The sequence below is a fragment of the Flavobacterium sp. SH_e genome (assembly GCF_025717045.1).
Classification (GTDB): domain Bacteria; phylum Bacteroidota; class Bacteroidia; order Flavobacteriales; family Flavobacteriaceae; genus Flavobacterium.
Genome location: NZ_JAOVZN010000012.1, coordinates 57,985 through 115,655 on the forward strand (window position 1 = coordinate 57,985; position 57,671 = coordinate 115,655).

Here is a 57,671-nt window from a genome sequence, read left to right on the forward strand (position 1 = left end):
TCTTTGCTGTAAGTTCCTTTTGGAAGAGAATCTGGTTCATAATAAAAAACACTTTTCTTAACGCCATATTTATTTTTTCCATCACTATATTGAATGTTTCCCCAAAGCGTTTTATCTACAAATTGTTCTAATTTTTTAATTTCTTCTTTATCAGGTTGAATATGCTGTTTCATGATTGCTGCCAACCAACCTCCTGCTCCACCTTCGTCACTTAGACCCGCCACCCAAGCTCTGCTGTCTTGAGTCAGTTGTTTTTTGGTTTCATAATCGTAACTAATTACCGAAGGATTTCTTTTGAAAATTGGATCAGGCTGATCAAACCATTGTTCTGTAGTCAAGAAATGTCCAAAATCTTTAATAACTTCATTTTCAGGTTTAATAATTTTATAATTGATGGTTTGTTTTACGCCATTTTTATAATTGATGGTCAATCTGGCACGTCCCCATTTAACACCGTGAACACTGTATTTCTTTAATCCTTTTGGCGTTCTGCCATCTTCTTTTATTTGGAGCGCTCCTTTAGGTTCAATTTCAAATGAGCTTACCTCATTTTTATAGTTTAAAAACAATTGTGATTTAACATCTTGTGGAAGCACATATCCTGGAATACTTGTCGCAACAGGAAGTTCTTCTTTTACAAGCGTATTTTGTATGTCTTCAATTCCTTCAGAAAGCACTAGTTTTAAGGCAAAACTTTTAGATTCTTTTGGTTTTAATAGTAATGAAGTTGGCGCATTCCATTGCTGTGCATTTTTCCATTCATTTTCTGCGTAAGCTTTACTGTACACCATCCATTCGTGAAAACCTTCAAAAACAATGCTTCGTGGAGTTGGATCATCCAATAAAGGACGATATGCTTCAAAAGCCATATTTTCTTTTGGCAATACTAACAATGCAGGTCCTTCACCGCTTAATCTTTTTACTTCCAAATAACCCGCATCCATTCCAATATAAGGATCAAAAAATACATTTTGAGCGTGTGTTTCATTCAATGATTTTCCTTCTAAAATATTATTGAAAACCATTGGAATTCCTAATGCACCAATCTCAATAGTATTAGCTGATTTATTAGTAATCTCAAATCTCATTACTAATTCGCCACCATCAATTTCATAAAAACGCTTAATTGTTACCGGAATATTACTTGGCAAAGTATTGGCTAAATCAGCGGCAGCTAAAACTTTTTCCGAAGCTTCTAAAGGCGTAACCGCTTCACGCTTTGCTGCTGTCGAATAGCTTTGCCAATCACCGTTTGCTTCTTTAATTCTTAAATTAATATCTCCAAGATGATAAAGTCCATCTTTGTCTCTAATTTCAAGTCGGTCGCTAGGTGTAAAATCAAAATTCAAATTTTTAATTGGTCTTAAACCTGCAACTGTTTGCGATGCTTTTACCAATTTTAATTGAAAAGCAGGCGTATTTATTTTTTGATAAACTTCGGCAATACCCAAAGAAGGTTTCTTTTGTTCAATTCTACTCCAATAATCTTGAGCCTGAATACTTATCGTACATCCCAAAAATAATAATAAACCAAGTCTGTATTTTTTATTTCCCATCTTTGTTTTATGCTAGTTTAATTTGTTTTTTGCTTTTGTTTTATGCTTTGTTCCGACCTATTTTAAAGTAACATCCAGATAAACCGAATGGCGCCCGTAGGTATTGTAAAAAGGTTTAAATTGTACTCCATCCACAACAAACTCCAATTTCTCTGGATTTCCTTTTATGGATTGGCTCAAATCTTTTGCATTTAATGTTATTTTACGCCATTCTTTTAGTGGTTCCGATTCCTGAGCTGCCAGCAATATTGGTCCATAAAATAAACTTGCTATATTTTGCTGATCCATTACAGGATCTAAGTGAAATTGAAATGGTATGCGAAGTTCAATTTTATCTCCGCTTTTCCATTTACGGCTTAAAGTAAGATAGCTTCCCGGAACTGCTTTTACTTTTTCGTCTTTACCATTTATTTTTACAAAAAACCCTTTTGTTGCCCAATGCGGTACGCGTACATTTAAATCAAATTTTCCTTCTCCTTTGATGGTTAATTGCGTATGATCTTCATTTGGGAAAGAAGTTGTCTGCTCTATTGTCACATTTTTTTCTTTCCATTTTACTGTTGAAGGAACATAAAGATTAACATATAAAGCCTGATTGTCAATGCTTTTAAAATAAATTGAATTTTGCAATTTAGTGCTGCTTTCCAAAGCCGTTCCGTTACAGCAAGTAAAACCGTCCATTTTTGGATTACCAAATTGTTTTATAGATCCAGGTCGTAAAGGAACGTGATACGTATTTGCAGGAGTTTTTTCTGCAACCGAAGCCAAAATATGATTGTATAAACCACGTTCATAATAATCCATAAATTCAGCACGCTGATCAAAAAGGAATAAATCGCTAGTCAGTTTCAGCATATTATAAGTGGCACAAGTTTCATTTTGCCCTCCCGCAGAAAATCCGTTTTCATAAATTGTTGAAGGCTGACTGATAAAACATTCTGCATTTGCAGGATTGCTTGCTCCAGCAACACCACCAATACTGTACATATAATCGTTGGTAGTTTTGTACCAGAAATTATCAGCAATACGATAATATTCAGGAGTTTTAGAATCACGGTACATTTCAAGTGCGCCTACAATTTGAGGAATATGCTGATTGGCATGTAAACCACGAAATGTATCTACATTTTTAGCCAATCCGTTTGAATGTTTTGCATCTCCATAAAACACTTTAATGTTATCAAACAGTTGAGCAACTTCTAGATAACGCTTCTCATTAGTTATTCTGTAAAGACGCGCCATCACTTCATTCATTCCTCCAAATTCACCAGCAATATATCTGTTCCACATGCTGATAAGCGTTTCATTAGGCAGTTTTTTCATTCTTGCATATACCCAATCTCCCATTCCTTTAGATATTTCGAGTGCTTTTTCATTACCGCTCACTTCATAAACATCTAATAAACCTGCAAGAATTTTATGCAAAGTGTAATATGGCGCCCATATTTGAGTTTTCTGTCCACCGTAATTTGCTCCTTTTTCCAACATTATAAATTGATCTGGTGGATAAGCACTTATGAAACCTTTCCCCCAATTCCAATAATCGGTGCGAATGCCTTCTGTACTTAAATCAGAATCATATTCTGTTTTTCCTGGACCAAAAGGAACCGCTGTAGGATCTGAAACACTTATTCCTCCAGCTTCACTAGGTTTTCCAGACATTTGCTCCAGCTCATAAAGAGTGTTGACCAAATAATCCATTTTTTTAGCAAAATTCTCATGTAAAGCATTATCATATCCCGTGCTTGCATAAGCTTGTGCAATCGCCGTTAAATAATGGCCTGTTGCATGGCCACGTAATTTCGTGTCTTGAGTATCCCAAACTCCTAATGCTTCTGCATTTTCTGGCTGTTTTTGTCCAAATGCATTTCTAAACATATACAAGAAAGAATCTGGATTTGTTTCAGCAAGGGTTTTTATAAACTTCTCTCTATTCTCAATAAATTTTGTATCATGTCCATGAGAATCTGAGTTTAATGTTACCTCATCTAAATTGAACGTTTTCAACTTAAGTTCTGGCGTCTTCACTTCTTTGGCAGCTTGTACTGTGACAATAGCTTTAGGCTTTAAATCAGTTCCTGAAACTATTCCTGTCACAGTATATTGTCCCGCTTTTAGAACCGAACTATTATCTGTTGGCGCCGGCCAGATTACTTTAACCTCAGGCCCTTCAATTCCGTTATTATATTCTCCTTTTAAAGAGCGAGGCAAACGAGGAAGATCGCCAATTACAGTCTGAACTTTTATATCTGAAACATTCGTTAGAAATTCATTATACAACTGAGGAGTTGTCGCAGGAAACTTTGGCAAATCACCTGTTGGCTGTTCTGGTTCCTCTTCTTCGGCTTCTTCTTTTTTCAAAGAATTATGGTAGATTTTCTCAATCTGCTTTTCAGTTAAAGGAACTCGATAAATTCTAAAATCATGCAATTTTGCCTTTAAATAAGGATCATCAGGCAAAATTGATTTACCTATATTCAAGAGATTATTTTTACCCGAATTAGGATCAAATAACTGATCTAATTTTAATTTTACATTCTTAGCAGAACCTGTTAAAACTCCATTAACATAAGTATTTAGAGATTTGGAAGGAATATCAATTACAACTACCAAATGAACCCACTTGTTAAGTTCTAAAATTGGCCCATCGGTTTTGTATTTTTCTCCTGCTGAAGTTGTAATTTCAGTTTGCAAATTAGTTTTTTCCTTGTTTCCTGCTGGAGCTACAAAAAAATGCGCTTTATTATTTTTTCCAAAATCAAAAAAATGCTGATTTCGCTGATCAGAAAGTAAATATATCCATCCCGAAATACTCAGCGATTCTTCTCCCGCAAATGCATTGCCCGGAATTGTCAAATACGAATTACTATCTCCCGCCAGAAAAAGCACTTTTCCGAACTGGGAATCATTTTCGAATTTCATTTTTAAACCTGAAACATTACCATGCAGATTATTTCTAGACCAATCTTTTACATCACCATCAAACACATAACGAGCAATCAATCCAGTTTCACCAATACCATCCAGAATCTGATCACCGCCTTGCGCCCATAAAGTTGCTGTATTTATGGAGCCAAAACTCAACATTGCAAATAGTAATAGTCTAGATAATTTCATATTTAAAAAAATTTAATATTTGGTTCTTTAATTCTCAACTCGCAATCAAAAAAATATCAGTAATCAACAATATCTTTTTAATTGTGTAAAATATACATTTATCAAAAATAGCCAATAATCCTTAGCAAATCGAATGTTTTAACAATTGTAAAATTATAAGCAATAAGCAAATTAATCCAACTATATTTTATCCTAACCCAATACTATATTATCTTAAATTAAACATTTTAACAGTTTTATAGAATAATTCAAACATCTAGATACTTATAAAGACGCGTAAACTTCATTGTCAATTAATTAGAACTCTTATCGAAATTTGGCTGTCAAGTAAGAAAAAAATCACTATTTTTAACTAACCTTCATTTTTTCATTATGACCGATAAATCACAACTCTTAAGTTCCATTTTCAGGCATCTTGACGGCTTGGTTACTGCTCCTGTAGCAATAGCCCTTAAAAATAAATCTGTATTAGAATTTATTTTAGACAAAAAGCAAACACAATTATCTGAGCTTACAACTGTTTTTAATGCCAATGAAGGCTATCTAAATATAGCTTTAAGAATTTTGGCTTCTCAAGGCTTTTTAGATTATAATGTTGATAATAAAACGCAGATAATTACAATTGCTGTAAACGAGAAAACCGAAACCGCTTTTTCGCTGTTTCATCTGTACGAAGATGTCGTTACATTACTACAATTATCTATACATTTTCATCCGCGTCTGTTTGAAGATACGCCTTTTGAAAAGCTCAATGCAATTTTTGAAAAATATAAAAAGAAATACGGACTTGAACCTTCGACCGATCCTTTGACAAATAGTATTCAGGAACAGATTTTAAAACATATTGAAGGTTACCTGATTGGGCCAACTATTGTGCGTTTGGCGATGAACGGAATGTTTCATAAATATTTTATGGAAACTTCTTTCAGCCCCGAAGAGTTCCATAAATCACCAGAAAATTTTAAAAAGATATTAGACTTTTTTGTGCATCTGGGATGGTTTCTGGAAAAAAAGGGAAATTATCAATTTACTGAAGCTGGTTTGTTTTTTGCCAAAAGAGCGAGTGCTTATGGCGTTACGGTTTCTTATCTGCCAACATTTGCTAAAATAGAAGAATTAATTTTTGGCAATCCAAATGTATTGCAAACCGCTGAAGGTGAAAACGAAATTCATGTCGATCGTGAAATGAATGTTTGGGGAAGCGGTGGCGCTCACGATACTTATTTTAAAGTTGTAGATGAAATTTTAATCAAACTTTTTAATCTTCCTATTCAGGAACAGCCTAAAGGAATATTAGATATGGGATGTGGAAATGGCGCTTTCCTCCAGCATATTTTTGAAGTAATCGACAGACAGACTTTAAGAGGAAAAATGCTCGATGAATACCCTTTATTTTTAGTTGGCGCCGATTATAATCAGACTGCGTTGAAAGTAACTAGAGCTAACCTTATAAACGCAGATATTTGGGCAAAAGTAATTTGGGGAGATATTGGCCGTCCCGATTTACTTGCAAATGATTTAAAGGAAAATTATAATATTGACCTAAAAGATCTTTTGAATGTAAGGACTTTTTTAGATCATAATAGAATTTGGCAAGAGCCAAAAAATTGTAACAAAAACAGAGTCAGCACTTCAACTGGTGCATTTGCTTACAAAGGAAAAAGAATTAGCAATAATCTTGTTGAAGACAACCTTTTGGAACATTTACAAAAATGGTCACCTTATGTACACAAATTTGGCTTGCTTTTAATTGAACTTCATACCATAGATCCAAAACTTACGGCCAGTAACTTAGGCAAAACTCCAGCAACAGCTTACGATGCCACTCACGGTTTTTCTGACCAATATATTGTTGAAATTGATGTTTTTAATGCCATTGCAGCAGAAGCGGGATTATTCCCTGATCAAGCAATTTTCAAGCGATTTCCCGATGCTGATACTGCAACAGTAAGTATTAATTTGTTGAAGGGAAAATAATTTTTGAAACATAATTGGTTGACAAAAGCAACTAATTTTATATATTTGTATCTCAACAATACAATATTTCAAATCATGAATACTACAACTTCAAAAATCAGAAGTTTTAATAGATTTTATACGGCGCATTTAGATATCTTAAGTCAGCATTATTTAGACAGCGAATATTCTTTAACCGAAATACGAATTCTATATGAAATCAGCGAAAGCAAAATAATTACTGCTCAGAAAATCAGCGAAATTTTAAATCTGGATAAAGGATATTTAAGCCGAATTTTAAAACGTTTTTTAAAAGAAAATTTAATTGAAAAAGTTTCTTCTGCAGAAGACAAACGCGCTTTTAACATTAAATTGACCGATTCTGGAAATGAATTATTAAGCCTTTTGAATGCTAAATCTGAAAACAAGATTGAAGGTAAAATAGAAAAACTAAACAATTCTGAAAAAGAAATTTTAGTCGATTCGATGAATACAGTTAGAAATCTGCTGACAGAAAATAAAATAACTCGGGAAGACATTACTTATCGTCATAATATTACTCCTGGTGATATTGGCTATATTATTTATTTACACGGATTTATCTACGGAAACGAATCGAATTTTTCAAATGATTTTGAGAAATATGTAATCAAGACTTTTTACGATTTCTTAGAAAAATATTCCCCAGAAAAAGACCGAATCTGGATGGCAGAATACAATAACAAAATTGTAGGATGCGTTGCAATTGTGCATCAACCTAATGAAGAAGCGCAATTAAGATGGTTTCTTCTCGATCCCGCTTTTAGAGGCCTTGGAATTGGCAAAAAACTCTTAACCGATGCCGTCGATTTTTGCAGAGAAAAGAAATTTAAAAACGCTTTTCTGCTTACCACAAGTTTACAAGACAAAGCACTTCAAATGTATAAAATGATGGGATTTGAACTTACGAAATCTGAAGAAGTTCAGGAATGGGGAAAGACGTTTTATGAGGAGCGGTATGATTTGAATCTTTCCAGATAGAATTTCTTAGATGCAGTTTCGCGCATTCTTACCAAATTTATAAAACACGAAAATGCTTTAGCCAAACTTTTGAAGTTTTAGCTAAAGCATTTTTTATAATCCTCTTTTTATTTAAAAATATGTCTGAGATTTATTAAAACAATTACATCATAGTATTAATACGAATACTTGCTTTTATAAGCGCCAATGCGGATATTTTTGACACATGAATATCTTTTGGCTGATGATGCGAATTCTGGCTTACTAATTTCACATAATCTTGCCCTTGATCAGATTTCTGCACGTATTTTACAGTAATGTATTCTTCCCAGTCATTCAGTTTAACACTTAAAAGATACATTTCGCCAAAAAAGATATTTTCAAATTCCGTTTCCTTATAAAGAATAATATCTCCCGATTTCAATAAAGGATACATACTATCTCCTGTTACAGAAATTGCTCCATCGCATTTTGGGAGATTTGGAATTTTTATTGTGTCCAAAATTCTTTGCGGTTCTCCACTACTAAAGAGCTCTCTTAAACCCGCAACCGCCTCCAAATCATATAGAGGTATTTCTTGATTTGCATGAAGCGAATCGACTGTTTTTCTATCACTATTCATAACCATAACACTAGTATTTTCTTCTTTAATCATAGGTCCGTTTCCTGTTAACAGCCACTCTGAACTTAAGTCTGGATAATAGTGTAATATTTTACACGCCTTATCTGTTCCCATATTACTGCTATTGTCTAAAAATTTATTAGAAAATCCTAGATCATTACAAAACTTATACTTAGTAATCCCTTTATAATCAAGATATTCCCGCACTCTTTCCGTTGACCCCATAAAAAGATGTATTATTTTACGTTAAAAATTTGTTTTAATGTATTATTTTACATTATATTTGCAAAGTAAAGAAAAATAAAATTGAAAAACAATAGGTTAAGCCAGAAAATATTGAGCAACAATAAAATAAAACAATTTTATTTCATACACAAACAACTGATTTACAAAGACTAAAATAATAAATATTGACAAAAAGAAAAATATTACCCTAAAACATAAAAAGAATGGAAAATACTACGATTTAAAACAGCCCTTCTTAAAGAATCTGATAACAATAAAATAGCATTAAATCTTTAATCCAAATTAAAATGGGAACAAATCAAATCAAGGAAAAAATTCGGGAATTGGAAAATTGGCTTATCGAAAATCCAAATAGTCCTGAAAGAAGTTTAATCGAATCTGACATTAAAAAATTAAAAAATCAATTAGAAAAAAATTATGAATAAAACACAAATCGAAGATCGTATCGCATTATTATATCTGGCTCTTCAATATTGTTCAGAAAGAAGCAAAACTTTTACAGCCGGAGAAAGAATCTGCATTAATCAGGAACGTTTTCAATGGATGCATATTCTGGATGATGAAACTGCTTCTCCACGCCCTGTTCCGTCAAATATTGAAAGTAAAATAAAAGAGGTTTTGAAACTTGCTTTACATCATAATTTCAAACCTTATTATGCAGATCCATTTAAAGAAGAAATATTAATTTACTAAAAGCCAATTGTTATGAACACTACAACTGCTAACAATTTTAAACCTGTTATGGACTTAACTCAATTTTCTGCTCAGCAATTAAAAGAAGCGCTTCAACGAGTTGAAAACAAGAAAAATGAAGAAAGAGATGCTTATAAAAAACTGGTTGCCGAAACGATTCCGAAAGCACTTTCTAGATTACAGCAAACTTCTGAAATGATGCAGAATGCAAAAACTGAAACTTTTAGATTGTTTGAAACTATTCTGGATTTAAAAAATCAGGTTTATGGTTTTAAGGAAAAACAAATGTCACACACTTTTTCTAATGACAAAGAAGAAATCACGATTGGATACCGCATTAACGAAGGTTGGGACGACACTGTAACTATTGGAATCGAGAAAGTGCAGAATTATATTTCTTCTCTTTCTACTAGTAAAGAAACTGCTTCGTTAGTCAAAATTGTTTTCAATTTATTAAAAAAAGATGCCAAAGGAAATCTAAAAGGTTCTAGAGTTTTAGAACTTCAAAAACTGACCAAGGAGTTTAACAATGAAGAATTTACAGATGGCGTCGAAATTATTGCATCTGCTTTTAAACCTGTACGTTCAAGCTGGTTTATTGAAGCTTGCCGAATTGATGAAAATGGTGTAAGAAGCAATATTCCGCTATCGATGTCTTCTGTAGATTTTTTACAAGGCTATGCTTTTGATTTCTTTAACCAACAAAACGAACAAAATCATGCAGCTTAATCACGACATTTATTTATCACTGCTATTAACTATCCTGTTAATTCTAACCAATTTAAAGCCCATACTTTTATTTAGAGAATGGTTTTATTTCAAATTAAAAACAACTTTTAAACAATATCTGAATGAGCGTAAAAATAAAGCCAATTACAGATCATGAAAGCTACCAAGTAAATGAACATACTATCTTTAAAGACAGACTCGGAAACTGGAATTGCACTCATGACTTATCCCAAAAAGAACGTCTTGCGTTCAATCGATACGAAAGTATGGTGATCAAAAATCTGAGATTCAAAAAACACACAACAGCCACTTACAAAGGCTAAAACGACCTCCAAACTGCAACCGAAAAAAGCAGCTAAATAAAAATGGTTCCTGTTTCTTCTTCTTTATGAAGAGAATCAGGAACCGATAAACGGGCGATTTCTGCCCTTATAAATAAACAGCCAAAACTCATTCTTTCTATTGGAATCCAGACCTAAAAGGTTTTGGAAACAGGATTGTCATGCGGAGTTTGCTGACCAAAATTGTTAAATAAATCTTTAACAAATACAACCTCAGAACGAGGTTCAATATAAAAATGGCATCGGGAAGTAAAAACCATTTATTGAATATGATCAAATGGTTTGGCTGTCTTAAATATGATGTTGTTTATAATTTAAACTAGTAACTCTTTTTCAAACTTCGTTCTTCTTAAAACTTTTCTTTTTTCTATCATTCAAAATATTATCTCTCATGCCTATATCTTCAAACAGAAGTCTCGGAATTCAAAAAAATAAATTAATGCGTTACAAACTCATTAAAGAACTGTATCAAAAACACAAAACGGAAGACATTCCAACGACTGTTGTGTGGCGTAAATACGTCTATCCGGTTTACCCGATTTCGAGAACTACTTTGTATGAAATTCTCTGTACACCTATCACTTCTGAATTAAAAAAAATAGAAGAACTTATGAACAATCAGGAAAGATCTTCCTAATACATATAAAAGAAAAAATCCTTCATTTTTTATCTTCAAAAGCATCCTTTTTGTGATGCAAAGATGTAACATTTACATCATCTAAAACGACTTCTGTTCGCTTTCCTTACAACTCTGTAAAGCCCTAGAATACAAATGTTCGCAGACCTTGCATTCATTTTTTTTAGGGCTTTTTTCACCCAATATTTGCAATCGAAAAAGGAAACAAATGAGCCACGAAACTGGAAAAAATCCAGATAAACTTCCTTTCTAAAACAACTCTCAGGTTGTCTTTCAAAAAACAATTTTTAAACCCAACATTTCAACTTTAAACACATTCAATGGAGCAGTTTTTATACCCCACTCTAACCGCATTTTTTGCCGCTTTTATTACTTGGTTTTTTTCGATGCGAAAATCACTCGCAGAAGACCGCGCAGCCGAACTCGACAATGCCGTAAGCGCTGTAAAATATTACCGTGATCTTCTAGACGACATTACGGCACGCCTAACAGCCGCAACAGAAACCATAAAAAAAATGGAAATACAGCATAAAGAACTCATGCTAATCAACCAGCAATTGGTTGACGAACTACAAAAATTTAAACAATTAAACGGAAAAAGCTCATGACACTAGCTCAAAAAACGATCGCAATCGCAACGGCACAAATTGGTGTCGAAGAAATTCCAAGAAACAGCAATTCAGGCCCTGAAGTTGAAATTTATCTACGAAGCGTCGGACTTGGCAAAGGATACGCCTGGTGCATGGCTTTTATTTATTGGTGCACACAGAACGCCGCCGCCCAAATGAACGCTAAAAATCCTTTAAAGAAAACGGGAGGCGTTCTGGATCAATACAACTCAAGACCGCTTTTGGTAAAAAAGACACCTCAACCCGGAGATATTTTCATTCTAGACTTTAATAACGGCACAGGTCACGCTGGATTTGTCGAGAAAATTGCTGGAAATACAATTTATACCATTGAAGGAAACACCAATGATTCTGGCGGACGCGAAGGTTATAAAGTAGCCCGAAGAAAACGTGACATAAAAACTGTTAAAGGCTTTTTACGTCTCTAAAATCAAAACTTAAAAACCAATTTTAATTATGACAAAAAAACTAAAATATCTTGTTTTTTCTCTTTTCATTATCCTGATCATGATTTCGTGCCGAAGTCCGAAACCAGTGCAAAATGAAGATAAAATTCAGACTATAACCATTACAGAAACGCTACACGATACCATCTTTAAAATTGCAAAAGACAGCAGTTCTTACAACGCATTACTAGAATGCCTCAACGGAAAAGTAATTCTTAAAAATGTTATTCAGGCCGAACCAGGGCGTACATTAAAAAGCCCAAGGGTTCGACTTGATAACAATAAACTCCAAGTAGACTGCAACCTGAAAGAACAAGAACTCTATGCGCATTGGAAATCGAAACAGGTTAAAGATGTTCAAGAGAAAACAATCACAATTACCCAATTTACCAACTATCTCACTTTTTGGCAGAAAGTCCAAATCTGGTTAGGCAGAGTACTGCTTCTTATCCTCATCTTTTTACTTGGACGATTCATCTACAAAACCGTAAAGCCTAAGTGGTTTAAATAAAAAATTCCATTACTAATTTGGCATTAGAAATAACTTTTTTTAACACATAGAAACAGCGTTTCTCTTAAATAAATTAAAGAATACTAAAGAGAAATATATTTCTTCCATACAGCTAATGATTACTTAAAAACAAGTGAAACGCCTTTTTAGATCACTCTGAATCTATGTTTCTATGTGTTAAACATAATTATCCCAACGAACAAATAATACTTAAAATATGTCCGCAAAATCCCATTTTTTCATAGAGTCGGGAGGTTTTCCCGCGCAGTTGTCAGGTCAGGGCTTTGGACCTCAATCTGAAACTGTTTTCAACCTGACTTCTAGATTTTCTTTAGACGCGCCCAAAAAAGCCTTTTCGATCTGCAAAGGAGTTGTTTTGATTCAGCCTCAAACTGGCAATCCCGATAAAGTGAATCTAATTCTTCGTCCTTACAACCAGCCTTTTCCTGGACTGAACATTAAATATTTTGTCTACAGAGGCTTACAAAAAAGTGACTTTTTTACTGATGATGCAGAGCCTTTAATTAAAAAGAATGAAGGATCGTATTCAGACTTTATTGACAAGATCAACATCGATTTCAACGCTTTTCATGAAGGGCGTGTAAAAAAAGAAGGCGAAACAATTACACCTATTCCTGTTCCTCCTTTCACCGCTAAATTTATTGGCTACGATGCCACTCTAACTGACACTACAATTCAGCTTTCTGACTTCTTTTTTAAAGAATCAAAATTTGTCGCAGCTGGCGATACTTTTGATGAAAAAGACGATTTCGAATTGCCTTTAATTGGTATTGGAAAATCATTAGGAAATTTTGCTGAAGGTTTATGCGGAATTGATGTTGTTCTAAATTACGGCGATTACAAAATTGACGATGCTCATGAATTTGCTTTCAATTTAGAATATGCCCGTAAACCTTTCGCAGAAATTACAGTAGATGGTTCAACAGATTTCATTAAAAAATTACAGCGTGAGCAAAGCACTCAATTTATTGATATTGCTGCTTTTTATGGCTCTCATGCTGAAAATGGAATTGTTACAGCAACTGCCTCTGGAGAAAAAACGGAGAAAAAAGGAGCTGCTATTTACAATGATCTGCTTAATAAGTTTTCGACGAAAAACAATTGGTACGTTTATATTCAAAGCGATCGTACACGCAGTTACGATTTTTACAAAAACTATAAAATTGGTGAAGGCTCTGAAAACCTAAAAACAGGATTACTAAAAGATACGGCAACCAATGAAGTCCCTATGACAGCCGTAACTTATGGCACTTCTGGATGGCCAGTTTTAATTAACAATCAAGAACAGGCCAATACGGTCACGACAAATAATCTGTACTTGCAATTTCCAACCGACAACAATAACAACACTGCTTTTTACGGACAAATTGGCAAAGTTGCCAATGCACAAAAAGATAATTTCATTAATGCTGACGGACTACGATTACCACCTGATGAAGAAGGAAATTATAGTGAGTTAACCTCTACAGTACAATTGACAACTCCTGCTATTGAAGGTAAAAACATTGCCTCATTAAGTCTTTTAATTTATCAGGGAAAAGTGAATACTTATAAAATTCGTGAAGAAGAAGATGAAAACGGAAATCCTATAGTCATAAATGGTGTAGCAAACTTTTTTGACGATGTTTTTAACTTAATTAAAGCACAACCTTTATTAAAATTAGGCAGCGATGATGGCTATTCTAGAATGACTTCTGAAAAACTGAATCTAATTAATGAGTTTTATGATAAAAAACAGCAGGGAATTTCTATTGTACAAACAGTAACAGTAAATGACGTTATTGAAACCGGAATTGAAGAAACACCAACCGTTGCCCGTGTTACTTATGTAACAGAAGCTGTAGATGTCATGAATAATGCTGTTTCTGCAACTGGAAGCACAACCTCAACAACTTACACATCTTCTCCTGCAAATGGTTCTGTTGGCAAAAGTAAAACTTATCAACTACCCGATCCATACTATTACAATTTGAAAATGTTTACAGATAGTACGGAAACTATTACGGGACTAGAACTAAAAACTCTGAATGGCTCTACTCCTAACAAAATTATTCTGGGATTAACTAAAGATGAAAATGAGAATATAAAAGCTCTAATTACCGAAGGGAAAAAGAATCCTCGTTTGTTTTTAATGAATCTTTTTAAAGATGTAACTAATCTAATTTCTCCTGAAAATATCACATATCAGAAATACAAAGTGGCAATTGTAGCCGAAGATGCTGAAGGTAATAATAAGCTAGAAGAACCCAGCAATCCTGTTTTTGTTTATTCACTTGATCGCAGACATCATTTTAGCCAAGGATATAGTGAATATGTGACAACACCTGATAAACTTTTTAAACAAATTATTGACTTAACCCTTTAAAATACATGAAAGATTTAGTAGTGCTAGCCTCTGGAGATATAGTTTACTTATCAAGTATCAGTGATGATGAAACTTTTGATCCATTAAATAATGATCTGTTGTTTTTTAGCAATGGTTGGGTACGAAGATTTAAAAAAAATGGCATTTTTTATATGGCTATTTTTGACGAATCAAATGACCAATTTGACAGTTATAGGTCTGAAATAAATTTCTGGAATAATAATAAAATTAATGAAAGTAAAACTTATACTGTTGCTTCTTTTGAAGCGCTTGGAGGTATCTTTAGCATTCTCGATGTCCTTCCTCCAAAAATTAATGGAAATGATAATGTCATTTTTGCACATGAAATGTTATACCCTGAAAGTTTAGAAACATCAGAAATAGAAACAGAAACAATTTACAGATCTATTCCTTATCATTTATATAATTCAATAGACCCAAAACGACAAATAAATATCTTACAAAGTACATCACCTATACTTTCGGATTATAAAATTATTCATGCAGGATCAAAAAAGATAATACCTCTTTTAACTCCATATTATAATTTCATAATAGATAAAAAGTACCTTGAAGTTAATAATCAATTAAGAGATTTACATGATTACGAATTAGATATTTTAACTGATGTAATTCAAGTCTTTGATTGGATTTTTAGTCAAACTGAATTTTTGAATCTTCTAATTGCGTTGAAACTAGTCGAACCATTTAACCAAGTAATTAACTTACCCAATAGATATAATCACGATTATGGAATTATTGATTCAAAATATCATGCATTGTATAATGATGAATATTTTGCAAGATTAAGATTAGGTCTAATACAATTCAAATATTGGTTAATTCAATATAATGATGATTATTCAAAAATTAATGTAAATGATTTAATTGTCTATATCGTTAACTTATTTAATCCAATCGAACTAAGCTACTTGCCTTATAAAACAAAAATTAATCTATTAGATAAAATCCTAAGAGATAATTTCTGGATAATTGGAAATTGGGGGGTTAATAAATTAAATGATGAAGAAGCAATATTAAAAATAATTCGTGCTATTGCTAGAGAGGAATCAAACGGAACGTTAAATTATTCAGAGATTGATGATTTCATGGATCTTCTTAATACCATTTTTGATTACAATAAAAAACTGACATTGTATGAAGTATTATATAGCAGAATAGATGATTCAACCCTATTAAGTGATGATGGAAAAGGAAATAAAGGCCAATTAGTAAAAGTAGTATATAATCTTTGGAGTGAAAGTAAATTCAATCCTCAGCACCTTGTCCCATCAATTGCCCAGAATGCCTTAAGTCATTTCGAATACACTCCATACAATTGTCGTTGGCAATTTGATTTAAATGATCCTGAAATACTTTTTCCTCTTTTAGATGAAAATGCAGCTCCAATGATTATTAACTATGAGTCCGAAAAAATATTATTATGGTATATTGATAATTTTAGCTTCACATTTTATGAGAATAAAATACTTGCTAAAGAAAAAGTCAGAGATTATGGAGATCAACCTTATGGTGTTTATAAAATCTTTCAACCTATTGCATTAAAAGCAACTAATGCAACTGACACTATTATCAAAATGCCAGTGAAGGGAATAAGTGACGACGGAAATATTCTTAATTTTATCAATAATTGTTTTCCTGTATTTTATTTACAATATGTTGACGATCTTGGTGATTATAGCGATACAAAAGAGACAATAGGAACTGCTGCAGATGTAATGTTGACATTCTCTGGACTAACAGGTCTAGGGAAGCTAAGCCATCTGAAAGATTTATCTTTGATAAGAAAGTATTTTGTTGCCGGAGAATTATCGCTTGCCGAAATAGCCAGCTTTAGCAGAGCATTAGGAGTTTTAGCAAATAATGCGCAAATAATATTAGGCATCGCAGGACTAATTCAGCGCTTTGCAACTGCTGGGTGTACCATATACTACAATAGTCAGGGAAATCCACCCGACGAAAATGATCCTGAATATAAAAAATTCGAATTCTGCAAAAATATTGACATTTGGTTATTTGCTTTAGAAATGTTATCACTTTCAGGTGATCTTTTATCTCGAAGAGCATTTAAAAGAGCCACCAAAAAATTACAACAATCAATACCAAATGGAACAGAATATAATGAATTAAGAACTGCTATAAATTCTTTGGATAAGATTGATAATGCTCTTACTGAATGGTTAAGCTCTATTCAATTTTCACATCCTAATCTATATACTAAAATCATTTCTTTTGCAGATGACGAAAAAAAAATTGCTCTCATGCTCGATTTTCAATCAGCCAAAGCTGATGTTTTAAACGCGCTAAATTCTGCTGACGGCATACTTTTGGAACGATGGAGTGAGTTGTTTTCTGAAGGAATAGTTTTTGAGAGAAAAAGTATAGATTTTTTAGAAGATACATATTCCGTTAATACCATTATTAATTATTATAAACGCACTGAACTCAAAAGTATTTTAGAAGGATTAGATGTCGCTACGAGGCAAAAATTATTTAATGAATTTAGACTTACTCAAAATGAATTCAATAAACTTATTGAAAACCCAAATAAACTGGAATTAATTTTAGATTATCAAAAAAAACTAAAACTAAACCAGTTTGATGAATTTACAAGATTAGAGATACTAAAAATTGTCAATTCAGACTTAAAAAGTGTACATATTGATTTATTGAGAATAAAAAATGTGAGCACTATATCTTCATTACTTCCAAAATTCATAAAAGAAATAAAAAATGAGTTAATATCAATCAGTAGATTAAGAGATTTACATACTGGTTCGATTTTCCCATTTTTCCAAGATTTTAATAGCGATTTGAGAAGCAAATTTAAAGGACATAATAAACTACTAATTGAAATCCAAACTTATAACAACAATACTCCTGTTGGACAAGTAATAAAAGAACAATATTTGTCTGGAACAATAAAAGATATAAAAAGGAAATTTGGTAATACTGTTTCACAATATTTTAAAGAACCACTTAATCAAAATAGCTTTAATGTTTTTAAAACGAAAGCTATTGATATAATTGGCGATCCACGATTTGATGATACAGAACTAAAATTTATATTTAATTTTTTAGATGAACATTGGACTAAAGGCAATAGATTTGCAATAAATATAGAATCGCCGAGATATGCTTGCACAAGCTGTCAAAGTTATTTGGTATATTTAAAAGAATTAGCCAAACAAGAAGGCAAAATTTTAGAAATTAGAATGATTTCACATCCAAGTGCCAAATCATATAGTGATATTCAAACAATACTTAAAAAGCCATGAAAATAGAATATTTAAAAAAATTAAAAGAAAATCCAATAAATTTTGGAGAATTACTCAATTTGGAAATTGAAGGAATTACTTTAAACGAAATTGCAAATTTAGAACAACTCTATAACACAGGAAAATCATTCCCAAAAGTTCTTAAAGAATTACTTTTTTTGGCTGGCCAGTATTGTTATGTATGTGATTATGGTGTAAATGAAGACCAAAAAGAATTACAAGAATCTACAAGACAAGATTTACTAGATAATGAAAGAATAATTTCACGACCATTTTATGTTATTGATGTATATTCGACAGAACGTTTTTTGTTTATTTACCTGGATGAAGGTGAAAATCCAAAAATTTATACAGCACATCCATCCGGCGAAACACAAGATTGGATTACACCTCTAAGCAATTTAACTATAAAAAGCCTAGTTGACAGTAGAATAGAAAGAGCTAAAAGAGGAGAAAACCCGTTTTAAAATATTTATATCTGAAGCGAGCATCTCGCTCGTGAGCGTAAAGTATTCCCCCGCGCTAGCGTGAGCGTAAAGTACTTCTTATATTACCTCAAAAAAAATGAGCAGAAAATACAAGTTTGGAGATAAAACTGGAGCTTATATTATAATTTTTTGCTAGTGTCTACTAAATAGAAAAACAACTCAAAGACAAGAATCTTTGAGTTGTTTTTAAAACTAAAAATCTTCTCCAAGCAAAATCAAAATCACATTTTAAAATACAATCTGGAAACTTAGAACCATAAGTTTCCCGACTCTACTATTGGCTTTGTTTTAAGCCAACACAAAAACCTTATTTCTTTGTTTTACAGCTCTGTAAAATAAAACCCTATTGTGATGCCACTAACACAATTTTTAAGCATTCAGATTACTTCCAATCATCCAAAATCAATAACTGTTTGTAAGTATCTTATATATCTGAATGAATTACGGTAATCCCCTATAAGCCCGATTAAAAGCCTATAAATTATTTAAACCCGTAAAAATTAATTAAAAATGAGTACAAATCACAACAGAATCAGAGTCGCAGACTTAGAAAAAAATCAGCCAAACAAAATTTTAAAAACAAATCAAAATGGTGAATTAGAGTTTACCGATGCAAACAATCTTCAAGCCGAAAGTTACAATGCCCTTGACTGCATCACCGAAGGTAAAACCTTAGATGCCAGACAAGGGAAAGTATTGAAAGACATGATTGATCTTAAACCCGTAGACCTAGCTTCTGATACGGAAACTCAAATTAGTGCAGCAGTTCCTGAAGATAAAAAAGTAGTTAGTCGCTTGAAATTGTTTAATTGGTGGGAATGGATGAAGAGAAAAAGTGAAATCATTGTCGGCAATTGGACTTTTAATAATATTTTGAAAATAGGAAACTCAGGCTATCTTATGACGGATACATACAAATTTTGTATAAGAGGAAATCAAGGAAAAACGCTTCAAATAGGTGTTGAAGGAGTAGCCGATGATTCTATTTCAATCGATGTTACTGGAATTTCCTTAAAAAATCGTCTTACATTACCTATTGGGACTTCCACAATTCCTGCTCTTGTTATTCCTAACGGTGTGCTAACTTCATCTCCTCAAAAGGGTGCAATAGAACGAGATCTTACAGGAGAACTTTATCATGTTATAAACAATGCCCGATATAGAATATTTGACAGTCGTGATTCTGGAAATTTTTTAACAACGACTTGGAGATCAACATACACAAGTTCTGCATCTGTATCAGGAACTTATGTAAATACATCAGCATCATCGATATCATCTATTGCTTCGGGTGCTTTAGGCTCTTCTAATCAAGGAAATTATTTATTTAAAACATTTGATAACTATTTGATTAAAAATGGAAATTATTCACCCTCATTAATTGCTCCTAAATCTGTTTTATTTGAAGTTTATTTAAAAGGTAATAATTGCAAGTTTTCAGGAAGTCAATACATTAAATTATATTCTGTTGAAAGAACGGACGTAACGACAGAAAATAGTATTAGAAATTATGAAATCCCAATACAAACAAATTTAAGCCAAAGCGGAGATCTTCTTGGCTCTGTCTTAATGTTTTCAGAAACAACTTACGATACTTATGGTAATAAAATCTTAGAGAATTACAAGAAATATTTTTTACAAACAATTGATTATGTTGGAAATTATACAGATTTGAAATTTTCAGATGCCTCAATTTCATTAGAATACAGAGTAAGTGTTTTATTCGATGACTCTACAAATCAGAACTCTAAAAATGTTTATGCAAGACCAATTTTCACAAACTATTCTTCACTTTTTTTAAAAATATAATTAAATAGTTAACTATAAATGATGTGGCTGTCTCATTCAAAAATAGAAATGAGACACCACCATCTTTTTACAGAACTCTAAATTTATTACTTTTTACCCTAATCTTATCCACTCTCTTTACAACCCTGTAAAGCCTCAGAACATCCATGTTAAACCGCTAAGCAGCTCTTTTTTAAGCTCCATTTTTAGGCTCATCTTTACACTGTCAAAAGAAAAAAACAGGTTCTGAAACTCTTAAAAACTTTAGTCTTTTGAAAAAATCATTAAGCAGATAAATTGCTAAAAACTGCTTAGAAAAATCCTAAAAAACTATGCATTTACATCGCAAAGATTGGTTCGATCTTACTCCAATTTAATCATTCAGAATACGAACAAAAATTAAAGTCAAAAACAAAATTAGAATATGCCAACTAATCCAATTCCTGCGGTTCCAATTCCTACAGCGAGATATTATCCGAGATTGTCCGAGATAATTACTGTAGACGATTTACCAGAATTCTTATCGTTTGTCGAAGATGGTTTGAATTCCATTTTTGATAAAATCCATTACAAAAATTTACAATATTCAAAAGGATATCGTGGTGATTCTGCCTTTTACAGTCTTGATATTGTTTCAAGTACAAAATTGGCATTACCTCTTCCTTTTGGTCTAGGTTTGGTTCTTAATCCAGATCTAAAAGACAATGATTCTTCTATATCATCATTTCCCATTACGTTAGAATATCAGTGGGAAATTCTGGCTTTCTTAAAAACATTCAGCTCCAGCAATTTCTCTTTTTCTATGGAGGACTTTTATGCTGTGGGTCTTCAGGTTTTCCGCATCAGCGAAGAACAAGTTGTAGCTCACATGATGAATATTTTTGTGGAAGCCGAAGAAGGAAAAACAAAATACGAACAGCTTTTAGAAGATATTAATACGCTTCAAAATACTAATCTGGAATTTCCAACAAATGTAGAACAATCCATTGGAGGTATTATTGACCTCATCAACGATAGTACTATAATTACAAAATCGATTCCGCTATTACTATTCGGAACTTACATCGCTAATGAAGGTTTTACTTTAGACGAAATCAAGCAAAAATTACAAGATTTCTACAACATTGTAGCTCCAGACGGAATCGAAGCTCACATTAAAAGAATTATTACTCCAAAAGCAAAAGCAACTTTAGCCTTAAGTGCCGGTATTGAGTTTCCAAGAAACATCTTAAAACCTGTCAACTCCGATGGAACTGATTATGGTGATGGAACTCAAAAATCGATGTTCGTATTTGCTGAGGCACAATTGTATGCAGATACCGAAGAAGGTATTGGCTATCAATTAGAAATGGGAGGATCTCTTGCTCCTTCAAATTATGCCATGATCGGCAACACAGGTTTACTTCTTCAGTTAGATACTTTAAAAGTCGATTTAAGCAAAAAAACCAATATTTCGGAAGCTGATGCTGACGGACGCCCAAATGATTTCGTTGGAGTTTATGCTCGTGCTGTTTCAGTAACTTTTCCTTCAAAATGGTTTAATGATATTCCTAAAACGCCAGGAAGTACAGCTCCAACACTACAAATTGGCGCATCAGATTTATTAATAGGTACAGGCGGGCTTTCTGGAAATATTTATCTCGAAACAGTGCCAAGTACAGATGGCACTTTTAGTTATTTCAACGATAAATTCAATTTTAATTATCCCATCACCATGTTCGAAAAGGACGAAAATGGTGTGGCCAATAAAAAAGAAATTGCTGATTACCAATCTTTACTTGTCTTTTTACAAGAATTGAACCGTAAAAATCTACCATACGCATTTGACTATCCATTATCATTAACGACTATTAATGATTCTACAATTTATGTTTTTACTGAGGCAAAAGATTATCAAAACTTTCTAGCAGAACTTTACGACAATACACTTTGGAAAACTATTGGTTCTGAGAAAAAAGGATTCAAAGTTGGCTTCAATAAATTTGATATTACTTTCAAACAAAATAAAGTTACGAACTCTAACATTAAAGGTGCTTTAGAAATTCCAAAACTTACAGAAAAAAATGGAGATGCATTAAAAGTCAATCTTGAAGGTCACTTAAATGATGATGGAGATTTTAACCTTACTGCTTCATTCCCAAAAGATAATAAACCAAAAGCAAATCTATTTGACCTTGTTAATATTGATTTCCACAGTTTTGAACTTGGTAAACAAGATGAAGATTACTATTTAGGAACTTCTTGTTATGTTTCTTTTCCTGAAGAAACTTTAATGGGAAGTTTATTAAAAGGAAAAGGATTTGAGGTTGAAAAATTGCGTGTGTACAGCGATGGAAATATTGAAATTGAGGGAGGATCTATTCCTATTCCAATCAGCCTTTCGGTCAATTTAGGTCCAGTTCAAATGGCAGTTACGAACATCAACTTTGGTTCAACCCAAATTAATGGCCGTAAATATAATTTCTGGGGATTTGATGGTGCTATCAGTATTAATCCGCTTGGAGTTGATGCTCGTGGCGAAGGAGTTAAATTTTATTACTCTACAGATCAGAACTCCGAAAACGGTCTTAAAAAAGATTCCTTTTTAAGAATCCAAACCATTGAAGTTGATTTAATTATCCCAGGAACTGCTACAGAAGCTTCAGCTATGGCTATTATTCACGGAATGATTTCGCTTCCTGAACCAGGAAAATCTAAAGAATTTATTGGTGAGGTTGGCTTAAAACTGCCAAAAGCAAAAATTTCTGGAAGTGTTGGCATGCGTTTTATGCCGAAATATCCTGCCTTTTTAATTGATGCCAGTATTGAATTACCTGTTCCTATTCCGCTTGGATTCTTGGCTATTAATGCTTTTAGAGGTTTATTAGGATTTAGATATGTCGCCACCAAAGAAGCTGTAGGCTTAACTAAAGACGATTCATGGTATAAGTATTATAAACATCCAAAACCGGGTATCAACATTAAAAAATTCAGTGGCCCTCCAGACTCTATGCAGTACAATTCTCCATTTTCTATTGGAGCTGGAGCCACTTTTGGAACAGTTGCAGATGGTGGACACGTATTGTCTTTGAGAGCCATGCTTTTATTGTCTCTGCCTACTCTATTTTATATTGAAGCAGGGTTGAATGTTATTTCCTCACGATTAGGACTGATTGAAGATGACCCTAGTAATCCGCCATTTTTTGCTATGGTTGCTTTTGGAGATGATTCATTAGAACTAGCAGCTGGAGCAGATTTTAGTATTCCAAAAGATGGCGGTCAGATATTTAAACTCACTGCATTATTAGAAGCTGGTTTTTTCTTTAAAAATCAGAAACCTTGGTATGTTAATTTCGGAACAAAAGAGAAACCAATCGAAGCTGAAGTTTTAACCTTATTTAAAGCAAAAGCTTTCATCATGATTTCTGCTCAGGGAATTGAAGCTGGGGCCCGATTAGATTTTAAACTGGAGAAAAGTTTTGGTCCTGCCAAAGTCAAATTGTGGGCTTATTTGGAAATGGGTGGAAAAATTTCATTCAAACGCCCTCAAATGGGTGGTTACATTAGTGCTGGTGGTGGAATTCAGATTAAACTCTGGATTATTAATGTCGAAATTGCTTTAGATACGATATTTTCTGTTGAATCATTTAAACCTTTCTTGATTTATGCTAGACTAGAACTAAGTGTTCGTGTTAAGATTGCTTTTGTGAGGGTACGTAAAAATTTCACCGTTGAACTGCAATGGGATCTTAACCGAGTAGTTGATCGTACGCCATACAGCCCACTTCCTAAAGGAACTGTGGGAGACGGAGAAGATGATAGAACATTAGAAAATGTCAAAGGTGTGCATATGCTAACCAATCAGGCATTTGCTTTGGATTATTTCAAATCTGCTGGAGAAAAAGATTATGATGAAGACAAGCTTTTTCCAGACGGTACGCCAAGGCCAGAGTTTATTACATCGATAATTCCTTTAGATACTTATATTGATATTAAAACGGCTAAAGGATTAGTCCCTAGTGCTGATTTGGCTAAAAAAGTTGGAGGATATACTGGTGAGGCCAAAAACTATACTGATTTGATGCCTCCTGAAGCAACATCTAAAGCAGGTAGACCAATACGTCAAGTTAAACACGAATATGGAATTAAATCGATCAATTTAAAATCTTGGAATGGGACTGTATGGGTAGATTATAATCCTTTTGAAGCAGTTGTACAAGATACTGAAAGAACCAATGAATTAAAGGGATTACCTTGGGCACATTGGCAAAAAGCAATTGACCAATATGATTCTATTAGAGTATTAGCAACAAATCCGTTTTCGTTTTTAAGTGCAGCCGAACCAGGATGGCATGTTCCTGAACAATTAGGAATTACGTCTACAAAACTATTTTGTGCTTCAACACAAATCGAAAAACAGCATATGGATTTCCTTAACAAACAAATTGGAAAGCGTTACTATGTGCCAATGCAGTACGAAGCTGATAAAATCAATGGTTTGTTTTTCAAACTTATTGGAGAACTTCCTGTGATTGAAGATAAATACACGCTTGAAGGTGGCGATTTCATGAGTATTACAACTGATGAAAATCCTTTTGGATATAATCGATCATTGTCTTTTAGAAATGAAAACGAATTAGAAATTATTTTTCCTGAATCTGCTATTGATCCAGAATTAAGGCTTACAACTCAGGCTAAAGAAGTAAAAATTACAGCTTATACTGCCTTTTTTAATGATGGAGATAAATTAGTATCATACGCGCCAGCAAACTTTAGAAAAACTGAGATAGGGGCATTTTCTGCAGAACAAACGTATACGAAAGCAGAATTTGCAAAAGCGATTACCTTATATACTGAGGAAATTGATGGCCAGAAGAAAAAGATAGACAAAATTGTAATTAGTCCAGTTTCAGCAAATGCAAAACGCATTAAAGAAATCAGAAACGAAATTGCTGCATTATTTGACAATAGATATGGCGAATTATCAGGAGACAGTGAAATGACATTAACAGATCCTGCAAAAATTATCAAATACAATTCGTTAATGACTGAATTGACAAATCTGAAATCGGATGCTGGAAATGAAAATCCTAATGCTGGAGGTAATCCAAATGCATTGACTTTTACGCATTATTATGGTTATAATGGTAGAGCTTTATATGATTTTGATCAAGTAATCAAATTTAATGATTCGTATGTAGTAACATTCCATCCAAAAGAAGATGCGAAAACTACGATTCTATTACAAGTCAATTCTGATGGTTCAATTATTAGAGAGCGTTTAATTAACGGAATTGTCACTTCTCTTCAGGTTGTAAATGGCAATTTACTGGTAACTCAGGCTTTAAACGCAGAACAATGTAAAGGAATTGGAGAAGCAGCAATTGATCTTGACTTTATTGTAGGATGCTCCTCTCCTATTGCTGCAACTGCAATTGTCGAAATGGATGAAGAACTAAATCCGATTTTAGGCACGCAATATTTGAATACTTATTCTTTAGGTTTCAACAAAATATTACTATTAGCAAATAATGACCTTCTTTGGATTAACAACATAGCACCGAATGAAACTCAAATCAGTTGGATTAAAAGAGATGATAGAACTGTAGTTTATCGTTCTAAAGTTAACTCAGAAGTAATTAAAGTTCTTCAGCATAACGATTCAGAATTCAGTTTGATTACTAAGGATAAAAAAGTTATCCGTTTAAATGTCGACAATGTATCAAAAGTAATTTCTGCAACGGATACAAAAGTAATTTCTACAACTGAAGTAGTTGAAATTATCGATGCCATAGTTGCGAATAATAAAACACTCCTTTCAGTTAAATTATCGAATGGCAAGTTTGCCTTGGCGCAGATCGATGGAAATACTCTTTCATTAGTAAAAAATGACACCATTTTTGATTCGGCTGTTTATTTATCTAATCAGACATTAAATGATCATTCTGTTTTGGCTTACAATACGCATTATTTGTTTGTATTGAATGAAACTTTAACCCAAACACGATTAATTAAAAGGGAAACAAATGTAGAGGATGCTTCAATCATTCATATCCAAAATGAACCGTCTGTAAATGAAATCTTGATGCTTTCCAGCAAACCAAAAGAGAAAGGTGTTTATTTTTCATTGTTTAGCGATGCATTTGATAACTGTTCTTTACATCCTGCCGAACAAGTTTCTGTAACTACTTCTACAACAACTTTAACAAACGGAAGTGTCAATTATTCTGTACTGGATTTAATTAACGGATTAGATTTTAGAAAAAGCATTAAAACTTCGAACATAATTAAAACTGATGCAATTATTTGTTCAAGTCTAGTAAATACTGAAGATCCAGAACTTAATTACACTACTTATATTCAGAGAGTAGATTGGTTTAGTAAAGAAGAGTATTATCATAATAAAACGATTTTGGATATTCCTGCCGTAGCTGGGCAATTACAAGCGATGAAAAATGCTGTCGAAACAACAGTACAGCCAATCTGGAGACCAAATACAACGTATTGTTTAGATTTTACTCTAACAGATACGGTTGACGATAATAAAAAGAATCCTGTAGAATTTAAATATTATTATGGTTTTAAAACTCTTGGTCCAATTGGGCACTTCCCGGTTAAGGATTCTCAAGCAATTGATCCTCAAAATCCGCCAGCGAAAAATGAATTGACAGCATTGTCTAAATCTCCGCTCACTTCATTAAGAAGCTATCTGGATTATAATCGTTCTTATCCAAATGCAGACGGAAGTTTATTACAGTCTAAACCTTCATTCTACGGCAATGAGCAATGTGATATTTCTTTATTCTTTACGAGTACATATACTTCTCATATGTTTAAGAATTGGGCAGAATATGAAACTGAAAGACCTGAAATTGAAGGGAAACTAAATCTTTTCATCAAAGATCCTCTGACTGATCTACTTATTGAATATCCAATAAAACCATTGGAAGAAGGTGAAGAAGAAATTGCTTATCCACAATCGATAGAAAAAGATAATGATTTAGAGTGGACTGATGATAATGATCCTAGAATTCCATTGGGTGTTAGAATGTTAAACAATTTTATTGAAGATTCTTCTAAGACGCGATGCACTCTTGTGTTAGGAGATCCTTTAAAACCAAAATCATTAAAGTACAAAACAACTTTAACCAATTTAAAACCTTCTAAACTTTATACTGTTTTAGTCAATAACTTTTTTGATGGTGCGCAAATAGGAATTTCAAGCGAAAGCAAAAATATCCTGGTTCATCAATTTGGATTCCAGACTTCGCGTTATGAAGATTTTAAAGAACAAGTTCAGAGTTATTTTGTTGATAAAGAAAAAACTAAAGAAGCTTTATATGATGTGAATGTTAATCTTGATCAGGAACGTATTGATGCCCTGCATTATGTAATCGCTCCTAAAAATGGTACTGCTACAAATGTATTTAGCGATTCAATGGCAACAAAATATCAGCATTTATTTGATCGTGCGACCGAAGGAATTTTAAAACTTTCTCCTCTTGATCCTGCACAGGGCACTGAGGTAAATAGAATTATTGACACAAATACTGGAGCAACGGTAGCACTTTTAGTTCGAAACCCAGAGCCTTTTAATATTCCAAAAATGCCTTTAGAAGAAATTCAAGATACTATTTCTGTTTTAGATGAATTAGAAAATCCAATATCTGGATACAGCGTACTGCACTCTAAAGATTACTCACAAGCTTTGATCATGCATAGCAGCAAAATCATTTCTGGAATAGAAAACTTGAAAATCAGGTTTAAATACAAAATGTGGAATAACGAAGGAAGTGGTCCTTTAACAAACACAATTGATACGCAGATACTGCCATTATACAATATAAATCTTTAAAAAATAAGAAAAAAATGAGTTCTATAAATCTTCAGGAAAGCCAGCTCTCAGGCTGTGCCACTTATGTAGCAATTGTAGTCGACGAGTCAGGTTCGATCAATGGAAACGAAGCACAGCAAATTCGCGACGGATTATCTTTATTTATCAATTCTCAGAAACAAAGTAATATCACACTTTCGTTAATCGGAATGTCTAACAGCGATACAGCTGTTAGACCCGATAACGTTATCCAGAAAAAAATTTCTAGTAATTATCAGGATTTTATTGATTGGATTGATTTATATGGCCTTGGCAATGAAAGCATTCAATCAGATTATTGGGCCTCTGGTTTAAATGTTGCCAAAAACTTATCTGTTACTCCAGATATCGTTTTTGTAGTTACTGACGGTCTGCAAGTCAATAATTCTGACTATTTAAAAAATCTTTTTACGGAGTTAAATCTAACTTCGAAAGTTTTTGTGTACGGAGTAACAAGCTCGTTTGACACTATTGAAGAACTGACAACACCGCTGACAAACTTTTTAGAAAGAACACCAGTTTTAAAAAATGATCAGACTTCTGCCTTAGATTCAGATTATATCAGAGTTCCCGATTTCAGTACTTTAGGAATTGAATTAAACAGACTTGCAACCAACTTATCTGATTTACAAATTGGCTGTTTTTCTAACGTCAGCATTATTGACGATAATTTAGTTTATCCTTCTTTAAGAAAAGGATTAAGAGTAAGTACACCATGTGGAACTTTAGTTCTAAGAAACAAGAGTAGAGTTCCACTGACTTTAAGCGGTGGAACCAAAATTCATAAAGAAAAAAATCTAAATGGGCTTATTTTTAAGCTTGACAACTCGGTAACTATTTCAGGGAAATCTGAAGTTGAAGTTCCAATTCGAATTGAAGGGAAAGCTCTAGCTCTTGGCCATTTTTCAGCTCTAGTAGATCTAAACAGTGTTTTTAATCCTTTAGGAATAAGTATTAATTTTAATGTTGGGAGAGAATCATCAATCATTGATATTTCTTCAGAAAAAACAAATCTGCAGTCGGCCTATTTACAAATCGCCGCAGCAGGTTCAAGAGGAATTGACAGTACAAAAGGAATTCATCTTCGATGGATGCTGACTGGCAAATTAGGTGAAAATCACCTTCCAAAAGGAGAATTGTACGATGGACAAAATTCTAATTCAAGCTTTAATAAACCTGATGATTTTGTAAAAGTCTACAGAGCACCTTACACAAAAATCAGCCAAACAGTAGATTTAACCCAAAATCCAAATGTTGTAGACAACAAAAAAGCACTTTGGATTTATAAAACAGTAAATCCGCAAAGATCTGTATATGTTAACTTTAAAGATGATAAAAAATATAAATTAATTAAACTCGGCATCGATCCATTAACTAATCCAGTTGCTTTTATGCAAGCTTATGGAAACAGTTTAGTGGAAATTGAAACTAAAACAGATTTATTCTTTGCTGCCGAATTAGATTTTTCATCTTCAAATGTTTCAAAAAGTGTAAAATTAGAAACTTTATCTGTTGCCGAAAACAAAATCACCGCTTCTAAAAATGTAAGTAGCCGTAAAACCTACACTTCAGCACAACTAGACGATAAGGTTCGTGTAGTTGCTGAAAATGGAAGAAGTATTCGATTTAAAGCCAATTATTGCCTTTTAAACTCTATTCAATTTGAGTTTTATTCTGATTTCATTACTAATGCTAATGCTAACGGAGACTGGATTTTAAAAGGAAAATATGGCCTTGAGACTGATGACTTTAAAGTTTTTGAACAGCTTGAACCAAAATTAAACACTGTTCACGGAAAATGGTTAAAATTTAATGATGGTGAATATGTAAACATTAAAAACTATAAAGCAAAATGGAACAGACCAACTGCTGAAGATGATATTACTGACGAAAACATCAAAGATATTGTTCTGAAATATATTGATTTAAGTAAATCAGATAATCCAAGGGCAGAAAAAGATATTCATTTTGGTGATCGTATCCCTATCAATGATCCAAAAGATGGAGAAGAACAGAAATACGCTGATAATTTAACCGAAATATCGTATCTGGATATCTTAAACATTGCTGCAAACGATTATCACGTTGCACGTATGCTAGGTTTAGGTTGTTTAGATCTTGATGATGAAGTTTACAATGGCGAATATGTTTATTTAACAGAATATACCACTTTTGGAAGTTTGGAAGATGGCATAGAAGGAAAAGAAATGCAACATCTTTCGATGAGTATTCCAACTTCTATCAATACAGAGCGTATGCCTCTTCCTGTCCAATTAAGCAAAATTGTTCCTGGATTAAATGTTGATTCGAATGAAAATCCAAATAACAGAATTACAGATCCCGAAGGTTACAGTTTTGATGGAAAAAAAAGGTATGTGAGCTTGTTTATGGATGATGTCATGGATTATGATACTGTAAATCCTAATTCAAAAAATGATTTTTTCAAATCATCATCAGAATATGATGGAAGTACTTTTACTTTCCCTTTATATTTAGGAATTGATCATAAAATTGCTTCTGAAACAACATGGAAAAATCCAGAACTATCGCATGATGTTGAATACAAAAGTGTCAATCAAAATCTAAAAGAATCAGAATTTGAAACTGTTCCAATTAATATTCCTGAGTCTGGTAAATCAGTTTTAAATGCTATTCAGGAACAAACAGGTGAAAACACCTATATCTATCAAGGATATGGAATTAATATTTTCTCGAGAGCTGCATCTGGTCGTCAAATCAGCATTAAATCTGATATTAAACCTGCCAATAATCTAATGCCTCCGAGCAATATGAATGCTCTTTTGGTTACAGAAGAAAATCCGTTATTGTTTACTTCTCAATCAGAACAAGAACTATTAGGCAAGATTACCGGAACAGACAAAACTTTGGTCCGAATCATGTTTGATTACTATTCTGCACAGGAATTGTTAAGTTATCCTGTTCCAAAAGAAATATCTGTTGAAGATGCAGAAACCGATACAGAATCTATTTTTCCTGATACTGAAGAAATACTTGCGGATCATTTTAAACTGTACTACAAAGACGGACTTCCGGAAGTTGAATATGGTGAAATTGAAATTATTGACAACGATACTGTCAATAACCTTACTGCAATTGTAAAAATAAGAGAGTATAAAATTATCAGTAGTGGTCAGCAGGTTAAAATCGGATTAGATAATGCTAATAAAACAAGATTTGACGGAGGAATTTTAACTATTGGAGATCAAAATTATGTAATTCAAAATATCGAAGTTAAACTTAAAAAAGATGAAAATTTTAATGATGTTTTTGATTACGCTCTAGTTGAAGTACTGAAAAAAGAAGTAACAGATAAGCTTCATGCTGATGGGGATGCCACAATAGATTCTGAACAGATTCAAGATATTAATCTCCCTGAAAGTAGATTGTGTACACTAGTGCAAAATATGCAAACAGCATCTAACTGGCATCAGCCTCAAATTGATTTTACAGTTCAATATCCTGAAAGCTTAAATGCTATTCATCGTGAAGTTATAGATCACACGAATGAAAACGGAGAGAACCTGCAAGTCGAAAAAACAAGAGGGGTTTGGAATAAAGCTGTAATTGAAAGAGTTTTTGAAAATTCCTACGAAATGGATGAAAAAGGAGAATACAAAGTAAATGAAGAAGGCGATCTGATTCCATTACCAAAAGGTCAGAAAAAACATTTAGGATTATATAAAATTATTTTCAGAAACTTTAGTTTACCTCAGCATTCGCAATTTAAATCAGAGAAAGAAAACTCTGTGGAATGGTCAAATGGTATTGTGAGATTGTTTACAAAAAGCGCTTTTAAAGAAGGAAATCCTGTCCCAGTAAAATCGAGAAAAGAGTTTAAAGTTTATAAAACAGAAAACATTGGCACCACCGGAAACTTAGTCTTGTACATTGACGATCCTGATTTTAAACTTGGTAATTACGTCACACAAACCATGGCTGAGAACTACGATGAAATTTTAGGAGCAAAAGATGGTTCTCTTGAAGAAAATGAGTCGCCAAGTTATCCTAACGAGTATGTTTCTCAATGTGTAAACTACTATCCAAGTTACAAGGTTTATTTGTATGCAGATCCTGTTTCGGGAATTACAAAAGAAAATATTCAGCCAAGAGAAAATGAAAGTACACACTACTCTAGTTTCGGAATCAGCACACATTCAAAGCCAGCTATTTGTTACAAATCAAAAATTAGCATTCCTTGTCCAATGTATGCTGTCAAGGTCGAGAAAACTGAAAAACCTGAAGAGATTATTGGTGGCAGTTTGTATGCAACACGTCCAGATTTTTACAATCGTTCAACTTTCACTTTCACGACTAAATATAATGAAGAGCGAAAACCTTATGGACTATTGCATTACAGAGCTAATGACGAAGATTTGCTGAATGTTTTATACAAACCAACAACTGTAAGTACAATTCGTGAAGAATTGAACAAACTTGGCGGAAATGACGAAATCGATTTTAGCAAACGATGGGTAGATTTTTTAGATTTTAACGGACTTGCTACAAGAGGTCAATATGACGTTTTTCCAAAAAATGAATCTGAAGAAAATTATCAATTTCCGTTGCCTGACAATGATGAATTTATAGAACTAATTAATGACTTTATCAAATGGCATAATAGCACTTTAGATAAAAATGCAAAAAAAGCAGAAGTAATTACTTCAATAGGATCACTTAATCAGGTTTTAATTTCTAAAGATGAAGGAGTTCAGGAACCGATGCTAGCAGTTTATTTTATTGAACAAGCCATTTATAATGCTTTTGTTCCATTAACTGAAGTTCCTGTAATTTATGAGCATATCAAAGACAATGACTATGTCCCTATTAATAAAAAACAGACCATTAAAGATAAAAACGGAAATGCTTTAAAGCCAACTGATGCTGATTTTGACATTGCACCAATGATGAAAGTTGTAAATGAAACAGAAAACAGAGTACAATTTACCGATTTTAATCTGGATGGAAATTCACAAAATATCTATTTCTATGCTGTTCGCGAAATGGACATTAAAATGAATTTTGGAGATTTTAGTGATGTTTTAGGGCCAGTAAAATTAGTAGCTTCTACTCCACCCAAAGCTCCAGAAATTAAGAGAATTATGCCAATTCTAGAAAATCAGGTATTAGGAATTAAACCTGCTGTTCAGATTGAGTTAAATGCATATCAGCCAGAATATAAAATCAGAAAGATTAATATTTATCGTGCGGCAACAATTCTCGAAGCTCAGTCAATAAGAACAATGAAATTGGCTAAAGAAATTGTTATTAATGAAGATACTCTATCTGCTGATTTTGAAAATGTATGGACTATTTACGACGATTTTGAAGATTTAGAAGAAGTCCCTTTTGGCGATGGTCTTTTTTACAGAATTACAGTTTCCAAACAAATTGAATACGCAAAACCAGAATCAACAACAGATAATTCAATTATAAATATTGATTATACTCCTTCACAGCCTTCAAAAATTACAGCAACAATTATTGTTGATAATATTTCGCCAGAATCTCCAATTTTAGAAACTTCTGGAACTGTCACGGGAACAAATGGAGAAACACTTACTTCTGTAATTTTCAACTGGGAGAAAACAGTTTATAATGGTAAATATCACTTATACAAAATGAACAGTCAAGCAAATTGGGAAAAAATTCATGAAATTTCAACAAATCTGCAAGATGTTGCATTACCGCTTCAATTGACGAAACTAAAAACGGCCCAATTAACTATCAAAAATGAAGACGGTGACAGAATCTACCATCATTTTAAAGTAATCTCAGAAAATTCATCAGGAATGTTAAGCAGCGACGAAAAAATCCTAACTCTTTAAAATTAATAAATACCAATGAATCAAATCATTGGTATTTATTTCAGGTCTCATTAAAATATTTAAAAGCAAAGAAATAAAACTAAATAAAATGGCAACAAGCAGAAATGATTTTCACAACAAATTCAACAATGGAGATATTCCGTCGCACCTTGATTTTGTCGAAATTTTTGACAATTTCGTTCATAAAGACGATGATAAAGCCGACTTACAAATGGTCGAAACAGGAACAGATAATCAGCATTATATCACTCCAGCACTTCTAAAAGCTGCATTTCAAAATGCGGGAATTATTGCCGGTAATTGTTACGTTCCTTACAAAGAATTTCAAGATAACTTTTCGGGATCATCTATTCAACTAGATCCTGCTCCTATTGCAGACAGCGCTAAAGTCTATAAAAACGGACAATTATTAAAAGAAATTGAAGATTACAATGTAAACTACGATAGTGGTGTACTTACTTTTTCGGCTCCAGTAATTGGTCGAAATATTGAAATAAATTACTGGTCAAAAAATATTTCTGACTCTGAGGAGGCTGTCTCTAATCCTATTCTTGGAAGTTTGTCTATTCCTTTTAAAGAAAATTTTGACGAACTAACTTTTAATAATGATAAAATCACTTTAACAGAAATACCTGTAAAAGATAGCATTAGAATCTATAAAAACGGCCAACTGCTTCGAGAAGGCGCAGGCAAAGATTATGCTGTTGATTACAACAATGGTATTATTACATTCTCTGCGGTAATAAGCAATCGTAATATCGAAGTTGATTATTGGTACAAAAGCACTGTTACTTTATCTGATTTGGAATTAAATTCCAAATATGTTGATTTAACAACAGCTCAGACCATTGGAGGAAATAAAACTTTTACAGAAACAGTTGAAGGTAAAAGCTTTATTAAAACTGGCGGAACTTCTAGTCAATTTTTAATGGCAGACGGTTCTGTATCAACTTCTCCAGGTTCTGATTATGATGCGGGGCATTCTGATTTTCTTCCCAACAATAGCAGTGGCTTTCAGAGATTCAGCAACGGACTAATTATTCAATGGGCCTATTTAGGAAATAATGCTAACACTTACAGCTTTCCTTTGACATGGCCTACTGGTGCTTTTAGTGTAATAGTATCAACTCTAAGAACAAGTTCAGGAAGTCGAGGATACAATCATGTGGCTAATATTACAAAGAATAATTACTATGCACTTATCGATGGAAATAACGGGTACATGTTTGCAATTGGATATTAATTATAAACTAAAAAACAAAAATTATGTATAAAGCAACTTATAACGAAAATGGAGAATACACAGGTTTTTATGTCGAAAGAATTCATGAAAATATTCCTCAACCTAATATTGAATTAACCGAAGAAGAGTGGCAGCAAGCATTATCTAAAAATTATAAAGTAATTGAAGGCAAGCATACATTTTCTCCTTTTGTTCAAAATAAAGAAGAGCTTTTAGCAAACTTAAGAATCACTAGAAATGCGCTTTTAATGAATAGCGATTGGACACAAGTCGAAGATTCACCACTTTCTGAAGAGAAAAAAGAAGCTTGGAAAAACTACAGACAAGAACTTAGAGATTTAACTGATTTAGAAGATACAGCAACAATCGTTTGGCCAGTAAGTCCTATGTAACGAATACTCGTTTATGAATTTTAAATGAGTATACAATCAAATAATTATTCTTTATTAAATAAATATGGAAGAAAATATAACATATAAGCCTTTTGCTTATATAGATCAATATAGCCCAGCAGAAAGAACAACGGTTTATTATAATACTGAAAAGACTTTAGCAGTAAAAAAGAATGATTGCTCCTATGGAACAGCTGGAAACCTGGTTACTTTAACTGCTCCGGCAAACAAATTCGTATCAACAGAAAGTGTCGCCGAAGCAGATGAACAAGCGCAAGCTTGGCTAACTGCAAATGCACAAGCTTATGCCAACAATACTGGGATTTGCAGTATTAGAACTACTGCATGGCGAGGAGAAAACCCATCTTGTGTATTAGAACCATCAACTACTCTACTCCCTTTTGATTATATGATAATTAAATACAAATGGGCATTAGGTGCGGGTGTCGACTTAGATACTTTTACAGGTCTTATAAATACTGGTATCGGTACTTTAGACAATAAATGGGTCGGATTTGGACTTGGCAGTGAAGTTCCCGCAAGTGCTTTGGCTCAAAATTCTTATGCAATGTGGGGTGGGGATGAAACGGATAAAACTGGTGTTGAAACCTGTCTTATAAATTTCAAAAAAATAAAAGAGGATTACTCTACTTTAAATCATATCCAAGTAAGAATGGCTGGGGTCTGGTGGGATTCAAAAAACACTGGAAATATCGATGTAGAAATCACAACCTACCTTGGTGGAACTATGGAGAAAGTAGGCAAAGACATTGTAAATAACAATGGACAGCAAGTTCAACAGCTGAATTTTTCAAAAAATGTCTCAATACAAGGAAAGCGTTTAACTATAGACCAAGTAACCAACATTGGGTACATTAATTATTCTAACAACCTCTCAACTGCAAATGTTGTAATTAATTATTAAAAATATGGGAAATACAGGATACAAGTCTTTTGAAACGCTCGAAAGATACTATACAGATGACAGCACTTCAACAGGAGAAACTAAACCCAATATAGTTACGGATCCAGATTATATTGCTCCTTTTAAAGATGAAGTCGAATGTCCACCAAGTGCTCGTTTTTATAATACCATACAAACCAAAACTGTAACTAGAAATAATTGTGGTGCCGGATATATGGGAAGCGATGCCACACTTACAGCCTATCCAAATCAATTTGTTTCAAATGAAAGTATATTAGACGCAAATAATCAAGCAATTGCTTGGCTACAGAGTAACGCTCAAATATATGCTAATAATGCGGGAGTATGTACAATTACCCCTATTACAAATCCGACCGTACCGACATTACAGCATGCCTATTATGGAGGCGAGAATATGATACTTGAATGGCCAAATTATATTGATTCAGGAGTTATAACTTATGAATTATATCGTAGTATAAATAATGGTACTCCTATGCTTTTACAAACATCAACAGACACCTTTTATCATGATAAATTATCAAATGGTGTGACATATTCATATCAAATTAGAATTAATTCTAATGGATACATTTCTCCTTACAGCAATACTGTAACAGTAACAGGTAGATCTTCATAAAAAATATAATTCATAATATTTTTGGGGTTTCTATACCCCAAAAGATTATTTTTTTTCAAAAAACTACTTAAAAAATACCACAAAATGAGCGCAAACCACAATAGAATAAAAGTCGCTGATTTAGAAACAAATCAGCAAGATAAAATTTTAGGAACAAACTCCAGCGGCGAGCTGGAGTTTCGTGATATTAATTCGATCAAAGCCGATAGTTATAATGGCTTAGATTATACAGAAGAAGGAAAAGCTTTGGATGCTAGGCAGGGAAAAGTTTTAAAAGATTTAATTGATGATATAAACGAATTACTAGTCTCCGACAATCCTGATTTAAATAGCCTTCAGAAATTAGCTGATGCAATTGAAACGGTCCATAATTCTTTCGGTACAATTCTAGTAAATGATTTAATTACTGGTGGTTCAACAAAAGCTTTAACAGCTGAGCAGGGCAAAATTTTACAAAATAACAAGGTAAGTTACGTTTTGGAAATAAATATTGTAGGAGGGATAACGTATACATATACTATTGATGACTATAAAAAACATACTGTTTTTAGTTCTGCAAATCCCGTAACAGTTACTATACCAACTAATTTAAACGTAGCCATACCAATTGGAACTGAGATAAAATATACACAAAAGGGTGCAGGAATTGTAACAATCGGTGGCTCAGGTGTTACAATTAATTCTAATGTTTCTTTAAGTTCGGTAAAAGGAGAAACAAGAATTTTAAGAAAAATAGATACAGACGAGTGGGTTTTGATCGGTAATATTGCTCTATCTGGTGCTAAAGTTCCTTATACCGTTTTTATCGATACTGTTAATGGTAATGATTCTAATGGAATTGTCACTGATTCTTCAAAACCTTTCAAAACAGCTGCCGCTGCTTATGCTGCTTTACCAGCAAATGATGGTATAATGTGGACCTTATATTATTTAGATTCATCAACATCTAGACAATTACCAGCAACACCATTACGTCCAATAAAGATAATGACACCTCATCCGGGAATATTCTTGTTCAATGAAATAAACGGTGAACTTTCAGGAGGAAATATATTTGAAGTCGATGCTCCCTTGTCAACTATGACAATAAAACTAACTACAGGCACCTGCTCAATGCGCCCAACTGTCTTTTTAAGGTTAAAATTATTTAATCTAAATGTTTATGCGATGCATACAGGTTTTGCTGGATTCTTTGGAAATGGTTCGTACAGTACAGAAAACATGAGAATTGAAGTCGTTAATTTCTATTGTGAAAACACAACTTCAGGGCTTAGACTGTTTGGCGGACAAGGTGATGTTATAGTAAGAAAATTTACTAGTAAGGCAAATGGGATGCGTTTAAAAAATGATAATACAACTGGTGTTCGTTTTTCATTTTACGAAGTTTATGCAGATACTTATGCATTAAAATTGGAAGCTCAAGACACAACACACTACTACAAAATAATGAAATATAGTGGTAATGCAGATATAACAGATGGCATGAGCTCAATGTTAGATGTTACAGGGGTTTCTTTCACTTGTCCATCGTTTACTTATCTAAGGAATCAAATAACTGGAAGAATGATAAACTTGAACTATGCTATCAATTTACCATCTTCTATTCCAAACTCAATATCTATTGACAATTTTATTGGTAGAATCAATAGTTTTACTACTCCACAGCCTATTATTAATATAAGAAACTCAACACTATATCTTTCAGGATTATTTGCTAATGGATGGCTTTCATGGTCACAAGGAAATACACTTATGACTATAATTGACTCATATATAATTCAAGATACACCGACAAACCTGTTTACATTTCAAAATTCATCCTCAGGATTTATGACTTTAAATAAAATTGGCTTCTTTAAAACAAATGCAACCAATTTAGTAAATCCTGCGACCGCTTCAGGTACAGGAGTTACAATAGTAGACTTAACACCTAATTCTCATTAGATACAAAATTACATAACGAACTTACAATAGTAGTGCTAATTATTGAAAATATTTGTTTTTCAATAATTATGTTTAATATAATGTTATTTATTTAATGCCTGAATCTACAACTCTTTTAATCTATTAATAAATGAAAGAAAATAGAAAAATTTAATAAAAAATACTCCTAAAATGAGCACAAATCACAATAGAATAAAAGTGGCTGATTTAGAAACAAATCAGCAAAATAAAATTTTAATTACCAATGAAAATGGTGAATTAACTTTTAATGATATTCCAGAGAAAACTTTTAAAACAATAAATGGTGAATCAATTCTTGGAAATGGAAATATTGATCTGTCTAACAAACAAGATATTTCAAATCAATTAGAAGTTAATGCAAGCCAAACCATCTCTTCTAACTGGCATGGAAAAACAGTTCTTTTTACAGCAAACTGTACTATTACAGTTCCAGCCACATTAATTGATAGTTTTATTTTTAACGGAATTACTTTAGCTGGAGTTACTGTCAATTGGGTAATTACAGCTCCTCACAGCTGGTTATTTGGAACTCCTTCTGCAACAGGCGAAAAACAAATTTTCACTTTTACAAAAAGAGGAACTACAAATAGTATTTTATTATTAGGCGTATAATTATGGGAGCTTTATTGCAAAATACGATTTTTGGTAGAAATAAAAATTCTTTCGTTTCTACCTGGCGAACCTCAAACACTTCTACTGGATCTAGTACCGCTACACAAATAAAACTGCCTTTAGTTAGCTCTGGAATTTACAATTTTACAGTTGATTGGGGCGATGGAACCTCCAATATTATTACTGCATCAAGCCAGGCAATTCATACATATTCAGTCGCAGGTGATTATGTAATTAAAATAAATGGAACCTGTCAAGGATGGCAATTTAACAATACTGGAGATCGATTGAAAATATTATCTGTATCAACTTGGGGCAAATTAAAAATGCTGCAAGGAATACATTCATGTTTTTATGGGTGTGCCAACTTAACATTGAATACAGTATCAGATGTATTAGATTTAGGTAATTTAAATAGTTGCAATCAATTTTTTAGAGATTGCTCTTCATTAACTGTAATAAATAGATTTAATGAATGGAATTTTTCTCTTGTAACTAATTGTAATCTTTTATTGGCTGGATGTACCAGATTAAATGTGCCGTTAAATATAAATACAATGAATAATGTTACTTTGTTTAGTAATTTTTTATTAGGAGCTACTAGTTTTAACTCTTCGATATCAATAAATATGGCATCTGCGAATAATGCTAATCTTATGCTGTCAGGAATGACTGTTTTTAATTCAGCAGTCAATTTAGCTAATACAGAGAATGTTTCTAATTGGTCTCAATTCTTATTAAATAGTCCAAGATTTAATCAAGATTTAAACAGTTTAAATACGACAGGCGGTACAAATTTTACTGGATTTTTTCAAAATGCAACTGATTTCAATCAAAATATTGATTCCTGGAATGTTTCTAATGCCACTACTTTTACAAGTATGTTTCAAAGTGCTACTTCATTTAATCAAAATATTGGTTCTTGGGATACTTCAAATGTTACTTCTATGACCAGTATGTTCAGTGGTGCTTCATCTTTTGATCAAAACATTGGAAACTGGGATTTATCCAATACCGTTAGCATAAATAATATGTTTTATGCTGCTTCAGTGTTTAATAACGGCGGAAGCGACTCAATAAATAATTGGAATACATCCAAGCTTTCAGCACTTTCGAATGTATTTGTAAATGCTGCAAAATTTAATCAGCCTATAGGAGATTGGAATATAGAAAACGTAACTACTACAGATGCAATGTTTTCAGGCGCAATAGCTTTTAACAATGGAGAATCATCTAATATAAACAATTGGAACACTTCTAAAGTTATTACAATGAATAACATGTTCTATAACGCAAGATCCTTTAATCAAAATGTTGGCAATTGGAATTTATCTAATACTACTAGTATTAATAGTATGTTTACAAATGCTGTAATATTCAACAATGGTGGAAGTAATTTAATAAATAACTGGAATACTTCTAATGTCACTAGTATGACAAGTGTATTTAATACGACAAATTTTAATCAGCCATTAAACTTATGGAACGTAGGAAATGTAACTAATATGACTTCAATGTTTCAAGGGGCTAAATTATTTAATCAAAACATTGGTTCTTGGAATGTAAGTAATGTAAGTGTATTTAATTTAATGTTTAATGGTGCTGCTGCTTTCAATAATGGAGGAAGTGCCGATATAAACAATTGGAATTTAAAAACAACAGGGACTGTTAGTTTAAGTGGCATGTTTCAAGGGGGTGGCGGTGATTCAATAATGATTTTTAATCAACCTATTGGTAATTGGAATACAATTGCCGTTACAAATATGTCTGATATGTTTCAAAAAACTGGAAATGGTTTTCATTACTTTAATCAGCCAATTGGAAACTGGAATACTTCAAATGTGACAAATATGTCAAATATGTTCAAACAAGGCGGAACTGATGGAGGTGCATTTAATCAAAATCTTGGAAATTGGGATGTCTCCAAGGTTTCAAATTTCTCTGGTATGTTTTTAGGCGCTAGACAGTTTAATAATGGAGAAAGCCCAGACATCAACAATTGGTCTTTAGGTACAACAGGGCCTATCAACATGAGCCAAATGTTTGCAAATACTAATTCTCGTAATTTAACAACTTTTAACCAGCCTATTGGAAATTGGAATACATCAGCAGTAACAAATATGTCCCAGATGTTTGGTGCTACTGCAGGAAGCGTTGCTTTCAATCAAGACATTGGAAACTGGAATATAAGTAATGTAACTGATTTTACTAATTTCATGGTAAATAAATCTCCTTCCAATTTCTCATCTTCAAACCTAGATTCAATCTATAATGGATGGAGTTCTCGACCTATTAAAACGCCAATAACTGTATCCTTTGGGAGTGCAAAATATACTTCTGCTTCAAGCACCGGCAAAACGATTTTAACTTCATCACCAAACAATTGGGTAATAACCGACGGAGGAATCTAAAAAAAGAAATTTCATTTACTGAATGCTTGAAAAAAAGAATCTCTAAAAATCAATTTATAAAACATTTTAGAGAAATCTAAAATTCATCTTTTAAAAAAATACCACAAAATGAGCACAAATCACAATAGAATCAAAGTGGCTGATTTAGAAACAAATCAGCAAAATAAAATTTTAATTACCAATGAAAATGGTGAATTAACTTTTAATGATATTCCAGAGAAAACTTTTAAAACAATAAATGGAGAATCAATTCTTGGAAATGGGAATATTGATCTGTCTAACAAACAAGATGTTTCAAATCAGATTAATGTAACATTACCAGCGACAGTTCTAGATTCATGGCATGGAAAAACCGTAAAATTTACGGGTACAGGAATACTCACAATTCCAAATTCATTTATTAACTCAGGGATGTGTTTTGAAGGAATTACAAAAATAGGAACAACATTGAACTGGTCAATTACATCTCCTAAAACATTTGAATTTGGAACGCCTGCTGCCGTAACTGAAAAACAGATCTTCACATTTATGCAAAATGATAGTCAGCATTCAATAATGATCTTAGGAATATAATTATGGGACTACGAAAAACAATATTTGGATGTCAAAAGGTCAAGTCTAATACTTTTATAGGTGGTGTCGCTGACACTATTAATACGCCATCATTACTTGCTTCGAAACTTGGTATAAATGTTTCTAGAATTAAAGGATTTAAAATTGTTGGTTTAGATATTCAATGTCAAATTACAGGGAATTATACCGCCGGTGGTTTCGCTAATGATACTTCAATTACATATTTTCATGATTTGGATGGATTAGTTAGTTCTGTTATTTTGGGAGGGTTTCAATATGCTACAAATTTAACATCAGTTAAAATAAAAAATGCTACAATACTAAACAGTTTTTGTTTTAGAGGAACTGCTTTGATAGGTCAGGATTGTGATTTTAGTTCTATTACCTTAGCCAATATCGAAGCCTTTAATTTACTTGTACCTACATCAAATTCTAAGATATCACTTCCCAATTTAATAAGTATTGGCTCAAACGCTTTTAGTGGTCATGTGAATTTTTCTAATAATGTAACCATCGAAGTTCCATTATCATTTAAAACTTCCAATTCTGGATTACCTCATTCTGCATTAACAACTGCTTCGTTAAGAGCAGTAGTAATAAATTACATTGGTTTCACTGATAACAATAGTTATAATACTGAAATAGGCGGTTATAGTAATGCTTATAGCAATAAAGGATTGTTTGCACAGTTTTTTGGAGTTGGAAGTGGTGCAATTGTAAATTATCATAATGAAGGAGCTAATCTTTGTTTTGAAATTTTAATAAATTATAATTTGAGGAGTTTTACATCAGATAGCACTATTACTCACTTTTTTGATTTTGACGGTCGAGTATTATCAATTGCTTGGGGAGGATTTCAATATTGCACAAACTTTAAAAATATTAGAGTTAAAAATGTTACATCATTAAGCAATTTTCAATTTCGATCTTCAGGTTTGGTCTTTGATAATAGTGATTTAAGTTCAGTGATTACTGTGGGAACAGAAGCTTTCTTAGGATGTACTTCGATTCTCTTTATAACATTGCCATTAGTTAATAATCTAGGAGGCAATAGTGCAAGCAATAACGTATTTACTAACATAAAAACTGGCGCAACAATTACAGTCCCAATTGCATTGCAAACAATTAATTCTGGAGCTCCAGATGGCGATTTGGTTTATGCATCAGGAACGAGGGGAGCTACAATTATCTACGTATAATTTTGAATAGCTCAACCAATACATCTCTGATTTTGGTAAAATATCTAATAACCATAAAATCCAAACATCAATTAAAAAAAATAATATTTATTAAATACTTACATTTTTTTTAAATTTAAAAGTCTCAATATTCTTATTGAGACTTTTTTTATTAACATCAAAATTATTTTTTAAATTAAAACTTCAATAAAAAACCGCAATTCAAAAAATTGCGATTAAATTTAATAAACAGCTTTCTAAAGGATATAACTTAGATTTCAGTTACTATTATAAAAAAATTACCTCTTAAAATTCTTAATCCCACTCTGCAGCCAACCATAATACTCCTCAATATTCGGATTATAAGCTGATGGATCTGTTAAATTAGCGCTTTTATGATCTACAATTACATAAAACGGCTGTGCATTTGCTTTGTACGTTTTAATCTGTAAATCGCTCCATTTGTTTCCAATGGTTTTGATTCTTTTTCCTGTAGTTTCAGAAGTATATTGTTCACTTTCAAGAAGTTCTTTTTTATCGTCCACATAAAGCGAAATCAAAACGACATCGTTGTTTAAAACTCCTAAAACTTTTGGATCTGACCAAACTAGTTCTTCCATTTTTCTACAGTTTACGCAGGCATATCCTGTGAAATCTAATAAAACTGGTTTCCCTACTTTTTTAGCATATTCCATTCCTTTATCATAATCGTGAAATGTGATAATATTTTGCGGGCCGTGCTCTGCTCCATCTGGTAGCGAACCTGTTATTTTTAGCTCGGAATTTCCAGAAACTCCAAGTCCGTTTGGCGATTCACTATATTGCATTGGGGGTGGGAATCCGCTGATTAATTTTAATGGAGCACCCCAAAGTCCTGGAATCAAATAAATCGTGAAACTTAAAACGATCAATCCGAAACCTAATCTTCCAACTGAAATATGATTTAACGGCGAATCGTGCGGCAAAGTGATTTTTCCAAATAAATAAAAAGCCAGCATTCCGAAAACAGCAATCCAAATGGCAAGAAAAACTTCTCTTTCTAACCAATGCAATTGTAAAACTAAATCGGCATTTGATAAAAATTTAAAAGCCAAAGCCAATTCTAAAAATCCTAAAACCACTTTTACCGTATTCAACCAGCCTCCTGATTTCGGCAAAGCGTTCAGCCAGCCTGGAAAAGCGGCAAATAATGAAAATGGTAATGCAATGGCAATCGAAAATCCTAACATTCCAACAATTGGCGCGATTCCGCCTTTTGAAGCCGCTTCGACCAATAAAGTTCCTACGATTGGACCTGTACAAGAAAAGGATACAATGGCTAAAGCCAAAGCCATAAAGAAAATCCCAATTAGTCCTCCTCTATCTGCCTGTGAATCTACTTTGTTGGCTAATGAACTCGGCAATACAATTTCGAAAGCGCCCAAAAATGAACAGGCAAAAACAACCAATAAAATAAAGAAAATCAGATTGAACCAAACGTTGGTTGAAAGTGCATTTAAAGAATCAGCACCAAAAACAGCCGTTACAATTGAACCTAATAAAACGTAAATAATTACGATTGAAATTCCGTAAATCATTGCATTGCGAATTCCCGCCGCTTTGGTTTTACTTTGTTTCGTAAAATAACTCACTGTCATCGGGATCATTGGAAAAACACAAGGCGTTAGCAATGCTGCAAATCCTGATAAAAAAGCCAAAATAAAAATCGTTAGCAATCCTCTAGATTCTGTTTTCTTGGGCGAACTAACAACATCTTTTGAAGTTTTTTCTTCTGTCTGTAAAACCGTTTTTTCTTCTGAAACTACAGAATCTTTTTTAACAATCGGAGTTTCTTCGGCGGAAGCCAATTTCTTTTCGGTGGGAATTTTAAATGTTAATTCTTCAGATGTTGGCGGTAAGCAATTGCTGTCATCGCAAACCATAAATTCAACTTCTCCCGTAACATTCGAAATCTCATCTGAAGTAAATTTAATTTTTTGCGTAAAAAGTGCTTTATCTTCAAAATATTTAATTTTCATATCGAAGATTTTATCAACGACTTCATGTCCTTTTTCTTCGGTTGTTTTTCCAATTAATTCGAAATTTTTCTTCGGATTTTTGAAAGTAAAAGCCGTTCTCGAAGGTCCGCCTTCTTCAATATATTGTCCGTACAAATGCCAGCCCGATTGAATCACGGCTTGTGCTTTTAAAATATATTCTTTATCTGAAACTTTTTCTACAGATGTGCTCCATTTTACCGGATTGTACATTTGTCCAAACATACTTGCAGAAAAAAGCAGCAGTAATGTTATTGCGATGTTTTTCATTGTTTTGGTTTAAGGTTTAAAAAAAGAGCTGTCGGCAAAACAGCTCTTTTGGTCTTTCACAGAAAATGGCTTACTAATTCAGATTCTAAAATGAAATAATGAAAGACGACTATTAAAAATTGTTGGTTTTAGTTTTCAGTCGCAGTCGCAGTCGCAGTCGCAGTCGCAGTGTATAACTTTGTCAAAGTTTTAAACTTTGACAAAGTTGGCTTTCCTAACTGAGACTGAGACTGAAAACTGAGACTACGACTAAAAACTATTTTAAAGGATTCCCGTCTTTATCAAGAGAACCCGATTTGATAATAATCATTTTATCCAATTGAACATATTTCTTAATTGCATCGTTTACTTGCTGTAAAGTTGCTTTTTGAATATCGTTTGGATATTGTTCGATATAATTTGGTTCTAAACCTCTTTCGATAAAACTTAAAATCGTTCTTGCCATTCCGTTTGTGGTTGACATTCCAACTTTAAAACTTCCAATTAAATTGGTTTTCTTATTTTCTAATTCCTCAGCTGTGATTCCGTCTTTTACCCATTTATTTACTTGAACCATTGTAGCATCAAGACCTTTTTGAAATAAATTCGGATTGAAAGATGCGTTTACAAACCAATAACCTCCAGTTTCAATATTTCCTCCTAAACCTGAAGAAATGCTATATGTTAAACCGTCATTATCACGAACAGTCTGCATCAAACGTCCTGCAAAACCTGCCCCTAAAGTATAATTTCCGATATAAAACGGAATATAATCGGCGTCGGCTCTTTTTAAACCTGTAAATTGTCCAATATACAATTCGGCACTTGGTTTTTCTGGAATTGTAACTACTTCTGTTTTTGCTGCTGATTTTGAAGTTTCTTCAAATTTTAGTTTTTCAGTAACTCCACCATTCCAATTTTTAAATGATTTTTTTAGAGAAGCATTTAAATTTGCTCCGTCTGTATCACCAACAATAACCAAACGCATAGAAGCTGTTCCGAAATATTTTTTGTGGAAAGCTTTTACTTCATCTAAAGTTGCATTTTTAATATTCGCAATATTATCTTCAACACTTAAACTGTAATTTGGATTTCCTTTCGGATAAATTGCCTGCGATAAAGCAATGTCTCCTCTTTCGCCTGGATCGTTTAAATCTTGTTGTGTGTTTCCGATAAATTGCTGTTTTAAATTTTCAAATTCTTTAGCATCAAACAACGGATTTCTCAATTCTTCAGCCAATAAAGTAATTACTTGATCTAAGTCTTTTTTCAAACATTTAAATCCGATATTGATTTTGAAAGTCGAAGCATTTACGTTTAATGTAACTCCCAATTTTTGAAGTTTTTCTGAAAATTTAAACTTATCATTCAACGTTGTTCCTTTTGACAACATTGCTGCCGTTAAAGCTGGAATAACATTATTTTTCGTTTCGCTTGCATAATTTCCTAACGAAATACTTGCTGCAATCGTAACGAAATCTTTAGCTGAAGTTTTTACTGAAACCACATCAATTCCAGATACTTTTTCTCTCTTGAAAGCAGAAGCTGATTTTTCTATCAAAGTTTCTGCAGAAATAAGTTCTTCCGTAGTATTTTTTAGTGAAAATGAATCTGCTGTATTTTCTTCATGAATATGTCCATTTTCTGGATGTCTGTAATAAAACGGACCATTTTCTTCGATAAAATTATTTGCCTGAACTTGATCTTTATTTTGAGAACCCGCTTGTTTCGGAATAAAATATCCTGTTGTACTTTGGTCTTCAACCAAATATTTATTGGCAACGCGTAAAACATCGGCAGGAGTTACTTTTTTCAATCGGTCTACTCCTGTAATATAATCTGTCCAATCGCCAGATGCAATCGCTTCATTTAATGCCGATGCAATTACTCCAGAACCATCGCGTGCTAAGATTGTCTGCGCACTGATTTTTGCCACAACACGATTTACCTCATCTTGAGTTACGCCTTCTTTCTGAATTTTAGCTACAACTTCGCTAATTTTAGCATCGATATCTTCGTGTTTTGAAGTAGTTGGAAAACCAACGCCAATTGTGAAAAGTCCAACTTCTTTAAAATTTGTTGCACTTGCGTAAGAATAGATTCCCATACGAGTGTCAACGAAAGTTTTGTTTAAAATCGCTGAGGGTCCGGAACCAATAATTTGAGCTAGAATATTTAATGCAGGAAGGTCTTCGTGTAAAGCTCCTGGAATTTTATAGGCTTTATTTACAACGCCCAATTCTCCTGGCTTTTTCACCACAATTTTACGCGCGCCATATTGCTGAGGCTCTTCTGTATAAGGCTGAGGCATTACTTTTGGCGCTTTTGTAATTTTTCCGAAATATTTCTCGATTAATTCGAAAACATTGTCTTTTTTGAAATCTCCAATTATGGTTAAAGTTGCATTATCTGGCCAATAATATGTATTATAGAAATTCTTTAAAACTTCAATTGGAGCGTTTTCAATATCCGATTTCCATCCAATTGTTGAATGATGATATGGATGCGCAATATATGCAGAAGCCCAGATTTCTTTATCTAATAAAGCATTCGGATTATTTTCGCCACGTTCAAATTCGTTACGAACAACTGTCATTTCTGCTTCTTTATCTTCTTTTGTCAATAAAGAATTTCGCATTCTGTCGGCTTCAATTTGAATTGCCAATTCGATTTTATCACTCGGAAGTGTTTCAAAATAATTCGTTCGATCGTACCAAGTTGTAGCATTTAATTGTGCTCCTGTATTCTGTAAAACATCCGTAATTGTGTTTCCATTTTTCTTGTTGAAAGTTGGAGTCCCTTTAAACATTAAATGTTCTAAAAGGTGCGTTGATCCCGTATTTCCTAAAACCTCATGTTTAGAACCTACACGATATACAATTTGTACAGTTGCAACTGGCGAAGCATTGTCTTGCAAAAGCAAAACATTCATTCCGTTTGGCTGATATAAATATTCTTCGATTCCGCCTAATTCTTTAATTTTCTTAAAATTAACGGATTTATTCTGCGCTGACATAAGGGCGCAGAAAGCTAATGAGCAATAGCCCAGAAAGATGTATTTTTTCATTTTTTTGAGAGATTTTTTTAGTTTTCAGTCGCTTTTTTTAGTTTTCAGTCTCAGTTTAACTGAAAACTGCGACTGAATACTTATTTACGATTTGCTGAAAATTTCCTTTAATTTAGATTGCAATTCAGCTTCTCTAAGGTTTTTAGCCACGATTTTTCCATCAGGTCCAATTAAGTAGTTTGTTGGAACCATTTTTACACCGTATAAAACAGCAGCTTCATTTTGCCATCCTTTTAAATCAGAAACGTGCGTCCAAGTTAGACCGTCTTTTTCGATTGCTTTTTCCCAAAGATTCTTTTTGTCGTCTAAAGAAACTCCCAAAACATCAAATCCTTTATCGTGATAGGTTTTGTAAGCCACCACAACATTTGGATTTTCTTTACGGCATGGTCCGCACCAGCTTGCCCAGAAATCTACTAAAACATATTTTCCTTTGTAATCTGATAATTTTATTACTTTTCCGTCTACATCAGTTTGCGAAAATTGAGGAGCAGCAACGCCAATTGCTGTTTTTTCGTTAAGGTCAATAGACGCTTTTAATTTTTTTCCGTAGAATGATTTTTGAATTTCTGGAGATAAAATTCCGTAATATTCTTTTACTTTTTCAGGAGTTCCGTAAGACACAATTCGGTCTTCTATTACTAAAGCTCCTCCTAAATTGTCTTTATTTTTTCTGATGAATTTGTCTGTTAGATCATCCGCGAAAGCACCAAGATCTTTCCATTTTTTATCCATCATGGTTTGTTGTTCAGGAGTCAATTTTACTTTTCCACTTTGAGTCAGCGAATCAGATAATTTATAAATTGGCCCCGCAATGGCTTGTATTTTTTTAAATTCGTTATCGTAGTATGATTTGTAGAATCCGTTTTGAGTGGCTCCGGTTACTTTAGCTTTAAAAACTGAATCTTTTTTTGCTTCGATTGTAATATCTTCATTGTCTAAAAGAAACATCGCTCCGTATTCTTGTCCTTTAATTTTTAAAGTATGAAATAAAGGCTCTCCAGTTTTTCCATTAAAAGTAAAAGCACCTTCTTTTACTTCAGCCGAATCGATGATTTTTTTATCGCCTTTTTCATCTGCATATTCCAGATATACTGTTCCTTTATCTAATCCTGCAATTGTTCCGTTGATTGTATATCCTTCTTTTTTTGTGCAAGAAGTTACCGTTGCCGCGAGGGCAAAGGCCAGTAAACCTGATTTTAAAATTGTACTTTTCATGTTATATTTTTTTTGTTGTTATCTATTTTTTAGTTTTCAGTCACAGTTTTCAGTTTTCAGTTTTCAACTGAACTGGGACTGTGACTGAAAACTGCGACTAAAATCTAAGATTTCAAAAGTTCCTTCAGTTTTGCTTCCAGTTCTGCTCCTCTCAAGTTTTCTCCGATAATTACACCTTTACCGTCTACTAAATAAGTTGCTGGAATTGCTTTTACATTAAATGCTTTGCTCACTTTATCATCGTCTAGAAGATTGTGCCATTGCATGTTTTCTTGTACCAATGCTTTCTGCCAAGCTTTTTCGTCTTTATCGATTGAAACACTTAAAATCTCAAATCCTTTATTCGAATATTCAGCGTAAGCTGTTTTTAAGTTCGGAATTTCTTTTCGGCATGGACCACACCAAGATGCCCAAAAGTCAACCAAAATGTATTTTTTTCCTGAAACGATATCTTTTGCATTGAAAGTTTTTCCGTCTTTATCTTTTAATCCGAAGTTGGCAATACTTGTTCCAACTAAAGATTTCGGATTCAAATCTTTGTCTACAATTTGACCGTAGTAGCTTTTCTTTGCTGCTTCTGAAAACTGTTCATAAATTGGCTTTTGCTCTGGAGTAAAATAACTGTATGAAGTCATCATAAAAAATGGTCCCCACCAGTTTGTTTTATGTTTTTCAATCAAATTTTTTGATAACAATTCTACTTTCGTAAAAAATGCTTTTTCGTCTGCTTCAAATTTTTTCCATTGAGCCGTGCTGTAAACAGAATCCAATAATTTCTTATTGTTTTCTTTTTTTGCTTTTCCAGCTAAATTACTTAGTTCGTTAATTCCAACGTGATATGCTTCATAATCTTTATTCAATTCTTCTTTAAAAGCCGTTTCTTTAACATAATAATCGTGAGATTTAGAACCTGTAATCACGACATCTTTAAAAGAAATCCATTCTCCTTCTTTATCTGAAACTTTGCCAGCTGCTGTAATTTTTATTTTTGAATTTTCGACCATTACAGAAATATTTCCTTTGTTTTTACCAAAGACAACATAGAAAAAACGAGGTTCTTTTAATTTTCCTTCAAAAGTAAATTTCCCGTCTTTTAATGTTGTTTCAGCAACTGGCAGTTCAGAAGAATGTGTTGCGCCTGGAACTAGTTTTACAGCTGTTCCATCTGCTAAACCAGTGATATCTCCTTCAATTTTATAAGAAGAAACCGTCACTGGCACTGTTTTTTTCTTTTGTGCCTGAATGTTTGATGAGGCCATAAACAAGCAAATGCACAATCCTAATATTTTATATTTAATTGCTTTCATTTTTGATTGATATTTTAGAAAAAAGCTTCCCTTTCGAGAAAATCTAATCAGGAAGCTTTTCTGATTATTATTTGTCTACATTTTGTGTTATTGTTCCGTTTCCTGGGTTTGCTGTAGCACCTTGTGGAAATGGCATTGTCCATAAATGAGAATCTGAAGATAAAGTGTACGTAGTTCCGTTTGCTACTTTTGTAAAACTAACTGTATAAACACCTTCTGCGTTTAAACGGCGTGCGTCTGCAAAAGGAATCAGCGTGTTAGTAAGTTCGTTGTTTTTTGTTCTGAAAATAGCTTTCAAAGCAGTTGTTTTATCTGCAGTCGAAATATCTTGATAAGAAGCTGGAAGAATACGAGTTTTACGAACTGTATTTAAAACATCCAATGCCTCGCTAATTTGTCCCGCGCGCGCCAGACATTCTGCTTTAATCAAATAAACCTCAACCGTTGTGATTCCGCCAAAATTAAAAGCACCAGACAAAGTTCTTCTGTAATAGGTTTCTGAACCAACAGTATAAAGTTTCCAACGTGAAATAAAACGTGCATCTCCAGTTTCAAAACGCTGTGCACGCTCAACTGGAATACTATTTTCTGTTGTTAAACTAGAATACGTTCCATGACGATACGTGTAATTTTCTACATAATTGTATCCCATTGGAGATGTTGTGGTAGTGTACGAATTTGGAAGATCTATAATCGTTTTATTTGCATTGTAATATCCAATCCAGTCATACAATTGGCTGTTTTCTGCCAATGCTAAATTTGCATATTTTAAAGCTTCTGAATAGTTATTCATTTGCAGATAAACTCTCGAATAAAATGCATAACCCGCACCTAAATTTGGATGTAAAGCCGTTTGCGAAACTTTTAGCAAGTACGGTAAAGCTTCTTTAACATCATTCAAGATAAAATCATACATTTCTTGAATGGTTACTTGTTTACTTGGCGCATTAATATTGGCACTAGTAATTAATGGAACCGATAATTTTGTTGAAGCTGTAGATGCCACATAAGTATCTGCATAAAAATTAACTAGATTATAGTAATTCATGGCGCGCAATATTTTTGCTTCTGCCCATACTACTCTTTTTTCGTCATCAGTTGCTTGCGTGGTGTTTAATGCATTTTCGATAATTAAATTAAAAGTCGAAATTCCCGCATAACTTGAATAATACATTGTTTCATCTGATACTTTCAAAGCAATTCGATCAGCATTTTCATCCCACATATAAAGTGCATTATACAATCTATTGTTTGCTAAAGAGGCAACAGTTACATATTGGTCATTTAATAATTGTGAAGCGCCAGTAATATCAACTCTGTGATTCGTGTACTCGTCGCGTAGAAAAGCTTCATAATCAGCTAATGTTGTTGGTGTTTTCGATCCTTTAGGAATATCACTCAAATAATCTTCGCAAGAGGCAAAAGTCAATCCTAAAGCTAAGAAGCACGCTATCTTTATATATATATTTTTCATCGTCTAGTCTTTATAAATTAGAAATTAACATTTACGCCCATAACAAAGCTTGGAGATTGGAAACCGCCCAGCAAATATTTAGCATCTCTGCTTTTTGCAAAAGTGTATACGTTTTCTGCGTTTAAATTGAAACGTACGCCATCTAATTTTACTCTTTTAATAATGTCTTTTGGCATTTGATAAGCTAGCGAAATGTTGCTTAATCTCACATTTGATGCATCTAGAATATTAATATCTGCATACGAATAAATAGTACGAGAATCTGAACTAAATTCTGGATCATATTCGTAAACTGCTCTTGGAACATTTGTGAAAGCTTCATCTCCAGGCTGCATCCAACGATCTGCAATATGATTGTTTACTACAGAAATATTGGTTACATAACCTCCTGCTGCACTATTATAACTATTATTCAGCATTGGCAAGAAAGTATTTCTTATTTTATGCCCTAACTCGTAAATGAAAAGTGCTGAAAGTGAGAAGTTTTTATAATTAGCCGAAGTATGGAAAGATCCGCTTTGTGTAGGAACCGTTGAACCATAATCCTGAATAGCATCAATTTGCCCTGGATTGTATTTTACTGCAGTTCCTGAAGCATCATAAACCTGAGGAATTCCTGTGCTGCTTAATCCGGCCCATTTATAGCCATAAATAGAATTAAAACTTGTTCCAACTCTTGGGAAAGCTTGTGGGTAATCTAACTGAAGGTAATAAACTGGAGCTTTTACGTTTACATAATCCACAACGTTTTTGTTGTACGCATATAAAACTGCTGCATCCCAGGAGAATGAAGGTGTTTTTACAATGGTTCCTCTCAAAGTTACTTCGACACCTTTATTGGTCATTGCTCCGTTGTTAAGCGTGTAAGTAGAATACCCCCAACCTTCTGTTGGAATTCCTTGACTGCTCGCTAATAAATCTTGTCCTTTTTTTCTATACACATCAAAAGTTCCGCTTAATCTACTTTTGAAGAATGAAAAGTCTAAACCAATATCTGTTGTAGTTGTTTTTTCCCAAGATAATTCAGGATTTGGTCGCTTACTTACCGTTCCTTGATTTCCTCCAACATTTGAGTTAGAATTGTAATATGCTGTTAAATATGGTGCAGAATCTTTTGCAACATTTCCTCCAATACCATAAGAAGCACGAAGTTTAAGTCCGTCTACCCAATCAACATCAAAAAATGACTCTTTATCAATATTCCATCCTGCTCCAGTTGACCAAGTTGGTTTATTTTGATATTTACTGTCTGTTCCCCAAAGATTAGAACGATCCCAACGAATACTTCCTGAAAATGTATATCTTCTATCATAAGTATAACCACCTGTTCCATAAACTGAAACGTAACGGTTTTGCAATTCTTTTTCTAATGAAAATTCGTTTTGAGTCATGTAACCGCCAAAAACAGTTCCGTATACTTTTAATAAATCAGCTTGATTTATTGGGGCAAAACCTAGAGTTTGTGAATCGTAACCATAGCGTGTGTTATCGTTATATTCTTGTTTTGAATGACGAATTTCCATACCGGCAATAGCAGAAAAATCATGCTTTTCAGCAAAAGTCTGATTGAAGTTTAACTGCTGGCGGAAATTATATGCATTAGAAAACTGATTCGTTTCTTTAACAATGTCTCCGTAAGGCAAATTATAAACTGCTTTGTTATTAGCAATTGTTACCATTCCGTTTACTTTACTTCTCACATAATATGAATTTTTGTCATATAATTGACTAGCGCGATCTGAAGCAAATTCGTATTGGAACATTGCATTGTATGTAAATGCTTTACTGAATTTTACATTGAACTTAGCAAAAGTCCTATTTAAGAAACTTTTGTTTTCAACTAAATTTCTACCAAACTCATCCATTGGCGTAATATCCATGTTGTAAAGACCATAAGTCTGCATAGAATTTAGCGTAAAGTTGTTGTAACGAGAAGCAGCTGTAGAAACAAAATTAGTCCCGTCATTATTCACCAATTGATTGTATGGCTGATATTTATATCCTGGACCTGAAGTAAAATCAGGCTGTGAGGCAAAATAACTTTGTGTATCTCCTTTTCCAAAATTCGTATAAGTTCCTAAATCTAAAGACAGCCAGTTGTTAATTTGAGTTGTATTCTTCAAATTAATCCCAACCGATTCATTTTCAGTATAAATATCTTCAAACTGATTGTTTTTATAAGTCAAAGAAGCATTAAAAGTATTATTTTCTGTAGCTTTTCCTAAACTAAGGTTGTGCTGCATAAAATACTGATCGCGTTTTGCATATTTAGCAATATCATCAAAATATTTATAACCTTGTCCGCCTAGCTGATCTAAACGGCTGTTCATTTCTGCTTGAGAAATATTTCCAGCATAACCGTTTAAAATAGTCTGCATTCCTAAACTTGTATATACCGCATTATTCAATAATGATTGTGCATACGTGTTTGCATTAGCCGTTTTCAAATTAGGATTTCCATCTGCCCATCCTCTTTCTAAACCAATAATATCAGCAGAATCAGTAAGGTTTCCGGTATAATTTCTATAAGGAGTAACGGTTAAATTACTTGAAAAAGAAATATTTGTTTTTCCTGCTTTTGCTTTTTTAGTGGTAATTACCACAACTCCATTTGCCGCGCGAGCACCATAAATAGACGAAGCTGCAGCGTCTTTTAAAACCGTAATTGTTTCAATATCTTCTAAATTCAGACTTGGAAGATTTTCTTCAATAGTAGAATATGGAGTCAATCTTGTGTTTTCAACAGGAAAACCATCGATAACATATAAAGGAGCTGTAGCATTAGTAGTCATAGAAGTTGTACCACGAATTCTTCCATCTTGATATCCAACAATACGTCCTTCTAAAATTTTATCTAAACCGCTTAATCGTTGTTCTTTAAAATCTACAGCTTTCAAACTTGAGAAAGATCCTGTTGCTTTTTCTTCTGAAATATCTTGGTAACCTGTTTTCAAAACAAGCCCTTCTAATTCTAAGACATCTTCTTTTAAAACAACGTTGATAACACTTCTGCCTTCAACTTTAATTTCTTGTCTAACATATCCTAAATAAGAATATGCCAAAGTAGTTTCGCTGCTTACCGCAATAATCTGATATTCTCCATTAAAATCGGTATTTACACCTCTTCCTGAACCATTATCAGCAACTGCTGCGCCTACCAAAGGCATTCCTTTTTCATCTGTAACTCTACCTTTTACAATAAAATCAGCCACTGGTTTTTTAACTTCAGGAGAAGTCTTTTTTGGCATCAAAATAATATGGTTTCCAGACACTTTAAAATCGGTACTGGTGTTATTAAAAATTTTGCCTAACACAACTTCTATCGAAGTGTCACTTGCATTTACATCGATTACTCTAGTTAAGTCAACAGATCTTACATTGTAAACAAATCTGTAATCTGTAGTATATTCAATCCTTTCAATAACTTTTGCAACAGTCATATTATTGACATTAAAAGAAATCTTGTTTTTTTGTGAATAACTGGTTCCGGCGTGCATTATACTTAAGGCGGTTAGCAGAAATAATGTGGTCAATTTCATTTTCAAATCAAATTTCAAAAAAGGCTTATCAAACCTGATTTTGTTCAAGAGTTTTTTCATACTTTTAAAATGTTTTTTTAATGTTGGTTGGTTAATTAACTGACCGCATACATTCTACCGGGAAATGTTGGCGCATTTTCCGGTTTTTTTATAACGATCCTTTTCATTTTTGGATTTTTGCTACATAGGCGTTTTTTTAATTGTTAATTATGAATTGTTAATTGATAATTTACTTTATCGTTATTTTGTCTTGATTAATAATGTAATCAATTTCGTAACTGTCGCTGAAATATTTCAAAACCACTTCAATTGGTTCATTATCAAAACGGGCATTAAAAATTTCTCTTCCTAATGTTTTATTTCGGTTAATGAAGGTCACATTATATTGACGTTCCAGTTTTTTTATAATATCATCGAAAGAAGCATTTTTAAACACCAAGCTTCCTGTTACCCAAGCCGTATAATAATCTGTATTAACTTGTTCTGTTTTAAAAGTGGACTGTCCTTTTAAATTGGAAGCTTTAAATCCTGGCGTCAAAAACACCTGATTATCATTTGTTTTCTGATCTTTATAAAGCGAAACTTTTCCTTCAACCAATACCACATCTGTACTTGAATTATTAGCATAAGCATCTACATTGAACTTAGTTCCTAAAACCTCAACATTAACTTCCTGAGAATTAACCGTAAACGGATGCGCT

The 57,671-nt window shown here is 33.1% G+C and carries 35 protein-coding genes (2 of these 35 only partly in view); 25 read left to right on the top strand and 10 right to left on the bottom strand.

Translation table 11 applies throughout. The annotated features are described in order from the left end of the window. Together OD917_RS22130 and OD917_RS22135 are read right to left on the bottom strand one after the other, a co-directional pair. Nucleotides 1–1,556, bottom strand: the 5' portion of a protein-coding gene (locus OD917_RS22130; protein WP_263525548.1) for a DUF5695 domain-containing protein. The gene continues 1,135 nt to the left of window position 1, outside the view; the window shows 1,556 of its 2,691 coding nt (coding positions 1–1,556); its start codon is at nucleotides 1,554–1,556; its stop codon lies beyond the left edge, outside the window. A gap of 57 nt (nucleotides 1,557–1,613) precedes the next feature. After that, nucleotides 1,614–4,673 carry a beta-L-arabinofuranosidase domain-containing protein gene (locus OD917_RS22135; RefSeq protein ID WP_263525549.1) on the bottom strand — a complete coding sequence of 1,020 codons (3,060 nt, stop codon included), beginning with the start codon at nucleotides 4,671–4,673 and terminating at the stop codon, nucleotides 1,614–1,616. 372 nt (nucleotides 4,674–5,045) lie between these two features. Here OD917_RS22135 and OD917_RS22140 point away from each other — a divergent pair, with 372 nt between their 5' ends. Next, the gene (locus OD917_RS22140) at nucleotides 5,046–6,650 is read left to right on the top strand and encodes a class I SAM-dependent methyltransferase (protein ID WP_263525550.1); all 1,605 of its coding nucleotides are present in this window, start codon (nucleotides 5,046–5,048) and stop codon (nucleotides 6,648–6,650) included. A 75-nt stretch (nucleotides 6,651–6,725) separates the two neighbouring features. Further along, nucleotides 6,726–7,649: a bifunctional helix-turn-helix transcriptional regulator/GNAT family N-acetyltransferase gene (locus OD917_RS22145; protein ID WP_263525551.1), complete on the top strand. Its 924-nt coding sequence runs from the start codon at nucleotides 6,726–6,728 to the stop codon at nucleotides 7,647–7,649. A gap of 142 nt (nucleotides 7,650–7,791) precedes the next feature. Here the strand turns inward: OD917_RS22145 and OD917_RS22150 are convergent, their stop codons facing one another. Beyond that, nucleotides 7,792–8,475, bottom strand: a complete 684-nt coding sequence (locus tag OD917_RS22150) for a helix-turn-helix transcriptional regulator (protein WP_233074110.1) — start codon at nucleotides 8,473–8,475, stop codon at nucleotides 7,792–7,794. Nucleotides 8,476–8,783: 308 nt separating this feature from the next. On the opposite strand from OD917_RS22150, the gene OD917_RS22155 reads away from it, so the two are divergent. The 23 genes from OD917_RS22155 (at nucleotide 8,784) to OD917_RS22265 (ending at nucleotide 44,101) form a co-directional block, all read left to right on the top strand. After that, nucleotides 8,784–8,921 carry a hypothetical protein gene (locus OD917_RS22155; protein WP_162614974.1) on the top strand — a complete coding sequence of 46 codons (138 nt, stop codon included), beginning with the start codon at nucleotides 8,784–8,786 and terminating at the stop codon, nucleotides 8,919–8,921. After that, entirely contained in the window at nucleotides 8,914–9,189 is a 276-nt protein-coding gene (locus OD917_RS22160) for a hypothetical protein (protein ID WP_129748866.1), read from the top strand. Before OD917_RS22155 ends, OD917_RS22160 begins: the two co-directional genes overlap by 8 nt. Before the next feature lie 12 nt (nucleotides 9,190–9,201). Then, complete coding sequence (locus OD917_RS22165) at nucleotides 9,202–9,918, top strand: DUF3164 family protein (RefSeq protein WP_263525552.1); 717 nt, start codon at nucleotides 9,202–9,204, stop codon at nucleotides 9,916–9,918. A gap of 122 nt (nucleotides 9,919–10,040) precedes the next feature. Then, complete coding sequence (locus OD917_RS22170) at nucleotides 10,041–10,241, top strand: hypothetical protein (RefSeq protein ID WP_263525553.1); 201 nt, start codon at nucleotides 10,041–10,043, stop codon at nucleotides 10,239–10,241. A gap of 409 nt (nucleotides 10,242–10,650) precedes the next feature. Next, complete coding sequence (locus OD917_RS22175) at nucleotides 10,651–10,896, top strand: hypothetical protein (RefSeq protein WP_263525554.1); 246 nt, start codon at nucleotides 10,651–10,653, stop codon at nucleotides 10,894–10,896. A 320-nt stretch (nucleotides 10,897–11,216) separates the two neighbouring features. Further along, nucleotides 11,217–11,504, top strand: a complete 288-nt coding sequence (locus OD917_RS22180; protein ID WP_095931269.1) for a methyl-accepting chemotaxis protein — start codon at nucleotides 11,217–11,219, stop codon at nucleotides 11,502–11,504. Continuing rightward, entirely contained in the window at nucleotides 11,501–11,953 is a 453-nt protein-coding gene (locus OD917_RS22185; protein ID WP_263525555.1) for a CHAP domain-containing protein, read from the top strand. The genes OD917_RS22180 and OD917_RS22185 overlap by 4 nt, the downstream gene beginning before the upstream one ends. 28 nt (nucleotides 11,954–11,981) lie before the next feature. After that, the gene (locus OD917_RS22190; protein WP_263525556.1) at nucleotides 11,982–12,482 is read left to right on the top strand and encodes a hypothetical protein; all 501 of its coding nucleotides are present in this window, start codon (nucleotides 11,982–11,984) and stop codon (nucleotides 12,480–12,482) included. Between the two features lie 217 nt (nucleotides 12,483–12,699). Beyond that, the gene (locus tag OD917_RS22195) at nucleotides 12,700–14,868 is read left to right on the top strand and encodes a hypothetical protein (RefSeq protein ID WP_263525557.1); all 2,169 of its coding nucleotides are present in this window, start codon (nucleotides 12,700–12,702) and stop codon (nucleotides 14,866–14,868) included. 5 nt (nucleotides 14,869–14,873) lie between these two features. Further along, the gene (locus OD917_RS22200; RefSeq protein ID WP_263525558.1) at nucleotides 14,874–18,167 is read left to right on the top strand and encodes a hypothetical protein; all 3,294 of its coding nucleotides are present in this window, start codon (nucleotides 14,874–14,876) and stop codon (nucleotides 18,165–18,167) included. Continuing rightward, a complete protein-coding gene (locus OD917_RS22205) occupies nucleotides 18,164–18,634 on the top strand; it encodes a hypothetical protein (RefSeq protein WP_263525559.1) in 471 nt (156 codons plus the stop codon). Before OD917_RS22200 ends, OD917_RS22205 begins: the two co-directional genes overlap by 4 nt. A 531-nt stretch (nucleotides 18,635–19,165) precedes the next feature. After that, nucleotides 19,166–20,464 (top strand): hypothetical protein, encoded by a 1,299-nt coding sequence (locus OD917_RS22210; protein ID WP_263525560.1) that lies wholly within the window; start codon nucleotides 19,166–19,168, stop codon nucleotides 20,462–20,464. A gap of 403 nt (nucleotides 20,465–20,867) precedes the next feature. Then, nucleotides 20,868–28,277, top strand: coding sequence for a hypothetical protein (locus OD917_RS22215; protein WP_263525561.1), 7,410 nt, complete (start codon nucleotides 20,868–20,870; stop codon nucleotides 28,275–28,277). Nucleotides 28,278–28,291: 14 nt separating this feature from the next. Then, nucleotides 28,292–34,141: a hypothetical protein gene (locus OD917_RS22220; RefSeq protein ID WP_263525562.1), complete on the top strand. Its 5,850-nt coding sequence runs from the start codon at nucleotides 28,292–28,294 to the stop codon at nucleotides 34,139–34,141. An 88-nt stretch (nucleotides 34,142–34,229) separates the two neighbouring features. After that, complete coding sequence (locus OD917_RS22225; protein ID WP_263525563.1) at nucleotides 34,230–35,384, top strand: hypothetical protein; 1,155 nt, start codon at nucleotides 34,230–34,232, stop codon at nucleotides 35,382–35,384. Nucleotides 35,385–35,407: 23 nt separating this feature from the next. After that, a complete protein-coding gene (locus tag OD917_RS22230; RefSeq protein WP_263525564.1) occupies nucleotides 35,408–35,776 on the top strand; it encodes a tail fiber assembly protein in 369 nt (122 codons plus the stop codon). Nucleotides 35,777–35,840: 64 nt separating this feature from the next. Beyond that, nucleotides 35,841–36,701 carry a DUF5977 domain-containing protein gene (locus tag OD917_RS22235; protein ID WP_263525565.1) on the top strand — a complete coding sequence of 287 codons (861 nt, stop codon included), beginning with the start codon at nucleotides 35,841–35,843 and terminating at the stop codon, nucleotides 36,699–36,701. 4 nt (nucleotides 36,702–36,705) lie between these two features. After that, nucleotides 36,706–37,341, top strand: a complete 636-nt coding sequence (locus OD917_RS22240) for a DUF5977 domain-containing protein (RefSeq protein ID WP_263525566.1) — start codon at nucleotides 36,706–36,708, stop codon at nucleotides 37,339–37,341. A gap of 84 nt (nucleotides 37,342–37,425) precedes the next feature. Then, nucleotides 37,426–39,285 carry a hypothetical protein gene (locus tag OD917_RS22245; RefSeq protein ID WP_263525567.1) on the top strand — a complete coding sequence of 620 codons (1,860 nt, stop codon included), beginning with the start codon at nucleotides 37,426–37,428 and terminating at the stop codon, nucleotides 39,283–39,285. Between the two features lie 171 nt (nucleotides 39,286–39,456). After that, entirely contained in the window at nucleotides 39,457–39,918 is a 462-nt protein-coding gene (locus OD917_RS22250) for a hypothetical protein (RefSeq protein WP_263525568.1), read from the top strand. Nucleotides 39,919–39,920: 2 nt separating this feature from the next. Then, nucleotides 39,921–42,329 carry a BspA family leucine-rich repeat surface protein gene (locus OD917_RS22255; RefSeq protein WP_263525569.1) on the top strand — a complete coding sequence of 803 codons (2,409 nt, stop codon included), beginning with the start codon at nucleotides 39,921–39,923 and terminating at the stop codon, nucleotides 42,327–42,329. Between the two features lie 108 nt (nucleotides 42,330–42,437). Continuing rightward, nucleotides 42,438–42,902, top strand: a complete 465-nt coding sequence (locus OD917_RS22260; RefSeq protein ID WP_263525570.1) for a hypothetical protein — start codon at nucleotides 42,438–42,440, stop codon at nucleotides 42,900–42,902. A gap of 2 nt (nucleotides 42,903–42,904) precedes the next feature. Beyond that, nucleotides 42,905–44,101, top strand: a complete 1,197-nt coding sequence (locus tag OD917_RS22265) for a leucine-rich repeat domain-containing protein (protein WP_263525571.1) — start codon at nucleotides 42,905–42,907, stop codon at nucleotides 44,099–44,101. A gap of 278 nt (nucleotides 44,102–44,379) precedes the next feature. On the opposite strand, the gene OD917_RS22270 is transcribed toward OD917_RS22265, so the two are convergent. The 7 genes from OD917_RS22270 to OD917_RS22300 all read right to left on the bottom strand — a co-directional run. Next, on the bottom strand, nucleotides 44,380–46,386 hold the full coding sequence (locus tag OD917_RS22270; protein WP_263525572.1) for a protein-disulfide reductase DsbD family protein: 2,007 nt from the start codon (nucleotides 46,384–46,386) through the stop codon (nucleotides 44,380–44,382). 256 nt (nucleotides 46,387–46,642) lie between these two features. Further along, complete coding sequence (locus OD917_RS22275; RefSeq protein ID WP_263525573.1) at nucleotides 46,643–49,432, bottom strand: M16 family metallopeptidase; 2,790 nt, start codon at nucleotides 49,430–49,432, stop codon at nucleotides 46,643–46,645. An 84-nt stretch (nucleotides 49,433–49,516) separates the two neighbouring features. After that, the gene (locus OD917_RS22280; RefSeq protein ID WP_263525574.1) at nucleotides 49,517–50,650 is read right to left on the bottom strand and encodes a TlpA disulfide reductase family protein; all 1,134 of its coding nucleotides are present in this window, start codon (nucleotides 50,648–50,650) and stop codon (nucleotides 49,517–49,519) included. A 104-nt stretch (nucleotides 50,651–50,754) separates the two neighbouring features. Beyond that, entirely contained in the window at nucleotides 50,755–51,957 is a 1,203-nt protein-coding gene (locus tag OD917_RS22285; protein WP_263525575.1) for a TlpA disulfide reductase family protein, read from the bottom strand. A gap of 67 nt (nucleotides 51,958–52,024) precedes the next feature. Continuing rightward, the gene (locus OD917_RS22290; RefSeq protein WP_263525576.1) at nucleotides 52,025–53,431 is read right to left on the bottom strand and encodes a RagB/SusD family nutrient uptake outer membrane protein; all 1,407 of its coding nucleotides are present in this window, start codon (nucleotides 53,429–53,431) and stop codon (nucleotides 52,025–52,027) included. Between the two features lie 17 nt (nucleotides 53,432–53,448). Then, nucleotides 53,449–57,030, bottom strand: a complete 3,582-nt coding sequence (locus OD917_RS22295; RefSeq protein WP_263525577.1) for a SusC/RagA family TonB-linked outer membrane protein — start codon at nucleotides 57,028–57,030, stop codon at nucleotides 53,449–53,451. 169 nt (nucleotides 57,031–57,199) lie between these two features. Next, on the bottom strand, nucleotides 57,200–57,671 hold the end of the coding sequence (locus OD917_RS22300) for a FecR family protein (RefSeq protein ID WP_263525578.1). It continues 680 nt past the right edge of the window; the window shows 472 of its 1,152 coding nt (coding positions 681–1,152); the start codon falls outside the window, past its right edge; its stop codon occupies nucleotides 57,200–57,202.

Bases quoted from the DNA above. Each gene is read 5' to 3' on its own strand.
- OD917_RS22135 (WP_263525549.1), bottom strand. From the start codon at position 4,673: ATGAAATTATCTAGACTATTACTATTTGCAATGTTGAGTTTTGGCTCC.
- OD917_RS22140 (WP_263525550.1), top strand. From the start codon at position 5,046: ATGACCGATAAATCACAACTCTTAAGTTCCATTTTCAGGCATCTTGAC.
- OD917_RS22145 (WP_263525551.1), top strand. From the start codon at position 6,726: ATGAATACTACAACTTCAAAAATCAGAAGTTTTAATAGATTTTATACG.
- OD917_RS22150 (WP_233074110.1), bottom strand. From the start codon at position 8,475: ATGGGGTCAACGGAAAGAGTGCGGGAATATCTTGATTATAAAGGGATT.
- OD917_RS22155 (WP_162614974.1), top strand. From the start codon at position 8,784: ATGGGAACAAATCAAATCAAGGAAAAAATTCGGGAATTGGAAAATTGG.
- OD917_RS22160 (WP_129748866.1), top strand. From the start codon at position 8,914: ATGAATAAAACACAAATCGAAGATCGTATCGCATTATTATATCTGGCT.
- OD917_RS22165 (WP_263525552.1), top strand. From the start codon at position 9,202: ATGAACACTACAACTGCTAACAATTTTAAACCTGTTATGGACTTAACT.
- OD917_RS22170 (WP_263525553.1), top strand. From the start codon at position 10,041: ATGAGCGTAAAAATAAAGCCAATTACAGATCATGAAAGCTACCAAGTA.
- OD917_RS22175 (WP_263525554.1), top strand. From the start codon at position 10,651: ATGCCTATATCTTCAAACAGAAGTCTCGGAATTCAAAAAAATAAATTA.
- OD917_RS22180 (WP_095931269.1), top strand. From the start codon at position 11,217: ATGGAGCAGTTTTTATACCCCACTCTAACCGCATTTTTTGCCGCTTTT.
- OD917_RS22185 (WP_263525555.1), top strand. From the start codon at position 11,501: ATGACACTAGCTCAAAAAACGATCGCAATCGCAACGGCACAAATTGGT.
- OD917_RS22190 (WP_263525556.1), top strand. From the start codon at position 11,982: ATGACAAAAAAACTAAAATATCTTGTTTTTTCTCTTTTCATTATCCTG.
- OD917_RS22195 (WP_263525557.1), top strand. From the start codon at position 12,700: ATGTCCGCAAAATCCCATTTTTTCATAGAGTCGGGAGGTTTTCCCGCG.
- OD917_RS22200 (WP_263525558.1), top strand. From the start codon at position 14,874: ATGAAAGATTTAGTAGTGCTAGCCTCTGGAGATATAGTTTACTTATCA.
- OD917_RS22205 (WP_263525559.1), top strand. From the start codon at position 18,164: ATGAAAATAGAATATTTAAAAAAATTAAAAGAAAATCCAATAAATTTT.
- OD917_RS22210 (WP_263525560.1), top strand. From the start codon at position 19,166: ATGAGTACAAATCACAACAGAATCAGAGTCGCAGACTTAGAAAAAAAT.
- OD917_RS22215 (WP_263525561.1), top strand. From the start codon at position 20,868: ATGCCAACTAATCCAATTCCTGCGGTTCCAATTCCTACAGCGAGATAT.
- OD917_RS22220 (WP_263525562.1), top strand. From the start codon at position 28,292: ATGAGTTCTATAAATCTTCAGGAAAGCCAGCTCTCAGGCTGTGCCACT.
- OD917_RS22225 (WP_263525563.1), top strand. From the start codon at position 34,230: ATGGCAACAAGCAGAAATGATTTTCACAACAAATTCAACAATGGAGAT.
- OD917_RS22230 (WP_263525564.1), top strand. From the start codon at position 35,408: ATGTATAAAGCAACTTATAACGAAAATGGAGAATACACAGGTTTTTAT.
- OD917_RS22235 (WP_263525565.1), top strand. From the start codon at position 35,841: ATGGAAGAAAATATAACATATAAGCCTTTTGCTTATATAGATCAATAT.
- OD917_RS22240 (WP_263525566.1), top strand. From the start codon at position 36,706: ATGGGAAATACAGGATACAAGTCTTTTGAAACGCTCGAAAGATACTAT.
- OD917_RS22245 (WP_263525567.1), top strand. From the start codon at position 37,426: ATGAGCGCAAACCACAATAGAATAAAAGTCGCTGATTTAGAAACAAAT.
- OD917_RS22250 (WP_263525568.1), top strand. From the start codon at position 39,457: ATGAGCACAAATCACAATAGAATAAAAGTGGCTGATTTAGAAACAAAT.
- OD917_RS22255 (WP_263525569.1), top strand. From the start codon at position 39,921: ATGGGAGCTTTATTGCAAAATACGATTTTTGGTAGAAATAAAAATTCT.
- OD917_RS22260 (WP_263525570.1), top strand. From the start codon at position 42,438: ATGAGCACAAATCACAATAGAATCAAAGTGGCTGATTTAGAAACAAAT.
- OD917_RS22265 (WP_263525571.1), top strand. From the start codon at position 42,905: ATGGGACTACGAAAAACAATATTTGGATGTCAAAAGGTCAAGTCTAAT.
- OD917_RS22270 (WP_263525572.1), bottom strand. From the start codon at position 46,386: ATGAAAAACATCGCAATAACATTACTGCTGCTTTTTTCTGCAAGTATG.
- OD917_RS22275 (WP_263525573.1), bottom strand. From the start codon at position 49,432: ATGAAAAAATACATCTTTCTGGGCTATTGCTCATTAGCTTTCTGCGCC.
- OD917_RS22280 (WP_263525574.1), bottom strand. From the start codon at position 50,650: ATGAAAAGTACAATTTTAAAATCAGGTTTACTGGCCTTTGCCCTCGCG.
- OD917_RS22285 (WP_263525575.1), bottom strand. From the start codon at position 51,957: ATGAAAGCAATTAAATATAAAATATTAGGATTGTGCATTTGCTTGTTT.
- OD917_RS22290 (WP_263525576.1), bottom strand. From the start codon at position 53,431: ATGAAAAATATATATATAAAGATAGCGTGCTTCTTAGCTTTAGGATTG.
- OD917_RS22295 (WP_263525577.1), bottom strand. From the start codon at position 57,030: ATGAAAAAACTCTTGAACAAAATCAGGTTTGATAAGCCTTTTTTGAAA.